The 57,671-nt window shown below is 43.2% G+C and carries 49 protein-coding genes and 3 pseudogenes (1 of these 52 running past the window's edge); 22 read left to right on the top strand and 30 right to left on the bottom strand.

Annotation, left to right across the window (positions count from 1 at the left end):
* Positions 1-246: 246 nt before the first annotated feature.
* The gene (locus tag Q8W40_RS08090) at positions 247-720 is read left to right on the top strand and encodes a DUF1203 domain-containing protein (RefSeq protein ID WP_305396689.1); all 474 of its coding nucleotides are present in this window, start codon (positions 247-249) and stop codon (positions 718-720) included.
* A 148-nt stretch (positions 721-868) separates the two neighbouring features.
* On the opposite strand, the gene gcvP is transcribed toward Q8W40_RS08090, so the two are convergent.
* From gcvP to Q8W40_RS08105, 3 genes are read right to left on the bottom strand one after another with little or no spacing between them, the layout of a single operon-like run.
* The gene (gene gcvP / locus Q8W40_RS08095) at positions 869-3,733 is read right to left on the bottom strand and encodes an aminomethyl-transferring glycine dehydrogenase (RefSeq protein WP_305396690.1); all 2,865 of its coding nucleotides are present in this window, start codon (positions 3,731-3,733) and stop codon (positions 869-871) included.
* A gap of 30 nt (positions 3,734-3,763) precedes the next feature.
* Entirely contained in the window at positions 3,764-4,144 is a 381-nt protein-coding gene (gene gcvH, locus Q8W40_RS08100) for a glycine cleavage system protein GcvH (RefSeq protein ID WP_101115161.1), read from the bottom strand.
* Between the two features lie 34 nt (positions 4,145-4,178).
* Positions 4,179-5,477: a serine hydroxymethyltransferase gene (locus tag Q8W40_RS08105; RefSeq protein ID WP_126606964.1), complete on the bottom strand. Its 1,299-nt coding sequence runs from the start codon at positions 5,475-5,477 to the stop codon at positions 4,179-4,181.
* A 493-nt stretch (positions 5,478-5,970) separates the two neighbouring features.
* Between Q8W40_RS08105 and Q8W40_RS08110 the strand changes: the two genes are divergently transcribed.
* From Q8W40_RS08110 to Q8W40_RS08130, 5 genes are all read left to right on the top strand, one after another.
* Positions 5,971-6,594, top strand: a complete 624-nt coding sequence (locus Q8W40_RS08110; RefSeq protein ID WP_101115159.1) for a helix-turn-helix domain-containing protein — start codon at positions 5,971-5,973, stop codon at positions 6,592-6,594.
* Positions 6,595-6,960: 366 nt separating this feature from the next.
* Positions 6,961-8,088, top strand: coding sequence for a glycine cleavage system aminomethyltransferase GcvT (gene gcvT, locus Q8W40_RS08115; RefSeq protein ID WP_305396691.1), 1,128 nt, complete (start codon positions 6,961-6,963; stop codon positions 8,086-8,088).
* 197 nt (positions 8,089-8,285) lie between these two features.
* Entirely contained in the window at positions 8,286-9,278 is a 993-nt protein-coding gene (locus Q8W40_RS08120) for a S1 family peptidase (RefSeq protein ID WP_305396692.1), read from the top strand.
* 168 nt (positions 9,279-9,446) lie between these two features.
* Entirely contained in the window at positions 9,447-10,511 is a 1,065-nt protein-coding gene (locus Q8W40_RS08125; protein WP_305396693.1) for a S1 family peptidase, read from the top strand.
* Positions 10,512-10,752: 241 nt separating this feature from the next.
* Entirely contained in the window at positions 10,753-11,787 is a 1,035-nt protein-coding gene (locus Q8W40_RS08130; RefSeq protein ID WP_305396694.1) for a S1 family peptidase, read from the top strand.
* Here the strand turns inward: Q8W40_RS08130 and Q8W40_RS08135 are convergent.
* From Q8W40_RS08135 to fruB, 5 genes and pseudogenes are all read right to left on the bottom strand, one after another.
* The gene (locus Q8W40_RS08135; RefSeq protein WP_305396695.1) at positions 11,742-12,269 is read right to left on the bottom strand and encodes a phenolic acid decarboxylase; all 528 of its coding nucleotides are present in this window, start codon (positions 12,267-12,269) and stop codon (positions 11,742-11,744) included. The two genes, Q8W40_RS08130 and Q8W40_RS08135, sit on opposite strands and share 46 nt — an antisense overlap.
* Positions 12,270-12,654: 385 nt before the next feature.
* Positions 12,655-14,031: pseudogene (locus tag Q8W40_RS08140) on the bottom strand (fructose-specific PTS transporter subunit EIIC); the annotation flags it as partial.
* 89 nt (positions 14,032-14,120) lie between these two features.
* A pseudogene (locus tag Q8W40_RS28105) lies at positions 14,121-14,424 on the bottom strand (PTS fructose transporter subunit IIB); the annotation flags it as partial.
* A gap of 11 nt (positions 14,425-14,435) precedes the next feature.
* On the bottom strand, positions 14,436-15,446 hold the full coding sequence (locus tag Q8W40_RS08145; RefSeq protein WP_305396697.1) for a hexose kinase: 1,011 nt from the start codon (positions 15,444-15,446) through the stop codon (positions 14,436-14,438).
* A gap of 4 nt (positions 15,447-15,450) precedes the next feature.
* Entirely contained in the window at positions 15,451-16,596 is a 1,146-nt protein-coding gene (fruB, locus tag Q8W40_RS08150) for a fused PTS fructose transporter subunit IIA/HPr protein (protein WP_305396698.1), read from the bottom strand.
* Positions 16,597-16,783: 187 nt separating this feature from the next.
* Between fruB and cra the strand changes: the two are divergent.
* From cra to Q8W40_RS08175, 5 genes and pseudogenes are all read left to right on the top strand, one after another.
* A pseudogene (cra, locus tag Q8W40_RS08155) lies at positions 16,784-17,875 on the top strand (catabolite repressor/activator).
* 197 nt (positions 17,876-18,072) lie between these two features.
* Complete coding sequence (locus Q8W40_RS08160; RefSeq protein WP_305396700.1) at positions 18,073-18,549, top strand: DUF3015 family protein; 477 nt, start codon at positions 18,073-18,075, stop codon at positions 18,547-18,549.
* Positions 18,550-18,619: 70 nt separating this feature from the next.
* The gene (locus tag Q8W40_RS08165) at positions 18,620-20,545 is read left to right on the top strand and encodes an Lnb N-terminal periplasmic domain-containing protein (protein WP_305396701.1); all 1,926 of its coding nucleotides are present in this window, start codon (positions 18,620-18,622) and stop codon (positions 20,543-20,545) included.
* Positions 20,546-20,880: 335 nt separating this feature from the next.
* On the top strand, positions 20,881-24,285 hold the full coding sequence (locus tag Q8W40_RS08170) for a methyl-accepting chemotaxis protein (RefSeq protein ID WP_305396702.1): 3,405 nt from the start codon (positions 20,881-20,883) through the stop codon (positions 24,283-24,285).
* A 182-nt stretch (positions 24,286-24,467) separates the two neighbouring features.
* Positions 24,468-25,754: an FAD-dependent oxidoreductase gene (locus tag Q8W40_RS08175; RefSeq protein WP_305396703.1), complete on the top strand. Its 1,287-nt coding sequence runs from the start codon at positions 24,468-24,470 to the stop codon at positions 25,752-25,754.
* A 65-nt stretch (positions 25,755-25,819) separates the two neighbouring features.
* On the opposite strand, the gene Q8W40_RS08180 is transcribed toward Q8W40_RS08175, so the two are convergent.
* Positions 25,820-26,446 (bottom strand): hypothetical protein, encoded by a 627-nt coding sequence (locus Q8W40_RS08180; protein WP_305396704.1) that lies wholly within the window; start codon positions 26,444-26,446, stop codon positions 25,820-25,822.
* A gap of 186 nt (positions 26,447-26,632) precedes the next feature.
* The gene (locus Q8W40_RS08185; protein ID WP_305396705.1) at positions 26,633-27,010 is read right to left on the bottom strand and encodes a nitrous oxide-stimulated promoter family protein; all 378 of its coding nucleotides are present in this window, start codon (positions 27,008-27,010) and stop codon (positions 26,633-26,635) included.
* 229 nt (positions 27,011-27,239) lie between these two features.
* Between Q8W40_RS08185 and Q8W40_RS08190 the strand changes: the two genes are divergently transcribed.
* Positions 27,240-27,512 (top strand): hypothetical protein, encoded by a 273-nt coding sequence (locus Q8W40_RS08190; RefSeq protein ID WP_104402710.1) that lies wholly within the window; start codon positions 27,240-27,242, stop codon positions 27,510-27,512.
* Between the two features lie 34 nt (positions 27,513-27,546).
* Here the strand turns inward: Q8W40_RS08190 and Q8W40_RS08195 are convergent, their stop codons facing one another.
* Together Q8W40_RS08195 and Q8W40_RS08200 are read right to left on the bottom strand one after the other, a co-directional pair.
* The gene (locus Q8W40_RS08195; protein ID WP_305396706.1) at positions 27,547-28,233 is read right to left on the bottom strand and encodes a helix-turn-helix transcriptional regulator; all 687 of its coding nucleotides are present in this window, start codon (positions 28,231-28,233) and stop codon (positions 27,547-27,549) included.
* Between the two features lie 63 nt (positions 28,234-28,296).
* Positions 28,297-28,611: a hypothetical protein gene (locus Q8W40_RS08200; RefSeq protein ID WP_305396707.1), complete on the bottom strand. Its 315-nt coding sequence runs from the start codon at positions 28,609-28,611 to the stop codon at positions 28,297-28,299.
* Positions 28,612-29,048: 437 nt separating this feature from the next.
* Between Q8W40_RS08200 and Q8W40_RS08205 the strand changes: the two genes are divergently transcribed.
* Positions 29,049-31,484, top strand: a complete 2,436-nt coding sequence (locus Q8W40_RS08205) for a chitinase C-terminal domain-containing protein (protein WP_305396708.1) — start codon at positions 29,049-29,051, stop codon at positions 31,482-31,484.
* A 146-nt stretch (positions 31,485-31,630) separates the two neighbouring features.
* Entirely contained in the window at positions 31,631-32,122 is a 492-nt protein-coding gene (locus Q8W40_RS08210; protein WP_305396709.1) for a GNAT family N-acetyltransferase, read from the top strand.
* Positions 32,123-32,153: 31 nt separating this feature from the next.
* On the opposite strand, the gene Q8W40_RS08215 is transcribed toward Q8W40_RS08210, so the two are convergent.
* The 6 genes from Q8W40_RS08215 to Q8W40_RS08240 all read right to left on the bottom strand — a co-directional run bounded on the left by Q8W40_RS08215 (position 32,154) and on the right by Q8W40_RS08240 (position 37,716).
* A complete protein-coding gene (locus tag Q8W40_RS08215) occupies positions 32,154-33,620 on the bottom strand; it encodes a sensor domain-containing diguanylate cyclase (protein WP_305396710.1) in 1,467 nt (488 codons plus the stop codon).
* A 1-nt stretch (position 33,621) separates the two neighbouring features.
* Positions 33,622-34,758, bottom strand: a complete 1,137-nt coding sequence (locus Q8W40_RS08220) for an FIST signal transduction protein (protein ID WP_305396711.1) — start codon at positions 34,756-34,758, stop codon at positions 33,622-33,624.
* A 247-nt stretch (positions 34,759-35,005) separates the two neighbouring features.
* Positions 35,006-35,743 carry a BPL-N domain-containing protein gene (locus Q8W40_RS08225; RefSeq protein ID WP_305396712.1) on the bottom strand — a complete coding sequence of 246 codons (738 nt, stop codon included), beginning with the start codon at positions 35,741-35,743 and terminating at the stop codon, positions 35,006-35,008.
* 73 nt (positions 35,744-35,816) lie between these two features.
* Positions 35,817-36,365: a biotin transporter BioY gene (locus Q8W40_RS08230; protein WP_305396713.1), complete on the bottom strand. Its 549-nt coding sequence runs from the start codon at positions 36,363-36,365 to the stop codon at positions 35,817-35,819.
* A complete protein-coding gene (locus Q8W40_RS08235; RefSeq protein ID WP_305396714.1) occupies positions 36,366-36,980 on the bottom strand; it encodes an energy-coupling factor transporter transmembrane component T family protein in 615 nt (204 codons plus the stop codon). It lies immediately after the preceding gene.
* The gene (locus tag Q8W40_RS08240) at positions 36,955-37,716 is read right to left on the bottom strand and encodes an energy-coupling factor ABC transporter ATP-binding protein (protein WP_305396715.1); all 762 of its coding nucleotides are present in this window, start codon (positions 37,714-37,716) and stop codon (positions 36,955-36,957) included. The genes Q8W40_RS08235 and Q8W40_RS08240 overlap by 26 nt, the downstream gene beginning before the upstream one ends.
* Positions 37,717-38,214: 498 nt before the next feature.
* Between Q8W40_RS08240 and Q8W40_RS08245 the strand changes: the two genes are divergently transcribed.
* On the top strand, positions 38,215-39,009 hold the full coding sequence (locus Q8W40_RS08245) for an AraC family transcriptional regulator (protein WP_305396716.1): 795 nt from the start codon (positions 38,215-38,217) through the stop codon (positions 39,007-39,009).
* Between the two features lie 69 nt (positions 39,010-39,078).
* On the opposite strand, the gene pyrC is transcribed toward Q8W40_RS08245, so the two are convergent.
* Positions 39,079-40,107 (bottom strand): dihydroorotase, encoded by a 1,029-nt coding sequence (gene pyrC / locus Q8W40_RS08250; RefSeq protein ID WP_305396717.1) that lies wholly within the window; start codon positions 40,105-40,107, stop codon positions 39,079-39,081.
* A gap of 510 nt (positions 40,108-40,617) precedes the next feature.
* On the opposite strand from pyrC, the gene Q8W40_RS08255 reads away from it, so the two are divergent.
* Positions 40,618-42,444, top strand: coding sequence for a hybrid-cluster NAD(P)-dependent oxidoreductase (locus Q8W40_RS08255; protein WP_305396718.1), 1,827 nt, complete (start codon positions 40,618-40,620; stop codon positions 42,442-42,444).
* 103 nt (positions 42,445-42,547) lie between these two features.
* Here Q8W40_RS08255 and nadE read toward each other — a convergent pair whose 3' ends face one another.
* The gene (nadE, locus tag Q8W40_RS08260; RefSeq protein WP_305396719.1) at positions 42,548-43,378 is read right to left on the bottom strand and encodes an ammonia-dependent NAD(+) synthetase; all 831 of its coding nucleotides are present in this window, start codon (positions 43,376-43,378) and stop codon (positions 42,548-42,550) included.
* A gap of 226 nt (positions 43,379-43,604) precedes the next feature.
* Between nadE and Q8W40_RS08265 the strand changes: the two genes are divergently transcribed.
* Together Q8W40_RS08265 and Q8W40_RS08270 are read left to right on the top strand one after the other, a co-directional pair.
* On the top strand, positions 43,605-44,126 hold the full coding sequence (locus Q8W40_RS08265) for a nicotinate-nicotinamide nucleotide adenylyltransferase (RefSeq protein ID WP_305396720.1): 522 nt from the start codon (positions 43,605-43,607) through the stop codon (positions 44,124-44,126).
* Between the two features lie 27 nt (positions 44,127-44,153).
* Positions 44,154-44,639 carry a hypothetical protein gene (locus tag Q8W40_RS08270; protein ID WP_305396721.1) on the top strand — a complete coding sequence of 162 codons (486 nt, stop codon included), beginning with the start codon at positions 44,154-44,156 and terminating at the stop codon, positions 44,637-44,639.
* A gap of 94 nt (positions 44,640-44,733) precedes the next feature.
* On the opposite strand, the gene Q8W40_RS08275 is transcribed toward Q8W40_RS08270, so the two are convergent.
* On the bottom strand, positions 44,734-45,342 hold the full coding sequence (locus Q8W40_RS08275) for an AraC family transcriptional regulator (RefSeq protein ID WP_104402726.1): 609 nt from the start codon (positions 45,340-45,342) through the stop codon (positions 44,734-44,736).
* A 466-nt stretch (positions 45,343-45,808) separates the two neighbouring features.
* Between Q8W40_RS08275 and Q8W40_RS08280 the strand changes: the two genes are divergently transcribed.
* On the top strand, positions 45,809-46,912 hold the full coding sequence (locus Q8W40_RS08280; protein WP_305396722.1) for a 1-acyl-sn-glycerol-3-phosphate acyltransferase: 1,104 nt from the start codon (positions 45,809-45,811) through the stop codon (positions 46,910-46,912).
* Between the two features lie 158 nt (positions 46,913-47,070).
* Here Q8W40_RS08280 and Q8W40_RS08285 read toward each other — a convergent pair whose 3' ends face one another.
* The gene (locus Q8W40_RS08285; RefSeq protein WP_305396723.1) at positions 47,071-47,667 is read right to left on the bottom strand and encodes a hypothetical protein; all 597 of its coding nucleotides are present in this window, start codon (positions 47,665-47,667) and stop codon (positions 47,071-47,073) included.
* A 231-nt stretch (positions 47,668-47,898) separates the two neighbouring features.
* Between Q8W40_RS08285 and Q8W40_RS08290 the strand changes: the two genes are divergently transcribed.
* A complete protein-coding gene (locus tag Q8W40_RS08290) occupies positions 47,899-48,150 on the top strand; it encodes a YnjH family protein (RefSeq protein ID WP_305396724.1) in 252 nt (83 codons plus the stop codon).
* 72 nt (positions 48,151-48,222) lie between these two features.
* Here the strand turns inward: Q8W40_RS08290 and Q8W40_RS08295 are convergent, their stop codons facing one another.
* A complete protein-coding gene (locus tag Q8W40_RS08295) occupies positions 48,223-48,519 on the bottom strand; it encodes a YfcZ/YiiS family protein (protein WP_305396725.1) in 297 nt (98 codons plus the stop codon).
* 491 nt (positions 48,520-49,010) lie between these two features.
* Between Q8W40_RS08295 and Q8W40_RS08300 the strand changes: the two genes are divergently transcribed.
* Complete coding sequence (locus tag Q8W40_RS08300; RefSeq protein WP_305396726.1) at positions 49,011-49,472, top strand: TetR family transcriptional regulator; 462 nt, start codon at positions 49,011-49,013, stop codon at positions 49,470-49,472.
* Between the two features lie 88 nt (positions 49,473-49,560).
* On the opposite strand, the gene yiaY is transcribed toward Q8W40_RS08300, so the two are convergent.
* On the bottom strand, positions 49,561-50,709 hold the full coding sequence (gene yiaY / locus Q8W40_RS08305) for an L-threonine dehydrogenase (protein WP_305396727.1): 1,149 nt from the start codon (positions 50,707-50,709) through the stop codon (positions 49,561-49,563).
* 255 nt (positions 50,710-50,964) lie between these two features.
* The gene (locus tag Q8W40_RS08310; RefSeq protein WP_101113973.1) at positions 50,965-51,870 is read right to left on the bottom strand and encodes a chemotaxis protein; all 906 of its coding nucleotides are present in this window, start codon (positions 51,868-51,870) and stop codon (positions 50,965-50,967) included.
* A gap of 227 nt (positions 51,871-52,097) precedes the next feature.
* Here Q8W40_RS08310 and ppiC point away from each other — a divergent pair, with 227 nt between their 5' ends.
* Entirely contained in the window at positions 52,098-52,376 is a 279-nt protein-coding gene (ppiC, locus tag Q8W40_RS08315) for a peptidylprolyl isomerase PpiC (protein ID WP_126607460.1), read from the top strand.
* Positions 52,377-52,416: 40 nt separating this feature from the next.
* Here ppiC and Q8W40_RS08320 read toward each other — a convergent pair whose 3' ends face one another.
* The 5 genes from Q8W40_RS08320 to Q8W40_RS08340 form a co-directional block, all read right to left on the bottom strand.
* Entirely contained in the window at positions 52,417-53,772 is a 1,356-nt protein-coding gene (locus tag Q8W40_RS08320) for a TRAP transporter large permease (RefSeq protein WP_305396728.1), read from the bottom strand.
* Positions 53,762-54,349, bottom strand: a complete 588-nt coding sequence (locus Q8W40_RS08325) for a TRAP transporter small permease subunit (RefSeq protein ID WP_305396729.1) — start codon at positions 54,347-54,349, stop codon at positions 53,762-53,764. Before Q8W40_RS08325 ends, Q8W40_RS08320 begins: the two co-directional genes overlap by 11 nt.
* A gap of 66 nt (positions 54,350-54,415) precedes the next feature.
* A complete protein-coding gene (locus tag Q8W40_RS08330) occupies positions 54,416-55,495 on the bottom strand; it encodes a TRAP transporter substrate-binding protein (protein WP_305396730.1) in 1,080 nt (359 codons plus the stop codon).
* 99 nt (positions 55,496-55,594) lie between these two features.
* Positions 55,595-56,626, bottom strand: a complete 1,032-nt coding sequence (locus Q8W40_RS08335; RefSeq protein ID WP_305396731.1) for a lipase family protein — start codon at positions 56,624-56,626, stop codon at positions 55,595-55,597.
* Positions 56,627-57,087: 461 nt separating this feature from the next.
* Positions 57,088-57,671, bottom strand: partial view of a PAS domain-containing hybrid sensor histidine kinase/response regulator gene (locus Q8W40_RS08340; protein ID WP_305396732.1) — the final stretch only. 1,843 nt of this gene lie beyond the right edge of the window; only the last 584 of its 2,427 coding nucleotides appear in the window; its start codon lies beyond the right edge, outside the window — the gene reads right to left on this strand; its stop codon occupies positions 57,088-57,090.

The following is a 57,671-nucleotide window of genomic DNA, read 5'->3' on the forward strand; positions in this document are numbered from 1 at the left end:
TGAGCCGTATGCAGTGAAAGTTGCACGTACGGTTCTTAGAGGGGCGGCACTTGGTAACAAGTGTCGTCTACTCGACAAAAACGTGTTGACTCCCTTGTGGTGTGTGTCCTGAATTATTGGAATTCTCATCCATTTAACTCTTGTAGCAATTATACACTATAGCCTTGAGCTACAGTTCCGTTTGTGGCTACAAATTTATTTCTGACTAGCTAAACTCTCAGTTTTGAATAGAAAGGAAAAGCAGCTATGACTACGAATTTTATAGTGAAGCCACTTGAGAAAAATATTTTTGATGAACTTTTGAATAAGAGTGAAGAGCAACTAGCAGAAGTTAACGCTAGATGGCTATTCGCAGATTCAAAACCAGGCTACCCTTGTCGAGTGTCATTGAAAGAGGCTGAAGTTGGAGAGAAAGTTTTACTCGTCCCATTTAAATATCATGATGTTTTATCGCCTTATCAAGGAACTGGTCCAATTTTCATTCGCGAAAATGCTGAAACAGCCCAATTGGACATTAACGAGATACCTGAAATATTAACAAAAAGGTTGCTGTCAGTGAGGGCATACAATAGTGAGAATTTGATGATTCACGCAGAAACAGTACAAGGTGAAGAATTCAAAACTTCTATCCGTAATCAGTTTTTAAATGGTGAAGTCGCATACTTGCAAATTCATAATGCAAATCCTGGCTGCTTCAATTGCAACGTTCTTCGAGCCTAGCAAGCCAAGGAGCTTTCAACTGATATGAACCAAGTTAGATCGGGAACTTTAACTTGGTTTTGTCCAATAATAAATTAAAAGCCTTTACCATCACACAAAAAAGGCGAACCGGATGGTTCGCCTTTAAAGTTTTTGCAGAAGCTAAAAACTAGTCTTCGTAATTCTCAATGCTTGGGCAAGAGCAAATTAGGTTACGGTCGCCGTAAACGTTGTCTACGCGGTTAACCGTTGGCCAGTATTTCGATGCTTTTGCTTGTGCAGATGGGAAGCACGCCAGCTCACGTGAGTAAGGGCGGTTCCACTCATCTTCAGACAAGTCAGCTTGAGTGTGAGGGGCATTAACCAATGGGTTGTTGTCCAGTGGCCATTCGCCTTCTTTCACTTTTGCCATTTCTTCACGGATGGCGATCATCGCGTTACAGAAACGGTCTATCTCAGCTAAATCTTCAGATTCCGTTGGCTCAACCATCAGCGTACCCGCAACTGGGAACGACATGGTTGGCGCGTGGAAGCCGTAGTCCATCAAACGTTTTGCGATGTCTTCTTCACTGATGCCTGTTTCTTCTTTTAGCGGACGAATATCAATAATACATTCGTGTGCTACGCGGCCGTTGGTGCCACGGTAAAGAACAGGGTAGTGAGAACGCAAGCGTTCCATGATGTAGTTTGCGTTTAGAATCGCCAGTTTCGTTGCTTCCGTTAAACCTTGTGTGCCCATCATCGCGATGTAAGCCCAAGAAATTGGAAGAATCGAAGCACTGCCTAAATCGGCTGCGGCTACTGCGTAATCTTCGCCCTGTACACCGTTTTCGATGTGGCCTGGCAAGAAAGGTGCTAGGTGCGATTTCACACCGATAGGACCCATACCCGGACCGCCACCACCGTGTGGGATACAGAATGTTTTGTGTAGGTTCAAGTGAGAAACGTCTGAACCGATAAAGCCTGGAGAAGTTAAGCCTACCTGCGCGTTCATGTTTGCGCCATCTAGGTAAACTTGGCCGCCAGCCTCGTGAACCATTTCGCACACTTCTTTCACTTGCTCTTCGTATACGCCGTGCGTAGAAGGGTAGGTGATCATAATGCTTGAAAGGTTGTCTCTGTGTTTCTCGATCTTAGCCGCTAGGTCGTCCATCGCGATGTTGCCATCGTCGTCACACTTAACGATAACGACTTTCATCGACATCATTGAAGCAGTGGCTGGGTTAGTACCGTGTGCTGAACTTGGGATCAAACAGATGTTACGGTGACCTTCGCCACGGCTAGCGTGGTAGCGCTGAATCGCGATAAGACCCGCGTATTCGCCCGATGCACCCGAGTTCGGTTGCAAAGAGAAGTCATCGTAGCCAGTGATTTCACATAGCTTCTGTTTTAGATCTTGAGCAAGTGCTGTGTAACCAGCCGCTTGGTCTAGTGGTGCGAATGGGTGAATCGCGCCAAATTCTGGCCAAGTAACAGGGATCATTTCTGCGGCTGCGTTCAATTTCATTGTGCAGCTGCCTAGCGGGATCATACCGTGAGTCAGTGAGAAATCTTTGTTCTCAAGCTGCTTCAGGTAACGCATCATTTGCGTTTCGCTGTGGTGCGTATTGAATACAGGGTGAGTTAGGTATTCAGACTCGCGACGGCACGCTTCTGGAATTGCTGCAAATTCGTTGCTTTCAATTTCAGCAGACAGCGTTTCCACGTTTTGCTCTGCACCGAATACGTCAAATAGCGCTTCTAGGTCTTGAGTTGTCGTGGTTTCATCAAGGCTGATACCGATTTGGCCATCAAGTTGACGCAGGTTGATGTCGGCTTGCTGTGCTTTTTCAAGCAATGCTGCCGTTTTGTCGCCTGTGTTTAGCGTGATGGTATCGAAGAAGCTGTTATGAGCTAGCTCGTAACCTGCTTTCGTTAAACCCGCCGCCAAAATAGCCGTTAGGTGATGCGTACGACGAGCGATAGTGCGTAAGCCTTCTGCGCCGTGATACACAGCAAAGAAAGAAGCCATGTTCGCAAGCAGTGCTTGAGCCGTACAAATGTTCGATGTCGCTTTCTCGCGGCGGATGTGCTGCTCACGAGTTTGCATCGCCATACGAAGCGCTTGGTTGCCTTTTGTATCGATGGAAACACCGATAACACGGCCAGGCATGGTACGTTTGTGCTTGTCACGAGTGGCCATAAATGCCGCGTGAGGACCGCCGTATCCCATTGGAACACCAAAACGTTGCGCACTACCGATAGCAACATCAGCGCCCATTTCTCCAGCCGGTTTCAATAGGGCACAAGCGAGTAGATCCGTTGCAACCGTAACAAGCGTTTTGTTTGCTTGCGCTTTAGCGATGATATCGCTGAGGTCACGAACTTCACCCGTTGTACCCGGATATTGAATCAGAGCACCAAATACATCGTGCTCTGGCAGAGATTCTGCTGTGCCAGTGATTACTTCAAAACCAATAAACTCGGCACGAGTTTTCACTACCGCAAGAGTTTGAGGGTGCACGTCGTCAGCGACGAAGAACACGTTGCTTTTGCTTTTACCTGCACGCTTACACAAGGTCATGGCTTCAGCGGCTGCTGTTGCTTCGTCCAGTAGGGATGCGTTGGCAATTTCCATACCCGTCAAATCCATCACCATTTGCTGGTAATTCAGCAATGCTTCAAGACGACCCTGAGAAATCTCAGGTTGGTAAGGGGTATAAGCTGTGTACCAACCAGGGTTTTCCAGCACGTTACGTAAAATCACGTTTGGCGTGAAGGTGTTGTAATAACCTTGGCCAATGAAAGTACGCTTGATTTGGTTTTGGTTAGCAAATTTTTTCATCGCCAGAAGCATGTCTGCTTCGCTCAAAGGAGCTTCATCACTCATTGGTGACTCTAGGCGAATTTGTGCAGGTACGGTTTCTTCAATCAGAGCATCCAAGCTAGATGCGTTAACCGCATCTAGCATGTGTTTTTGTTCTGATTTATTTGGGCCGTTGTGGCGCGCAATAAACTCGTTGTCCGTGCTTAGGTTGTGAAGTAACTCTGTCATAATCTCTATCTACCGCGACTCGTCGATTATTTATTCGTCTTCAAGACCGTTATGGTACTCTTCCGAATCTTTCAGGTTGTCCAGTTCTGAAGCATCTTCTAGCTTCACTTTAACGATCCAACCGCCTTCGTACGATTCTTCGTTAATCAGTTCTGGGCTGTCTTCTAGCTCTTCATTGATTTCAACAATTTCACCAGTAATAGGCGCGTAAATGTCTGACGCTGCTTTTACCGATTCAACTAATGAAAAGCTTTCGCCCGCTTCAATGCTGTCGCCTGCTTCTGGCAGGTCTACGAATACGACATCGCCAAGCATCTGCTGAGCGTGCTCTGAGATACCGATAGTAACGGTGCCGTCACCATTGTCTTTAACCCACTCGTGGCTATCAGCAAACTTCAGTGTATTGTCCATTGATTTGTCTCCAAAAATTCCCAGGTGATGATTATTATTGGTAAAGCGGGAAGCGACTGCAGAGGTCTTTCACTTGCTTTTTAACGCGTTGCTCGACTTCTGCGTTGCCTTCTGGGCTTTCTACTAAGCCATCCAGCACATCGCCAATCCACTCTCCGATCAGTTTAAATTCTTCATTTCCGAAACCGCGGCTTGTTCCGGCAGGCGTACCTAAGCGAATGCCTGATGTAATCATAGGCTTCTCTGAATCAAATGGTATGCCGTTTTTGTTACATGTGATGCCTGCACGTTCCAACGCTTCTTCTGTTTGGTTTCCTTTCAATCCTTTCGGGCGAAGGTCAACCAACATTAGGTGCGTGTCGGTACCGTTGGTCACGATGTCACAGCCACGATTTTGCAATACTTCGGCTAAAACTTTTGCGTTACTTACCACAGTATCAATGTAAGTCTTGAATTCTGGACCTAATGCTTCACCGAACGCGACGGCTTTGGCGGCGATCACATGCATTAAAGGACCGCCTTGTAATCCAGGAAATACTGCGGAGTTAATCTTTTTGATGATGTCTTCGTGATTGGTAAGAATCATGCCACCACGCGGGCCACGAAGTGTTTTGTGCGTTGTTGTTGTTACAACGTGTGCGTGAGGTAGTGGGCTAGGGTGAGCGCCTGTTGCGATAAGACCAGCAATGTGTGCCATATCGACCATCAGGATAGCGCCAACTTCGTCTGCAATTTCGCGGAATTTAGCGAAATCGATAACACGTGGGATAGCACTGCCACCCGCGATGATCATTTTAGGTTGGTGCTCTTTTGCTAGTGCAAGAACATCATCGTAGTTAATTTCTAGAGTTTCTTTGTCTACGCCATATTGAACGGCGTTAAACCACTTACCAGAAAGCGCTGGGCGTGCACCGTGTGTTAGGTGACCACCAGCATCTAGAGACATCCCCAAAATGGTGTCTCCAGGTTGCAGCAATGCCAGCTTAACCGCGCCGTTTGCTTGCGCACCAGAGTGAGGCTGAACATTTACGTATTCACAGTCGAATAGTTTCTTTGCGCGTTCAATAGCAATAGCTTCTACGGTGTCTACGTGTTCACAACCACCGTAGTAACGGCGACCCGGGTAACCTTCTGCGTACTTGTTTGTTAGGCATGTGCCTTGTGCTTGCATTACCGCTTTCGATACGATGTTTTCAGAAGCGATAAGCTCAATTTGGTCGTTCTGACGAGCACTTTCTGCTTGGATTCCAGCGAAAACAGCGTCGTCTGTGGCAGCGAGGTTAGTAGAGAAGAAGTTCTCAAGGCTGTGATTTTGGTAAGATTTGTTGTTCATGGCAGATAACCTTCCATTTGTCTGGCTAGTATGGCTCTAAATTGGCCGTGTTCTTTAATTAAGCCAGGCTTCCTTTGTTTCTCTGAAATGGCTTACGTTCTGAAGCCATTCCAGCGCGAGTCTGTGAACTTCTCATTTCTGCCGTTTACTACGTAATGGGTTTGGCAAATTCAATCTAAAACGATGTTTTAGCCAAACGTTTGCTTTTTCGGTGCGGATTGTAGGGTAAGTTGCACTCGAATGGCAGTGTTTTTTGTATGTAAATGACCTATTACGTAATACGTTAGAAATGTGCGAGAAAGTTCCCCATCTAACAAGGTCGTAACATAACGTTAGTTGAGTAGACAATCAATCAAAAATTTCCTATTGGAAACATGTTTTCCTATTTTGCTACATGGTGCACTGTTTAATTTCATCCGACTACTTTCATGTTCACGCGTCTCTGTGCACAATAAAAGAACAGCATTAGGAAGTACGAAAATAAGAGGGATGCATGTCTGAAGACATCTACGATGAGTACCCATCAGTAACGCTTGCAAAAGAGCCTCAAGACGAGAATATCGAACCGTTAAAGCTTGGGAAGCGCTTAAAAGAAATCCGAATGAAGCTTGGCTTAACTTTGGAAGATGCAAGCAAGCGTACAGGGCTTGCTCGATCCACGCTTTCTAAGATTGAAAACGAACAAATTTCGCCTACGTTCCAAGCCATGCAAAAACTGGCGAACGGGTTGCGAATAGATATGCCTCAACTCTTTGAACCACCAAGAAAAAAAGTGGCAACGGGTAGGAGAGATCTTACGCGTTCTGGAGAGGGTAAACCCCATCCAACTCCCACCTACGAGCACGAGCTACTGGCCACTCAACTTTCTAATAAAAAAATGATGCCGTTTAAAAGCCGTATACGGGCAAGGAATTTTGAAGATTATAACGATTGGGTTCGTCACGACGGAGAGGAGTTTCTTCTGATCTTAGAAGGGGATGTTTTGTTCTTTTCAGAATTTTATGAACCCGTTCCGATGACCGTTGGCGATAGCGTTTATTATGACGCCAATATGGGTCATATGTTGGTCTCGACCAGTGATGAAGATGCTCAAATTTTGTGGGTGACGGCTAAATAACGTTAAATTCCTTAAGTTTCTTATAGTGAAAGCAAACGTTTGCTTTGCTTTCATAACTGCTTCATTTAATAAGAAATTTCACAATAAATACTCAAAAATCACACCAATGTATGATGTAACAAAGTTGTGAAATATCACAATTTTACTGATCTTATACGTCCGATCGGTTTAAAAGCGAGTCAACTTTATCTACTATTGGAAACAAATCTTAACTTTGTAGAAACATCCGTGTGTCTTTGCAAAGGGAAAAGACAATATTTGATGATAAAACATCATTGACTGTCTTTGTTTTTATAAAAGGGAAACGAACCGTTACCTTTTAAGCCAGTTTTAAAACGTCGACGAAGTCAGCCAGGGCTTGGCGATATGGAGAATACAATGACTGAATTACTGAAAACCCCACTGCACGCGCTTCACGTAGAAGTTGGAGCGAAAATGGTACCGTTTGCAGGATACGATATGCCTGTCCAGTACCCATTGGGTGTGAAGAAAGAGCACTTGCATACACGTGATGCGGCTGGCTTGTTCGATGTATCGCACATGGGGCAGCTTAAGCTTCACGGTCCTGATGCGGCGAAAGCGTTAGAAGCACTAGTTCCGGTTGATATTGTTGATCTTCCTGTAGGAAACCAGCGTTACGCGTTCTTCACAAATGAAGAAGGCGGCATTATGGATGACTTGATGGTGGCTAATTTTGGCGATCACCTATTCGTTGTCGTTAACGCTGCGTGTAAAGAGCAAGATATTGCCCACCTGCGCGCTAACCTGCCTGAGTCGGTAGAACTAGAGCTAATTGAAGATCGCGCTTTGCTTGCATTGCAAGGTCCAAAAGCCGCAGAAGTGCTGGCGCGCATAGCACCTGAAGTCTCTGAGATGGTGTTTATGGATGCTCGTTCAATTGAGATTCTTGGTGAGCCTTGCTTGGTAAGCCGTTCTGGCTACACCGGTGAAGATGGTTACGAGATCTCTGTATCGGCTGGTAAAGCTCAAGAATTGGCTCGTGCGCTCACTGAATTCGCGGAAGTGGAGTGGATTGGTCTTGGTGCTCGTGATTCATTGCGTTTGGAGTGTGGTCTTTGCCTTTACGGTCACGATCTAGACACAACAACGACACCTGTTGAAGCAAGCCTATTGTGGGGCATTCAGAAAGTTCGTCGTACAGATGGCGAGCGTGCAGGTGGTTTCCCTGGCGCAGACATTATTCTTGAGCAAATCGCGACGAAGAATGTTTCTCGCAAGCGTATTGGCCTGATTGGTCAAACGAAAGCACCAGTTCGTGAAGGGGCAAAATTGTTTGATGCAAATGACAATGAAATCGGCATCGTAACCAGTGGTACTGCGGGCCCGACAGCGGGTAAGCCAGTTTCTATGGGTTATGTAAAAACAGAATTTGCTGCCATTGGTACAGAGGTTTTTGCTGAAGTACGTGGTAAAAAACTGGCAATGACTGTTGAGAAAATGCCGTTTGTACCTCAGCGTTACTATCGCGGCTAATTTCAAATTTTTCGAAAATCTGAGCGGCTATTCTTTACGGAATAGCCGCTTTTTTTTTGACCTGATGTAATACGATGCTTACGAACGATTACGTTTGAGACATCGAAAATGAAGGATTAGTTGATATACTGACCACTGATAGTTTTATCAAATTTCGCTTAAAACGCGTTCGGATAACAAGAAACGAGAGGGTCAATATGATCAAGTCATTGATTACACTGCTAACAATGTTGCCTGTCGCGAGCATGGCGTCAAATACTGTTAATCCTTTAATCATTAACGGTACAAATGCGTCTACTCAGAACTTCCCCTCTATTGTTAACTTGTATCTTGATGCGTTTGAGTACAATCAACAGTATGGAAGTTTGTATTGTGGGGGAACAACACTGAACGCAAACTATGTATTAACAGCAGCGCACTGTGTTGATGATCGTACAGACATCCAGCTGTTTACTAAAGTTGTTCCTCAGCTTCAGTACAGAACTGATTACCCTTCTAACGTATCCCGGTATCAGGTTAGTGAAATTTATGTTCACCCTAGTTGGGATAGCACGACTTCTAAGCACGATATCGCGATTCTAAAGCTAGAGTCACCGCGAAATATCGACGTAAGCAACGTGGGAATAAAGCGCCCAACGAATAAAAATTATGCAGTGACATCGTCCAACTTGTTTGTAACAGTTGGTCATGGTCTAACAGACAGCTCGAGCAAATCAACGAGTAACTCTCTTCAGAAAACAGACCTAAGTTTTGTAGACACGGCTACCTGTAATAACGTATTTAGGGTTGATATTGATAGTTCATTTCTTTGTATGACAGGCGCGCGAAACCCAAATACTGGTCTGCATAATAGTGCTTGTAGCGGGGATTCTGGTGGTCCTGTGTACATTAAAGATGGTAATAACAATATTCAGGTTGGGGTAACAAGTTTCGGAACAACAACGTGTGGTTCCATTTCACAAGTTACAACTGTTTATACCGATTTATACGAACATGCTGGTTGGATTGATAGCGTGTTAGCTGGCTCAGTTAGCCCAAAATATACATCAACACATGCTAAACGTCTTGCCTACTTTGGGGGCTCCACCAATAACTCAGGATCGTCTTCAGGGTCTTCATTTGGTGTGTTTTCTTTAGTCGCAATTTTATTACTGGGCTGCTTCCGTCACAGAAAACAGGGAGCTAAATAGTACCCTAAACGAAGGGCTGGATTCTGGCAGCCAATGATCACAAAAGTGCAGGGCACTTAGGTGGTGAGTAATCGGCTTGATAGTTGTTTATTGAATCCAGCTCACATCGATTTTTCGTCATATCCAGTAAGTTACATAACGTAAGTTTACAGACTAGGTAATTGTTGGATGAACGGAAAGCTACTAACAATGGCGCTTTTGGCTTTTTCTGGAAGCGCATCGGCTAACAATGCAGTCAACCCTGCAATCGTCAACGGGAGTGTGGCGAGCAGTGCGAATTACCCTTCAATTGCTACACTTTTCATCGATACGCTTGAATACGATGGGCGTTATTCCACTGGCAATTATTGTGGTGCCAGCATTCTTGATGCTAATCATGTACTAACTGCTGCCCATTGTGTTTATAACAATACGCTGGCGAGCCTGCTAACAACGGTTGTCCCTCAATTAAATAATGAAGAAGATTTCCCTTCGAAAGTTCAACCTTATGGCGCGAAGCAGCGAGTTCGAGTCAGCGCGATTTATTACCCTGACAACTACTCAAATGCAAATCTAGATTTACTGCCTAACGATATAGCCGTGCTCAAGTTGGAAACGCCTCTTACGTTTTCTTCAAGTGTTTTCCCATCTATACCATTAACAATGACGGATTCTATTGAGTCGACATACCGCGCGACTTCGTCTGCTGTTTTTACGGCGGTTGGCCATGGGAACACGCAAAGCAACAATGATGATAGAAAACAGAAATACGGATACTTACCACTGCTTAAAACCAGTTTGGAAGTTGCGACCCCAGCAGAGTGCAGTTCAACATTCGTCAACGGAAATAAGCTAACCGATAGCCACTTATGTTTCAAAGACACTAATACTACGTCTGGGTTATTGAACAGTGCATGCCAAGGTGACTCTGGAGGCCCTGCTTATTGGACTGACCCTAACTCACAAATACAATATCAAGTCGGCATAGCTAGCTTTGTCACCAGTACATGTGGAAGTTCAGATCAAACTAAAGTGACCTCTGTTTATACAGAAGTGAAAGACTATCAATCTTGGATTGCTAGTGTGATCGCTGGTAATGAAACACCTAAAGCCATTTCTAATGATGTACTCAGAAAAGAATGGTTGCAAAAATACAGCTTAAGTACAAATACAAGCAGTAGTAGCGGCGGGTCTATTGGGTGGTTAGCGATGGCGCTTCTCATGTTTGCCAGTATCGCTCGAAAACGTAAGTAATCTACAACACTTAAACAAGAGAGGGTCTCATTCCATATGAGGCTCTTTTTTTTTAATTTTTTTCGCAACCAGATAACTTACTGATATTGATAAAGTAAATAAAATGTTAATGATGTATTTTTTATAAATTGGCTCAATGTCGAGGTGTAATGTTCAATTAATTTATGCCGTGTGATCTAAATCTCTCCTACTCTTTTTATAGAGCTTAAATATCTTTGGGATGTTTATTGGGGAGAGTTCTATGCGCAATGTGTTGCTATTAATGCTTGTTTTTTCAGCTCAGTATGCAGTCAGTGCTGAACAAGTTTCACCAGCAATTGTTAACGGAAATAACGCTTACATTTCATCTTATCCTTACATGGCAAGCCTTTATTACGATAGACGTGAAGATTACGGTTACTACGGTAATTATTGTGGAGCAACCATTCTAGACGCGAAACACGTAATGACAGCGGCACATTGTATCCAAGACAACTATTACAATAAATATACCACCGTCGTATTGCAGTTAGAGCGCGAAGGGGACTTTAACAGCGCTCAGAAAATACCAGCGAAATCCTTTTATTATCGAGACGACTACCGAGACGGATCCTATTACCTATGGGAGAACGACATCGCGATCATAGAACTTGAATACGTGATGGAAGGTGTCCGTTCTTCTCAATTTGTACCACTGCCTGTTAGTGGTGATGACGCAAACTATCGTGCTAACGGTGCAAAGTTTCAAGCGGTAGGGCATGGGAACACCAAGTCTAACTACGACAGTTCTGATCATCTATTGCAAGTGGCGTTGGATTACGTTGACCAAGTGACTTGTACCGCTTTTGCATCGGTGAAAGGAGGGCACATCTGTACAAAGGGAGATTACAACGCAACATCTGGTCTTCATGGCGCTATTTGTCAGGGTGACTCTGGCGGACCGCTACTCTGGTTTGATGGCTCTAAATACCGACAAATTGGCATTGCGAGCTTTGGACCTAGCATTTGTGGCAACCCTTCAGTCTCTGTTCATGGGGTGTTTACTGAGGTATTAGATTACGTTCCTTGGATAAATAGCGTATTGGCTGGGAACGAAACACCGAAATACTCAGTTGACGGCTCAACCACAGGAGGCGTTGCCCCTAAATCAGAGCCAGAAGCTGAAGCCACAAGCGATACTAGCTCTGAAGCGGGCGGGGTTAGCCTATTAGCAATGATATTGTTATTAATTGCTGCCTGCTGGAGGCAGCATTACAAAGTAGGCAAAAGGTTTTTGTCAGGTAAGCATTCAGGGTAATTACTTGGTAATTCATGTGGCGGGCAAGCAATGACTTGCTCGTTGTTTTCACCACATTCTCTTAAGTAAACGAGCGTTGCAAAGCTACTGATTAATTCAGTGGGGTAGATAGGGCCAGCATCGCGTAGCGCTTCCATTTCTTCAAGATGCTCGTTTTGGTAACAAGCAATTTTCTGGGGGTTTTCAACGATCCAACGTGGGAAATAAATGGTTCCATGGACGATGTAGTCTACGAGATTGAAAGACAACGAAACGTCTGTTCCTGTTGGTTCAACCCAAGAAATTCGAAATACGTCTTTTGCAATCTGAACCATGACAACTTCTTGATCTTTTACCCAGCGCCCACCAACAATGCCACTGTGAACACGATAGTCTATAGTGTGGTTGTTCTTTACGTAGCACTCGTATCGCCAACCTTGGTCGTAATCGTAGATAACGCTTTTCCCAACGATACCGCTAAGGTCTTCTTTGTTGAAACTCATGGATTTTCCTTGTTGTTTTTGGGTCTAATTACTTTGGAGTGGATGAGTCTTTAAACTGCTTTCTTTTCCTTGAACTGAGGTAGCTTATAAGACTCTGAATTTCGCATCATAGATTTTATAAAATGAAAAAGTAAATGAGATATGCATGGATTTATGATGTTCTGTCCGATTTCATTATCTTTGTTGTAGTGGTGGGATATTAGGGGGAAACGAGAGGTCGAATGGGCGAAAAACTGTGTGTGGAGCGAGAGAGCAACCCTTATCTTCGTTGAAGAGTAAGCTGAAGATGCAGAGCTGGGCTAAAAAAGCGTTGATGATAGCCTCAAATACTTTCGCGGTATTTGAGGCTTTTTACTGAGGTTACGTAGGTATATTGAACTAAAGACTACGCTGTGACGGCTTTAAGTTCTGCGTGTTTTTTTAATGCAACGTATCCGAATCCGGTTAATGCTGTTCCCGCAGCGATAGCGGCTAGATACATCAATACTGGGCTGATGGCGTTTGGAATGAGCAAGACAAAAAGCCCACCATGCGGCGCAAGTAATTCGGCACCAAACAACATAGATAGCGCGCCAGTTAAAGCACCGCCAGCCATACAAGCAGGGATTACACGCATTGGGTCTTTCGCAGCAAACGGAATGGCACCCTCGGAAATAAAGCACAGTCCGAGCACAAAGGATGCTTTTCCAGCTTCTCTTTCACTTGCGTCGAACTTATCTTTAGCGAGGAAAGTCGCCAGCCCCATACCTAGTGCCGGAACCATACCTGCCGCCATGACTGCTGCCATTGGTGCGTAAGTTTCTGTTGCAAGCAAGCCTACACCAAACGTATATGCCGCTTTATTAACGGGACCGCCTAGGTCAAAGCACATCATTGCACCTAAGATTATGCCGAGTAAAACAGCATTGGTGGAACCCATGGTGTTAAGGAATTCCGTTAACGCGTTCATAGCGCTGGAAACAGGGGTGCCGACAACGTAAATCATGATCAAGCCCGTAAATAAGCTTGCAACCAGCGGGATGATCAAAATGGGTTTTAATGCTTCCATCGATTGCGGCAGCGACACTTTGTCTGCCAACCATTTTGCAGAATAACCAGCGATGAAACCTGCGGCGATACCGCCTAAGAACCCTGCACCAGTCGAACTTGCGAGCATGCCCCCTATCAAGCCGGGTGCCAATCCAGGTCTGTCTGCAATGGAAAAGGCAATGAATCCAGCTAAGATTGGCACCATTAATGCGAAAGCGGAGCCTCCTCCAATCGTCATTAGTGCTGCGGCGAGAGTTCCTTCTTCTTTAAACGCTTCAATGCCAAACACAAAGGAAAGGGCAATGGCTAAACCGCCAGCTACCACTAACGGAAGCATATGCGATACACCTGTCATTAGATGTTTGTAAGCGCCTGTTTTTTCTTTTTTAAAGTTTGTTGAAGATGCATTGCCAGAGTGGGTATAGATTGAAGCTTCTTTAAAGGCCAGCGCCACTTCCTGTTTGGTCTTTTTCAGTGCTAGCCCTGTGCTTGTGCGATACAGAAGCTTGCCGTTAAAGCGTTCCAGCGGTACTTCTATATCAGCAGCAATGATCACGAGATCCGCGTTTGCGATGTCTTCATCCGTCAATTGGTTTTTTACGCCGACTGAGCCACGAGTTTCTACTTTGATCTTATGCCCTAAACGCTTACCTTCTCCCTCCAACGCTTCTGCAGCCATAAATGTGTGGGCAACGCCAGTAGGGCAAGCAGTGATGGCAACAATGTTTTTAGCGCGTTCATCCAAATTTTGGGGGGTGTCGGTGTCAAGGGGGGCGCTATTTCTATTTGCATCGGGCTTTGAGGCACTTTCTTCGGTGAGTACTTCGGCTTTTTCAACGGCATTTTTAAGCCATGCTTGTGGATTCTCCATCACAGTATTGATGGGCTGCTGGTAAACTTTGAGCCCAATAAATCGTTGGTTGTCGAAGCCTTCGTGGCCAGCAATGACAATGACATCGGACCCGCTAAGGACGTCTTGAGACAGTAAATCTACTTGGCGAATAGTTGAATGGCACTCTACGTTGGCGTTAAACCCCAACGTTTTTGCAGCATTTTTCAACAATCCGGAAGCAATAATGGTGTTAGCGACACCACTTGGGCAAGCAGTAACAATAGAGATGTTCATAGTGTTAACCTTTAAAGTTTAGATATTCTTTTAATTGTTATGTTGTGTTGTAACGAAGTTACTGTGTTGAGATCGGGAACCCCAACACCTACCTGCGATACGGCTAAAGCCGATAAGGCAGTTGCGAATGACAGGGTTTGGTCATCATCCCATTGGTTAAGTTGTCCCCAGCACATCCCGGCAACGAGAGTATCGCCCGCGCCAACGGTGCTAACGATGTCGACTTTGGGCGGAGTAGAGTGCAGCCAACAATCATCTCTTCGCCAAAGAACACCTTCAGCACCTAAAGAAATAACAAGGTTTTCTATAGACGCTGTGTTTTCTGTAGGTTGCGAGTCCTTAAGAGGTAAAGAGCTTTTGGCAGGCTGTGATTCTGCAATGAGATTATCGAGAGCAGCAGAAGCATTTATGCATGCTTCTACACTGGAAAGGGGTTGGTTAACTAAGTATCCCAATTCTTCTTCATTAGGCTTGATGAGCCAAGGGCGGGATTGAATGCCATGCGCTAATGCTTCTCGGCTACTATCGAATACGACTTTTTTACCGAGCTTGGTGAGCATTTTTATCCAGTTTGCGCATTCAAGCGGAGTAATGCCACGTGGCAAGCTGCCAGCGAGTACAAACAAATCGTGGCTTTTCGCGAGTTCTAAAAGTGTATTTTCGAACCGATGCTTATCTTCTTCTGTGACAGCAACGCCCGGGAAGTTGATGTCACTAACGGATTTGTCATGTTCGACCAACTTTACGTTTATGCGGGTTGCACCTTCTACTCTGATAAATTGGTCGTTTACATCAATATGATCGAAAAGCTGACAAAACATCTCTTGGTTATCTTTGCCCAAGAAACCGGTCACTGTAACGTTTGCGCCAAGCTCTTTAAGCACTCGTGCGACATTCACTCCTTTGCCAGCGGCATGAAATGCGCTTTCATTGACCAAGCTGACACTGCCTTGATTGAGTGTATCCAACGTTCCAGTCAAATCGAGCGCTGGGTTTAGAGTGATGGTGACTATGTTTTTCATCTAATTATCCTTCACCTAAGCCAGACTCTATCGCAACACCAATGGCATCAAGCGCTTGCTGGGCGTCGATTCCCGAAGCCGTAAACTTCAATTCGTTACCTCGTTTTACGCCTAAGGCAATCACTTTCATTAGGCTTTTGGCGTTAGCGGGTTTTCCATCACTATTCAGGTTTTCAACTTTTATCGTTGATTCAAACTTCTTAGCTTCTGCAACCAACATGGCTCCTGGGCGTGCGTGCAATCCATGCTCATTTCTTATCTTGAAAACGGCTTCTAGTTCATTCGCGCTATCTACAGTTGGGGCGTTGTTATCGACTTCCTTAGAAGAAAGCATCCCAAGCACCTGTGAAGCTGAAGAGGATAAAAGGGTAGATTGCTCGCCTCGTTCAATGATGTTTTGTAGAGCGGTAAGGTAAGGAATATGAGATTCATCGATGGCAACGACAGCGATGAGTGCTTTTACCTCCTTACCTTGAAAGGTGAAAGAATCGGTTACTGATACAAACGAGAACCCCGTATTTAGTACACTCTTGCTAGAGCTTGCCATCCACAAACCTTGCCCTAAATGAGTCGGTTCGGATGAGAGGAGATCACTAATGGTGTTGTGACTGCACTTTTCTTGATTCTTTAAGATTCCAGCGGCAACCGCAGTAAGTTGTACCATATCCGTTGCGGGAAAATCGATAAGAATGGATGTCTCTTCCAATACAGGTTTAGCTGAGCTTTTTCCATTCAAAATATCGAGGATTTCGATCGCTTTTGTCGCGACTTTCAACTTGTCTTGAACATCATCTTCTGAGAGCACATTGGTCAGTTGCTTTAGGATACTTAAATGTTCGTCAGACTGAGCAGCAATACCAATGGCAAGGTAAACGCTGTTGCCATTGCCCCAATCGACTCCTTGAGGAAAGTGATGGATGCTAACACCCGTTTTCTTAACTAACTTGCGGGTATCGGTTGTTCCATGAGGGATGGCAATGCCGTTCCCAAGGTAGGTAGAAGACTGAGATTCGCGCTCTAACATCCCTTTAACGTAGTTTGATTCCACTAATTCTTTTGCGTTCAAAGTGGTCGCAACTAATTGAATGGCTTGCGGTTTAGAACCAGCTTGGCAACCTAGAGTAATGTCGCTTTCTTTCAATGTCAGCATGGAGACCTCGTAAAGTAGTTTCATGAATCGATGGCTGATCACGACTCACGATATTGTAATTTAGCTGAATCGGTTCAGCTTTTTGGTCAAAAAAATTCAGCAAACGCTGTACATTTGTATAACCGAACGTCTTTATGCGCATCAAATAGATGCTTAAAGGCGTGGGTATCGTTCACATTTTGTTGTTTTGCTGAATCCTTTCAGCTTTTATACTGAAACGATTCAGCTTATAATTCAAACCTAAAATATCATCAGGATCCCGAATTATGATCCATCGCACACAACAGCAGGGTCCAATATGACACTCGATGAAATAGCCAAACTGGCTGGCGTTTCGAAAACAACAGCAAGCTACGTGATAAACGGGAAAGCTCAAAAATACCGTATCAGCGAAAGAACTCAGAAAAAAGTAATGGCTGTGGTAGAAGAGCACCAGTTTCGTCCTGATCATGCGGCATCCGCATTACGAGCGGGCAGCAGCCGTTCTTTTGGGCTGGTGATTCCTGATCTTGAAAACACCAGTTACGCTAGGTTGGCGAAATTGCTAGAAGCGCAATCGAGAAATGCTGGCTTTCAGATTTTAATTGGGTGCTCTGATGATGATCCAGAAACGGAAAAAAAAGTCGTTAATGCACTTATTAGCCGGAGAGTTGATGCACTTTTTGTTGCCAGTGCTATTGCAGATGGTTCCGATTTTTATCGTCAGATTCAGCAAAGCGGCACCCCTGTTATTGCTATTGACCGAGCATTAGACGATGAGCATTTTGCCTGTGTAATTAGTGAGGATTTTGAAGGTGCTAAGTCACTGACAGAATCGATGATGAGTGGCTCTGTAAAATCGGTAGGGTTACTGGGCGCAATGCCAGAACTGAATGTTTCCAAAGAGCGTGAAATGGGTTTTTTGAAAGCTGTTGGTGGTCATAATTGCGAAGTATATAAAGCGTATGGCGACCACTTTAATCGGGAGAACGGGCACGCCCTTTTTTCAAATTGGATAAAAATGGGTACCGTTCCAGATGCCATCGTAGTGACTTCTTATACTCTGTTGGAAGGGATACTCGATGCTTTGTTAGACAAGCCTGAGCTGCTGAATACAATCAAGCTTGGTACTTTTGGTGATAACAGACTTCTTGATTTTCTACCTATAAAAGTGAATTCGCTGCCACAGCAATTTGAGTTAATCGCAGACAGTGCCATGGAGCTTGCATTAAATGCTTCGGCAAAGCGATATCAGTCTGGGTTAGAGTTTATTAATCGAAAATTGATTATTCGACAATAATATCGGTTTTGTTAAGCGTAAATTTCAAAATCTCTTAAATATATTTATTAGTGGAATATCACGTCACTTAACCCTTGGACGGAGAAATAAAAAACGTTGAACAGTATTACGATATTGTTGAAAGGAAAATAAATGCCAATGGAAATATATGTCACCCTGTGTAAATCGTTAATAATGATATTTAAGGGTACATATAAATGAAAAAAATCTTATTGGCTTTTGCATTGCTGCTTTCTTCGTCTTTCGCCAATGCAAGTTACTTGAAAGAATGTGGAACGGGTCATGCTCTTGCCGGCGGCGTCGCTGGTGGCTGGGTAGCAGTTACTCTAAATATTTCATCCAGTACAAGTGATGCATCTTCTTCTTATCTGACGACCCCTTCACTTTGTGGTTTCTCTTTATGGGCGGCAGCAAAGTTTATTGATTCAAATTACCCAATGCTAGAACAAGATACTGCAACGGGTAATGGTGAACACGTCGTTGCAATGTTAGACATTTTGGAATGTGACGATGTCGCTCGCCAAGAGATGTCAGCGTCTATTCGCAACGATTTCAAACAGCATGTAGAGAACGATTACTACTTGAACGCCTCTCACGAAGAAAAAGTAGCGAACTACTTTAATTCTCTAGTGGGTTCGTTAGATAAAACATCTGGTACTTGCCAGGCTGTTTAAACCTTACATTTTTATATTGAAGTAACAAGCGCATGGGGATTCTCATGCGCTTTTTTATATGCGATATCCCATGAATAAAATTATCTTAGTCAGCCTCGCCTCGACATGCTTTTCATTCTTTATTGCAACAAAAGGTATTGCGGCAACTAAAAGCATTGCTGCAACAAAAAGCGTCGCTGAAGAATACGCGACTGGACAAGTGCTACATTCTTCAACCATAGAAGCACTTGCGGTGTCACCTCGGTGGCAAAAGCTTCTTCATTTTAAAAACGGGTCAAGCCAAATTAAAAATGGTTCGTTTTTTCTTTCACCTGAAGGTGGCTATAACGCATTTGCTGAGTTGGTTGAAACGATAAACGCCATTAAAAAGCCACAAGGTGAATACCCCGTCGATCTGCATCCACAATGTGTGTATCCAGCGCGTGTGCAGTGGCTAAAGGGGGAACTCGGCGACTCGCTCATATTGCCAGAGATAAATTGCCCAACCTATTCCGATTGGAAGCACATGAATAACGCCGAGTCGGTCAGTGTTATTTTTGTTTCAGGCTTTTTCGGTAATCCGGCATCGTTCTTTGGTCATTTGATGTTAAAGATGAATCAACCGTCTGGAAAGTCGGATGCAGACTCTCCTTTACTGGACATGAGCATTAACTATGGAGCCGACGTCCCCGACGGCGATGGACCAATAAAATATATGGCTTATGGTTTATTGGGAGGATACGAAGCCTCTTACACCCAAGAAGACTATTACATCTACGACGCTAGCTATGCCGAGATTGAACAACGAGTTTTGTGGGAATATGAGTTAAACCTGACAGCCGAAGAAGTCGATTTGTTGCAAGATCATCTTTGGGAAATTGGACAAGCGAAGTTTACTTACTATTTTCTATCGTTTAACTGTGCATCTCAATTGGCGAACTTCATTAATGTTGTCGTTGATTCCCCATTATTAAATCAAAATCAACCTTGGGATATGCCGATCGATGTTTTTAAAAATATCGCGAAAACAAAGCATCATGGAGAAGACTTACTGCGCCAAGTAAAAAAAAGAGATTCAAAATACGACCGTTTGCATGCGAAGTACGTAGATTTGTCTTATACAGAAAAGGCAATAGCGAAGCGCTTAATTGATAACGTTCAATTTTTGAATAGCGACGAGTACATTGCGTTGAATAGCACGTCAAAATCCAAAATCTTAAGCACCCTCTATGATTACGTCGAGTTGGAAATGTCGCGAGCAAACGAGGTCGAAATCGATACTTACAAAGCGGTAAAGAGAAAGCTCATGCTTGCTAATTTGGAATTGGCGCCAGTCGAACTTAGCAAAATCAGGCAAGAGGGCTTGCCACCACATCAAGCCCAAAATCCAATTTTAGGCAGCATTGCGTGGGTTCATCATCTGCAAAATGGCGGCGCTATGGAGTTTAGAACAAGAATTGGCTATTACGATTTTCTATCTATAGAAGCTTCTCGGTTTAAGGATTCTAACGCAACATTTTTAGACGCAAGAATTCGGACTGACGGCAATAAGGCTTGGTTGCACTCATTTGACTTTTTGAACATTGCAGCGTTAAACATATTGGACGTTGATTTGTTTGAAGAGTCACGTTGGGCGTGGAATACACGCGTTACGGTTGAACAAGCGGATCTGAAGACACAAAACGATGAGAGGTTTCGCCTTTATTCGGGCTTCGGCTTTGCTACACGAACTTTTGGAGAAGCAGCAATGTACGCAATGCCTTCGATTAGAGTGGACGCGATTCAAGTCAACGATTCTTATGTCGGAATAGATTTGGGGCTTCTTTACACGGCAAACAGTCTCTGGAAGTCGCATTTGAAACTCACCCCATATGCGAGCTCTAACTCAGAACATCCCACCTCCTTTAAGCTCAGTTGGGAAAACAGGTTTGGCGACAGTGCTACGTGGGACACCCGAGTCAAAATTGAACACGACAAGCAAGCTGAAGTAACCTTATCGAGCAATTGGTATTTTTGATGATTGCTTAGTGCGTTTGATTGATGGCTGTGAATTGAACCAAAACAGAAATCTCAAGACCAAAAGTGAGAATCATTTTCATGTAAAGTGATCTGCTTCTCACTTATGAGCTGTTTATAAAATAAAAATTTTGTTTGATATTTCATATTAAATCGATTGCATTTTGATTGTGTGATTGTACCTCTTCTATTTTTTTCCTTCTTATTCAGTTGTTTCTAAATAAAACCGTCATAAAACGCATAAGTTAAAAGTGTGATTTTCGCCGAACTTTGAGTTCTATACTTTTTTCTTATCGCAAGGTTTCTTATCCCCAAACAAACTAGGGAAGAATAATAATGGAAAATACCACGAGATCTTTGCAGTTGTTGAAGACGCTCAAAGCCAAGCTCATTGCGGCATTTACCGCCGTTTTGCTGACTTTGGCTATCATTGGGCTTACTTCGTACTTGGCTTTAACAACAGCGTCAGATGGCTTTAAGAATTACCGCGAGTTGGCAAGAGACAGTAACCTTGCCGGCATTCTTCAATCGAACATGTTGATGGTAAGAATGAACGTAAAAGACTTCTTACTCACAGGCAGCCAGAAGGATATAGACCAATACAACGATTATTTTCAAGAGGTTGAAAGCCTTTTAAACGTTGCCGACAAAGAGATCAACAAGCCTGAAAGGGCTGCAATGGTCAAAGAGCTTAACAAAGAAATCCATAGCTACAACGAAACATTTGATGTGATAAAGCGTTATCGTGTTGAACGTAATGAGCTCGTCAATGACGTATTGAATGTTCGTGGACCAAAAATGGAGAAGAATCTTACTGCATTGATGCTAAGTGCATCAGAGAATGCCAACTCGGAACTTGCGTATCGTACTGGCTTAGCGATGCGTAACTTATTGCTCGCACGTTTGTATGTGATCAAGTATCTCGAAAGTAACGAAACGTCGGCTGCTGAAAGGGTAAGATTTGAGTTCAACAACTTTGACAAAGAAATTCAAGAACTCCGTACTCTGATTGATTCGTCTTCCGATCTCGCTTTGGTATCTGAAACATCGGCAATGGAAAAAGAGTACATGAACGCTTTTGAAAGCGTCGTGGGTATCATTGTTGACCGCAATGACAAAGTGACCAATACACTCGATGTGATTGGTCCTCAGTTTGCTGCATTGGTAGAAGACTTAAAACTGTCAGTGAAGAACGACCAGGATCAACTTGGACCAGAACTCAAAGCTAAAAATGAAAACGCAGTCAACACTATCGTGATTGTATTTGTTGTCGCGCTTCTAGTGAGTGTTGGGATTGTGTTCGTCCTAACGAAAGTCGTTATGCGTCAACTGGGTAAAGACCCGAGTGAACTCGCCCAAATAGCAAACGCCATTTCTCGCGGCGAACTGGACGAGAAATACGATGAGCGTGAACCTGAAGGTGTCTTTTTATCTATGCTAAAAATGCGTGATAACTTGCGTATAGGCAGAGAAAAAGAGAAAGAAGAACGCAGAATAGCGGGCACGAATGCGCGCATTAAAAACGCTTTAGACAACGCCAGTTCCAACGTAATGATTGCCGATCGTAACTATAACGTTATCTACATGAATGACTCTATCTTGAGCATGATGAAAGAGGCGGAATCGGATATCCAGAAAGACATTTCAGGATTTGATCATCAATCGCTGATGGGGAATCCCATCGATAAACAACTCAAATACTTCGCTGAGAAAAAAACAACCTTCGATCATTTAACTCAAACTTTCACAGACGAATTGGAAATTGGAGGACGAACATTTGCATTGGTTGCAAGCCCGGTCATTGTTGATAATCAAAGAGTCGGAACAGTTGTAGAGTGGGATGACCGTACTGAATACCTCGCACAGGAGCATGAGAAAGCCCGCGTGGCCTCAGAAAATGCTCGCGTGAAGTACGCCCTAGATGGTTCGTCGGGCAAAGTGATGATTGTAGACACAAATTACGATGTCATTTATATGAATGATGCCGTTAAGTCGATGATGGAGAGTGCATCGAGAGATATCCGAAACGATGTAAGAGACTTCGATGTGAAGGGAATAAGCGGTCAGAAAATCGATAAGTACTTCCGTGCTTTCACCGAACATCTGCCGCGACTAGACAAGCTCTCTAGTACGTTTGAACACGAAACCATTGTTGGCGGTCATACGTTCGCTATTGTTGCAAACCCTGTTTCGGTCAACGGAGCACGGGTAGGTACCGTTGTAGAGTGGGATGATCGTACAGATTGGTTAGCGGAAGAACGTGAAAAAGCACGAGTTGCATCAGAAAATGCTCGGGTTAAATATGCTCTAGATAGTGTTTCTGGCAACGTGATGATTGCGGATCCCGAGCTTAAAGTCATTTATGCCAACAAAGCACTCGAAGAAATGATGCGTATGGCGGAGCCAGATATTAGGCAGCAAATACCAGATTTTAAACTGGACGGTTTGCATGGAATTGATGTTGCCAAGTTCTTCAAGAATCCAATTCAGCAACGTGGCACGTTGAGCCAACTTAAAAACACCAATCGATCTATAGAAGATATTGGCAACCGCGTTTTTGCCCTTACTTCAAACCCTATTGAAGTAGACGGTAAGCGCATCGGTACGGTTGTCGAGTGGGTCGATAGGACCGCGGAAGTGAATATTGAAAAAGAAATCGATGAAATCGTGATGGCGGCATCTAACGGTGATTTGAGCAAGAAAATCAACTTAGATGGCAAAGAAGGGTTCTTTGGTAACTTGAGCATGGGGCTTAACGACCTAGTGAGTACGGTCGAAGTTGCGATGAATGATGTAATGAATACCTTAGGAGCCATGGCTAAAGGGGATTTAACGTCACGCATCACCAACGACTATCAAGGCAGCTTTGGTAAGCTAAAAGAAGATACGAATGCCACGGCAGAAAAGCTGACAGAGGTGATCAGCAGTATTCGAACCTCGGCCAATTCGGTCTCTCAAGGCGCGAACGAAATCGCTCAAGGCAATACCGACTTAAGCCAGCGCACAGAGGCTCAAGCATCTAACCTTGAAGAAACATCAGCCAGCATGGAGCAAATGACGGGTACAGTGAAACAAAGCTCGGAACGCGCGGAAAATGCTAATGAGCTCTCGAAAGAAGCTGAATTGCAAGCTGAGAAAGGTGGCAAGGTTGTCGACCAAGCTGTCGCGGCGATGAAAGAGATCAATAGCTCCAGTAAAGAGATTTCTGAAATCATTGGTGTCATCGATGAAATTGCTTTCCAAACTAACCTATTAGCTTTGAATGCAGCTGTCGAAGCCGCACGGGCCGGTGAACAAGGAAGAGGCTTCGCAGTGGTTGCTGGTGAAGTTCGCAATCTTGCACAACGCTCCTCGCAAGCCGCGAAAGAAATTAAAGATCTGATACGCGATAGCCAAACCAAGGTAGAAGAGGGTACCGAACTCGTGAATCAATCAGGTGAAACGCTGCAAGAAATCGTGGATTCCGTGTCTAAGGTGAGCGCTATGATGCAAGAAATCACCGACTCTGCGAGAGAGCAAAGTGAAGGGATTGGGCAAGTGAATACTGCGATTGTTCAGATGGATCAAATGACTCAGCAAAATGCAGCATTGGTAGAGGAGGCTTCTGCTGCTGGGGAATCGATGGCGCAGCAAGCCAGTAATATGAATAAGACAATGGATTTCTTTAGACTCAGTGGCGGTCAAAACTCTCAACTCACCCCTAGTAGAGACATCCAGGCGAAAATTCTAAAGCTCGGATAACTCGAAATAAAATTGGTTATTCAAGAAAAAATGAAACTAAAACCTCCAACTATGTTGGAGGTTTTTTATTAAGGGGAATAATCTAGAAAATTGCTGAAATTTTGTTCATTGAGGTTCCCTGAGTTTAAGTGTAGATTTACTCAATAAGGATTAAGACAACCATATTTCAGGGAAGGAATTCGATGCCAGAGAAAGGTACAGAGCACATCGTGATCATTGGCGCAGGCGTTATTGGCCTTACATCTGCGTATGAGCTGCTAAAGCGTGGGTATAAAGTTACGGTGTTGGAGAAAGAGAGCACCGTCGCGATGGGAACAAGCCATGCAAACGGTGCTCAGCTAAGCTACACCTTTGTGGATGCGATGGCATCTCTTAACTTGATTAAGAAAATTCCCTCTGTAATTGCAGGACAAGATCCCGCACTTAAATTTCAATGGCAGTCGTCGATTAAACTCAATGTGTGGGGTGCGAGGTTCCTCTACAACGGCTTGCCATTTAATGAGGAGAAGAATAGCGAAAACCTATTTCGTTTATCCCTATATTCAAAAAAAGCGATGGATCGTATTCAGAGCGAGACAGGCGTTGAGTTTGATTTCAGACCTTGTGGAAAATTGGTTGTGTATGAAAGCCAAGCGGCATTAGATAGCGCCAAAGAAAGCGTTGAAAGAAAAGCAAGTTGGGGTTACCAACAACGCATGTTAAGCGCGTCAGAGTGTGTGAACAAAGAGCCTGCTTTAAAAGCCATCAGTGCGAAGTTAGCTGGGGGGCTTTACTCCGATATTGATGATATTGGAGACGCAGAACGTTTCTGTTACTCAATGCTTAATTACTTAAACGAACATGAAAATTTTTCGATTAACCTTGGCTGTGAAGTCACAGGGTTAGATGTTGAACAGGACACTATCACTACAGTAAACACAACTTTAGGTGACATGAGTGTAGACAAAGTTGTGATGGCGGCTGGTCATGCATCGGATGCGCTGTTAAAACCGTTAGGTGTTTCATTATCTATCTATCCGGTAAAAGGTTATAGCTTAACTTTTCCGGCGATCGAAACGTCTCCGAATGTCAGTATTACTGACATCAGCAACAAGTTTGTACTTGGTCGTATTGGCAACAAAGTACGAGTGGCGGGGTTTGCTGATTTTGTTCAGAGCTCACCCCAAAATACCCTTGATCGAGTAGAAGAGCTGTTGCAGGTTTGCAGAACAAGATTCCCTGATGTTGCTGATTACGACACGATACTGGAAAAATGGGAAGGAAGCCGACCGTGTACACCATCGAGTATGCCTATTATTGATAGAGTTGGAGCAAGTAATCTGTTCGCGAATACTGGGCACGGAATGTATGGATGGACGCTAGCCGCAGGTTCTGCGTGTTTACTTGCCGATCGAATATCCGAGGGTACACTTTGGCAACAATATGGTGGCACGTCTTGTCAGGAACATTCTATTTTTAATCGCAAGTGACAGCCCAGTTCTAATTTTATATCGGTGCCATGTGACGCCGATATAAAACTGGAAATCAACATGCCCTAATATTCTGCCTTCCATATTGGTACGCTTAAGTATTCCCCCAAACGCATTGCTGCTTCGTCAATGACTTTATTGTTCGCATGATCCATCACATTAACTCGCTCGCCATTGCGAAAAATCAGGTTGAGCTCAAAGCTTGTATATTTTATCTCGCCTCCCATTAGCTCTCTAACAAGTTGAATCGCGTGGATATCTTTAAGGTTTCCCTGTTCTGTCAATGCGACTTGGTCGTAAATGTCCTGCTTGAATCCGAAATAATACAAACCACAGCTTTTGTCGAAAACAACCTTTCGATTCCTTGTAAGTGTTCTGATACCAAATGCGCTAAACATTACCCCCCAACCGAGAAAGAATGTACTAACCATGGTGTCACTGTCAGAGCCCATTGAGGCTAAAGCGCAAACAATAGCAAACACACCTGGGACAGCAAAAACTAAGCCGCGAAGTGTTGCTGTTAGTGAACGAGATATGACGATTTTGTCAGGCTTATCGAACAGAGCCTGAGATTTGTATCGTGTACCTCCAGGGACTAAAGGATCCCAACTAATTTTAGATGCAATAGGATCATTGGTATCCGCGAGCCTGACTTTTACTTTATTTAGTCTAATTTTATTTATCTTACCCATCTTCATCTCATTTAAATTCAATAACAAAAACAGCCAGTTAATGGTTAACGTTTTAGACGGACATATTGTGTCATATGCAAAAAGGGTGTTATGAACTAAAAATGCTAAGTGCTACGAATTATTACCAAAAATTGATGCTTTCGAAGACGTGGGTGTAGGCCTAGACCTAGGTCGATAGACGTGATGCTAGTTCGATTTCAATCTCAAGTGACGATTAGACAAATTGGATTTCGGTAAATCGGGTACTTCACGCTTTTCATGGATTAGATGCCGAATAGCTAATATAGGGTGATGAAGTAGCATTCTGGGACCAGAATATCGCATAATGACTCTCATCTTTTCCTTGTGTTCCGGTTTGTAGCAGTGGATTGGGCAGCGATTACACGTTGGCTTATTTTTACCATAGGGGCAACGGTCCAAACGTGTTTCAGCGTAACTTTCTAATGATTGACAGTCTGTGCAGGAAGGAGAGTGATGTGCCTTGCAATAGATCTCGATCATTGCAGATACCGTTTTAAATTCTGTTTTCAGTTTTCCGCGCAAAATGTCGCCGCTACTTTTCATTGTTTTTCTCACATAGACTTTAACGCCTATAGGATATTACTTAGAAACGAAGACGCTCTTGATATTCTTCAATTGTCTCAGTGATTATTGAATTAGAACCACTAGACCTTCAAATCGGTGCTTTGCCTGAAAACCAAGCCCAAGATCTATACATAAGAAGTCGCTGAACCTAGCATCTTGAGGTAGCTTGAGTATATACTCTGCCTGTTTTTAATTGGCTGGATCAACAATGAGCAACGAACAAGAAGCAATAATGACGGACGAGCACCTTCGCGAAGTAGTAGAAAATCAAATAGCCGATGGTGATCCGATCAAAGTAAAAGAGACGTTAATGCGCCTTATGATGACGGGTAATTCTCGTGAAGACGCCATTGATATGATTGCGTGTGCGTTAATGTTAGAAGTATTTGGTGTTGTGAAAAATGAAGAACCTTTTAATTTGAAAAGGTACAAAGAACACTTAGACGAGTTGCCAGAAATGAGTTGGCTAGACGAAGACTAAAACCGATTAAGCCCGACAAAGCCGATACGCGTGACTAGTCCGGTGGCGCGTATTGGGCAATGTAATGCTTAAGCGATTTCGTATCACTTGTCGCAAATTGAGTCTCCAGAACTTCCAGTGCAATGACTCTGTCTACACGGAAGTTACGATAAGCATTTCGCAATTCACACCAAGCAATCAGTGTCCAAACTTTACCCCAAAATATTTGCCCTAAAGGCTGGATAAGCCTCTCTGAAACATCACCGCTTTCCGCTTGATACTTCATTTTTACTATCTGTTGATTTTTAGTCGCATTACGCAGCATTTGGCTTCGCGCAGCGGTGTCTGACTGGATATGATAATCAGGCACGATAAGAGGAAACTCTTCAACTTGCCGTTTAAGGCTATCCGGAAGAACCGACATGATTTTACGAGACGCAGACCGGCTGGCGTCAGCAAGCTCTTTGTCGGACCATGCTCTTACCATTCTCATTCCGAGCTCAAGTGCCATCATTTCTTGTTCACTAAACATAAGCGGCGGAAGGTGAGAGCCGGATTTAAGCATATATCCAACTCCCGCCTCTCCTTCAATTGGGACGCCAGACAAAATGAGTGATTGAATATCTCGATAGATAGTCCGTTCACTGACCTCCATTGTCTCAGCGAGGTATTTTGCTGTGACAGCGTAACGCTTTGAGCGTAATAAAGTCAGTAGTTCGAACAGCCTTTCAGATTTACTCATGTATCTATTGCATCCTTACAAGTAGGAAAATATTAAGTTTGATAACTATCCAGTTTGATTACATTACATCGTACAGCCAGTATCTGACTTGATGATTTGATGCTGCATATCTACTGACTCCATTTCGATTTTAGAGGCGTAATCTTGCGTTTCAGGTGCAGTCATAAATTCTTTTGATGCAGCTTTCGCTTTTTCCATGTCTTGCCAATACACCGTGTCTGTCCATGTTTCTTTTTGCTGATTGTAGCTCAACGAGCGATACAAAAAACCTTCTGAGCGCTTTAAAAAGCCAGTGATTTGATCTGATGCTTCAAGCAGTTGCGATTCGGTGACGCCATCCAATACCTTGTAATTCACTATTTCGATAACTTGTTCCATGATTTTATTCCTTGTTGTTGAATTCAGGAACATCTTACAAAAGTGGGGTGACAGAATCTGTCAGTACAATAAAAAAGCAAATGAAAATGAAATGTTGCTATTTTACTGTTAATTCTGTGTCAGAGTTGTGCAAACTAAACCTTTGTTTTAGATGGTAACTTTAGGATATTAGTCTGTGTTCCGAGTAGAATTCCGAGATAATATGGATGTTGATATAGATCAATAGCGACTTTCTTCTGATGGAAAATTTAGTTGCTGCTACAAAATATGACTCACCTTGTTGCATAAAATTAACATGTGTTTGCGAGTCATTGTTCAAATTAGATCTTTTATAGGTGCCGAATTCGTTAGTCCAATCTATGGTTATTTTGCAACGCATTCTAAGTTTTGATGCGTTGAGCAGTTTGATCTTTCTAATAGATTTTAAGGATAAAGAGATGAATCATTCGCACCAAATTAGTGAGAAAAAGGGTCTTTTCTCATTAAGCACTATCGCTGCTTCATGCATGTTGGCATTAAGCGCATTTTCTGCCCCAGCGGCGGCTGTAACACCAGTAGATCACGAAGCTTGTCGTCCAGACGGCCTTTATCAAACTCCTGGTGTCACCGTCCCATATTGTACAATTTACGACCAAGAAGGTCGTGAAAAAATGGGTATGGATCACCCAAGACGACTTATTGGTTACTTCACTAGCTGGCGTGCTGGTGATGACCCACAAGCACAATACCTAGTTAAAGATATTCCATGGGAGCAATTGACCCATATTAACTATGCATTTGTGAGCATCGGATCCGACGGTAAAGTTAATGTTGGTGATGTTAACGATCCAAACAACGCAGCAGTTGGTAAAACATGGCCAGGTGTTGAAGTTGATCCTGCGTTGGGCTTTAAAGGTCACTTCGGTGCACTTGCTACTGCAAAACAAAAACACGGCGTAAAAACGTTGATCTCCATCGGCGGTTGGGCCGAAACGGGTGGTCACTTTGGTGCTGATGGTACGCGTGTAGCAGACGGTGGCTTCTACACAATGACAACCAATGCCGATGGTTCTATCAACCATGCGGGCATCGAAAAGTTCGCAGCATCTGCTGTGGAAATGATGCGTAAGTACAAGTTTGATGGCTTGGATATCGATTACGAATACCCAACATCAATGGCTGGTGCTGGTAACCCAGACGATAAAGCGTTCATGGAACCTCGTCGCCAATACCTATGGGCATCGTATCAAGAATTGATGAAAGTGCTTCGTCAGAAAGTGGATGCAGCGTCTGCACAAGATGGTAACCACTACATGCTGACAATTGCAGCGCCTTCTTCAGGTTACCTGCTTCGTGGTATGGAAACGTTTGACGTTACTAAGTATCTCGATTACGTAAACATCATGTCTTACGACTTGCACGGTGCATGGAACGACCACGTAGGTCATAACGCTGCGTTGTACGACACAGGTAAAGATTCTGAGCTAGCGCAGTGGAATGTATACGGTACAGCGGCATACGGTGGTATCGGTTACCTCAACACTGACTGGGCTTACCACTACTTCCGTGGTTCTATGCCTGCTGGTCGTATTAACATCGGTGTTCCATACTACTCTCGTGGTTGGCAGGGTGTTAATGGAGGAGAAAACGGTCTTTGGGGACGCGCTCCACTTCCTAACCAAAACGAGTGTCTTCCAGGCACTGGTGAAGGTGAGAAAAACAACTGTGGTTACGGTGCGACTGGTGTAGACAACATGTGGCACGATACCGATCCTAAGACCAAAAAAGAAATGGGTGCGGGTTCTAACCCAATCTGGCATGCGAAGAACCTTGAGAAAGGTATTTACGGTTCATACGCAGAAGCTTACAAGCTAGACCCTGTTAACAACCCAGACCACAAATTAGTGGGCAACTACGTTCGTCACTACGACAGTGTGGCAGTGGCACCTTGGCTATGGAACGCACAGAAGAGCGTATTCCTTTCTATCGAAGACAAAGACTCTATCAATGTGAAAGCGGATTACGTCATCGATAAAGAGATCGGCGGTATTATGTTCTGGGAACTGGCGGGTGACTACAACTGTTACGTGCTAGATGCTCAAGGAAACCGCACAACGGTTGATGCAACTGAACAAGCTTGTACGACTGGCAACGGTGAGTACCACATGGGTAACACCATGACCAAAGCGATGTACGACAAGTTCCAAGCGGCAACACCATATGGAAACAAAGTGGGTGTTCTACCTACACCAACTGAAGCGGTTGATATTGCTGTAAGTGTTGGTGGCTTTAAAGTGGGTGATCAAAACTACCCTATCAACCCTAAAGTCACGTTTACAAACAACACAGGTACTGAATTACCTGGCGGAACTGAATTCCAGTTCGATATCCCAGTATCAGCTCCGGATAACGCGAAAGACCAATCTGGTGGCGGTCTGAAAGTTATTGCTTCTGGTCACACTCGTGCGAACAATATTGGTGGCCTAGACGGACCAATGCACCGCGTATCTTTCTCTCTTCCAAACTGGAAAGCACTACCTGCTGGCGGTACTTACGAGCTTGATATGGTTTACTACCTACCAATCTCTGGTCCTGCTAACTACAGTGTGAAAGTAAATGGTAAAGAGTACGCGTTCAAGTTTGAGCAGCCTAACCTACCAATTGGCGACCTAGTTGGTGGCGGTGATCCAGGTGGTCCTGGCGACGGTACTTGTAGCACGACAGGTATCAACGTTTACCCTAACTGGCCTCAAACTGATTGGGCGGGTAACCCAAGCCATGCAACAGGTGGTGACCAAATGGTTCACAACAACGTTGTTTACAAAGCAAACTGGTACACAACATCTGTACCAGGAAGCGATGGCAGCTGGACTAAAGTGTGTGCAGTAAAGTAATTTGATACTGATCCACAAATATATAAATGCGAGTGTTCTTACACTCGCATTTTTTTCACATGCGTTCCAATGCCCAAAATAGAGGCTATGATTAAAAAACACTCAGTTGAGGTTGGCAACCTAAAAACTCACTTCAAGGAAATATCGTGATTGTTAGAAGAGCAGAGCGCAAAGACAAAGAAGAGTGGGCGATACTAAGAAATGAACTATGGCCCGATGAATTATCAGCGCACAAATTGGATATAGAATCTTTTTTTGATCTTACTAGTGTTCAAATTGTTGAGGTCTTCGTATTAGATAATGAAGAAGATAAGATCGTCGGATTTATTGAATTAAACATCCGAAGCCATGCTGAAGGAGTTGATGTTAGAGGTGTCCCTTATATTGAGGGGTGGTTTATTGAACGGGATTATCGAGGAACAGGTTTTGGTAAAAAGCTATTGAGGCAAGCGGAAGGCTGGGCACGACGCCAAGGTTTTGATTGGCTAGCAAGCGATTCAGATATTAATAACCTCGCCAGTATCGCCTGTCATAACGCCGTTGGCTTTAAAGAGATGGCACGAAACGTATGCTTTGCAAAGAACCTAAGAGCACATCAACTATCAAGCGTGGATGAATCAAAGACAAACAGTGAATAGTAGAAAGGGGGAGAAAATTCAATCAAGGAGGCTAGCTCGTGCGCTTTTTAAAGCCTTCGGAGTCGACAACTTGGTTTCTACCGTGTTGCTTGGCAAAGTAAAGGTATTCGTCGGCAGAGTTTATCGCACACTCCAAAGGTTTTTCTAGTAAGTGACCAGAAAGTGTAATAACACCAAGGCTGACAGTTAGCCTAATGTTGTGATTATAATTAATTACAACTATTCTTTCTATTTCTTGTCTTATCCGTTCAGCGATTTCTTTGGCTAGCTCTAATGACGAATTAGGTAGAGCAATAGCAAATTCTTCACCTCCGAGTCGACCAAGAATATCCGCATCTCTCGTTACTTCACCAATTTTCGACACAACAGCAACAAGAACCTCATCGCCCGCGGCATGACCATATGTATCATTGATTTTTTTGAAGAAGTCGATATCCAAAATGATGAGCGAAAGAGGACGGTTGATACGGATACATGTAGAAATGGCTCGCTCTGTATAATCATTGAAACTGCGTCGGTTGAGTGCGCCTGTCAATGGATCGGTTGAAGCAAGGACACGCAATTTCTTTTCCAGTTGTTTGCGATCGCTAATGTCAGAAATAGACATAATTATTAAAAGCTGGTCATCAAACATGAGTGTACTCAGTGCTATTTCTGCTTGCATTAGATTGCCAGAAGGTAGCGAAATGGCTATATCTAATCTTCGGCTACATTCCTCCTCTTCGCATTTTAGGACATCAATAACATGCGCTCGCAGAGAAGTTCGGTGTTTTATCGCAACAAGCTCTGTTGGGTTTTTACCAAGAAACTCGTTCTTAGGTTTCTGAAAGACAGTACTTATATACTGATTTACCATGATGATTTCTTGTTTCGGATTGCATATCACAATGCCTGTTGGTGCCGCGTTTACCAGCCCTTGAAGCTGTTTCTGAGCTTTTTGAATTTGCTCCATTCGTTGCTTTTGAAGCATTTCAAGTTGTTTGGTTAATGATATATCACGTAACACCAGTAACCAGCGAGTATGGCTAATCGGTGTGATTCGTGCTTTTACTTGATAGTGTGTTTCATGAGCATAAAGATTTAATTCAGCCGCCCTACCACTTTTGGATTCGTAATTTTTTAGGAAGTTTTTCAGTTCTGGAGAGTTAATGACAATGTCTAACTCTTCTATGGTTTTAAAATTTTCTTCAGAGTCAATAAATGGTGGGCTGAAATTACCAGAGCGAATATCCCGAACAAGCCCCTCTTTATCTATCCAAAAGCTCATGTCTGGTAGTGCATCCAGTATCAAGCTAAGGGTTTGGTTCCTGTTGGTTAATTCTGTACAGCTAAGATCGAGTGTTCTTTCGGTCATCGTTAGCTGCTCTGCCATCGATTGATAGCCTTGATCAACCATTTCTATAAACGTGTTGACTTGATCAGCGTCGAAGGTTTCCCCTTCTTTTGGCACTCCATTTGGGAAAGCTTTGCGCAGTTGACGTTTGAGAAGTCGGTGCATATCAAGTTTCCGAAAATGCAGTAATAGTCATAGTTTGGTTGTGTAACTCTGATGGATAGTGCCTGTCATAAGGAGCGATTTCTCCGTAAGAATAAAATCCACAAAGTAAGGTTGATGGACCAAGCTCGTCTTTTACTGCTTCCACTTCATCTTCGACAAGTTGTTTCAAAAGAATTTTTCGCCCAACACAGCTGATTAAGATGGCAAATTGTGGGGAGTCGTTCATATCCTGTCGACACACTTCGGCAGCGGTTTGCGCACCTTCTATAAGCGTTTCAACATTTGCTCGCATCAACATGGCGGTTGCACCTGAGGGTACGTTACCGGCAAATGTAATTGAGCCCGACGTTTCATCAATGCTGAGTAGTGTGCGCACAAGTTTCGTTGATTTACTGGGGTCGCTTATCTCTAACGGAAATCTGAGCCCACTAGCAGGTAAGGTGGAAGCGAGTTCGCCTAAGTAGCTCTTGTATATGTCTAGGGCGTTCTCGTCGTCTAATTCATAAAGTGTGTTTTCTTCGGAGTGTGTGATTTTTCTTTCTAAACCAAATGGACTCCAACCACCGCGCGAGCCATAGCTCACGGAAATTGATTCGCCATAGAAGCCGATAGCAACGATCTGTTTTTCTGCTACATCATCTTGGTAGAGTACGTAGGTCTTGTCGAAGGATTCGTTGTCACCAGCAAGCCCTCCTGTAACCTTAATGTGCTCGGGGACAGCGCACTCAAACCCCTCAGTTAGCATACATCCATTCACATGTAGCCCATCGCTGAGCACTAAAATATGCTTCAAATCGGGCGTTTCCATTAGCTGTTTCACCATTTGGACCCCAATGTCTTTTTGGTTAATTTCTTCGTCTGGCATTTTCAGACGCAGCATACGTATGGGGGTTTTCTCAAAACAAATTACGGTTACCACTAGCGCGTCATCGTGTACTCGAATCCCAGAAACTTCACCTGCAGTCGAGCAGCCTGTCAGTAGGGCATCTGGCAAGTAATTGCGTAATTGTTTAATGGCATCTTTTTCACTATTGATTGAGCCGAATAATAAAACCAAAGTGTTGTCACTATTAAGCTGCTTTATATCTTCTGCATTTTGCCAATGCTTTCCGTCCCATACAGACTGAAGTGTTTTCATTCTAATGACCTAATTCTTTATACCCACTTTAAATTTAGTGTGTTTTGCTGCTATTTCAAGTTATTAGAAAGGATGATTTGATTAAAATTCAAATAGTTAATTAAAGTAGAGTGTTTTTGGAGAGCCACTATCTATTTGTTTTCAAACATGAATAATGAAATCAATTATTGAGATAGTTAGCTGAATTAACGTTTAGGCGGTATTGGAAAGAAACAGCAGAAAAAATAATGCTACTTTTTTGGTTAGCTTATTCAGTAAGTAGTTGAGCTAATAAGCCTAGGTTTAGGGATTGGGCATTTTCTAATTCGGTAAAATCTAGATATTCATTTCCTATAACATCAAATCGCATGAGATCGATAGCTTCGGCATCGTATTCGGGATGCGTAGAGCTTAAGATATACCGACCTTTCCCAAATTTTCCTTTGATCACGGCAGCAGGAGTATTCGGTAGATCAGCGAATGTTGCTAAAATATCAACATCTTCGTCTGGCTTAGCTTTGAATAGGCTACCGCCCATATAGAGGGAAGATTGGAGTAGGGTGTTTGACCCTTGAAGGACATTCAAAGAAACAACATTAGGTTTTGTGTTGTTAAAATTATCTCCCGCGCCAAAACACTCAATGGGACCTTCAGCCGTACCATTAAAAAACGCGAGTTCGTTTGAGGTTTCAATTTCAAATGGTGAATTTTTTGCCCAAAGAGTACGCGCGCACGCCATATAGGCACCAGCACATATTCCAAGATAAAAACCCCCATTTGCAACGTAATCTTTAATTAACGTGTTGGCTTTACCATTTAACTTCGCCGATTTGTAACGACTTGCGCCACCAGGCATAACGAAGAGGTCGATATCTTGGCTCAAAGCCCCTTCAAGAATTTCATTGGCATTAACGAAAAAAACGTTCTGTTTGCCACGAAGTTTTGCCAACGCATAATACAGAATATGGTTGTTTGAAACGTTGTCGGTATAAATTAGAGTTTTCACAATCGTTCCTTCTTCGCGGCAAACTTTTTTACATACAAGATATTTATATACAAGACTGGCTAAATTAGGGAATCTATGCCGCTCTTGATAGCAAACTCGCAGGTCGCGCTTTTGCGATTGCCGATGTCAATAGACCAGCAATAATAGCCTTTATGATGTCTCCTGGAATAAACGCGGTAACAAGAGCCGCGGACTCAAGAAGCGTTTTCTTAAGAACGATTGCCATACCGGCAATGCCAAATACATACATCACGATAATTCCGCCAATCATAGACGCAACACTGGCTATAAGGGTTAGGTTACCGTTACGCCACTTTTCTACTATAAATCCTGTTACAAACGCAGCAATTGGCCAACCAATCAAGAAACCGCCAGTAGCACCGAAGAAGAGTCCGATTCCACCACGACCACCTGACAATAGAGGAAGACCAATAGCGACAAGCAACAAGAACAGAAGTACGGCTAATCCACCACGTTTTGCACCCAAGATAGTGCCACAAAGCATAATGCCTAGACTTTGTGCGGTGACGGGGACGCCAAATGCCAACGTAATTTTGGGGATCAAGCCAAGGGCGGCTATCAAACCCGCAAAAAGAGCGGTATAAGCAATGTTCTTTTCCATTTATTTTTTCTCCAGATTAGTAGTGCCACCGCGAGCTCTGAGAGCTTCGGCAACGTGGTCCGCATCGTCCAGTGCAAGAACGGTAAAAGGTAAAATAATGCGCCAGCCAGATCGTTTGGTAGAACGAGCTCGCCAAGCGAAAGTCAGGCTTTGGCTTTTAGAAATCAAAACGGGGGTCATGCGAATAACTAACGCGATAGCAAGTTCTAAGGCTCGAGTGCTTAAGCCTAAACGCCTATATGGGCGCGCTAAGAAATGCACCACATCGATCATATCGGACAGTCGTGTTGTCATCGTCACCAAGTTTGCAAGTGCGACGGCAGATAACATTCGAACAACGATAACCGCACCAAGTTGGTATTCCTCTGTCCATGTATGCCATGCAAGTACAATAGCGACGAATGGCCATAAAATTTTTAGCTGCCGACAACCGTGTAGAAAAAACACTTTGCCCGGCAACGCATAAAGGACGATAACTAGAGCAAGAAAAACACCATGTAAGAGGATACTTTCCACAAAAAATAAACTGATTGTGACAACACCGAGTAGAGCAAGCTTTAGCCCAGCACTCCAGTTATGTGCTCTCGTTTCAATTGGTGAGGTTAGAGATATCATCGCTGTCTCCCAATCGGTTCATTTCAGCAAGGTAGTTTGGCAACACTACGGCAGGCGTACCCACTTCCTCAATTTGCCCAGATTCTAACCATAAAATTTGATCATAATGTTCGATATCAGCGGGATCGTGGCTGATATGAACCAAGCACCCATCGAAGGAATCTAAGTACCGCTGAAGTTGTCGTTTTGTGGGAATATCTAACCCTGCAAACGGTTCATCCAAGATAATAAGTTTGGGCTGCATAGCGACAATAGACATTAGGCAAACCAAGTGCTTTTGACCTTGTGATAGAGAGGCGGTATGAACATCTTGCCAGTGAGTTTTGCCAAATTTAGTCAAAATGTTTAAAGCATTCGATTTTGCTTCAACCTTACTTTGTCCCTGCTGTCTTAGACCAAAAACAAGTTCCTCAATAACAGTGGGAAATATGATTTGATGATCAGGATTTTGAAATAGGATGCCAATTTGTGCGACAGCCGCACCTCTATTCTTGTAGGGATCTATACCTGCCACTTGCAATTTACCAGACTGTATTTCGATCAAGCCGGATAAAACACGTGATAGGGTCGATTTTCCTGAGCCATTGCGACCAATTATTCCCAGGCGGCGAGACTTGGTTTCAAAAGACATGTTCTTAAGGACTCGGTTACCTTCTATATCTAGGCACACGCTCTGCATCTCAATTAATGAATTCTGAGCAGCATTTGTTGATATTTTGTCGTCTGAACTTGTCATGTTTTTATTCGTGTCTAGGTGAATTGCAACCTAACGCTAATTGAGTTAGCGATGATTTGTGACGCGCATACTATCAACTTGAATTTGCAGGGTAAACCACCAATAGATTGTGGAGACTATATTAGAGGTGAGTAAGTAACCTGAACTCGGGATAACAACTTGCTTTCTAATGGCTCTTTTCACCTAATACTGCGTTGAACCCTCTCCCAATAACCCGTTATTGATTCGTGGTTTCGCCTTGTCTTAAGTGAAAATTTCTCATTAGAATGTATCGAGATAAAATTTTCAATTATTTTAAAGGGTTAGCTAACCTCTTATCCCGAGTTCAGGTTAAGTAAGTTGGTCGTGTGATTTTCAAGCGAGGTTTGGGTGGCAAGTGCAAGAATACCGCTCGACACAAGAATACCTCCCAACACAAGAATTCAATGGTGATTTGGTGGGCTAGGTCGGTATAATGATATCTATCTCCCAAAAGACAGTATGAGTGCGTAGCAAAAGATGAGAGAGAATCCCCAAACCAATACCCATCCGGCTATTTCTTTTGAAGAACTGCCTTCAGATGTGTACATGAATTTTGATGCGTTCAATTCGAATACTGTTACGCGAGAACATTGTCACGTTTGGGGGCAATTGCAATTTATTCGAGGCGGTATGTTGGAGCTGTTTGCTGATAAGACACGATTTCTAGCGCCGCCCAATTTGGCGATTTGGGTTCCTGCTGGTGTATTGCACCACAGTTTTAATAGAAAGCCTCTGGATTACTGTTCGCTCAATGTCAGTGCTGATAAGACAACGCATATGCCAAAACAGACTTGCCTATTGGGTGTAACACCAATTATGACAGCCATTATCGAAGATTTTCGGCAGAGAGATGTGTGTTCGGCAGAATCGGAGCAAGATAAGCGATTAGTTGATGTTTTACTGGATCAATTGGCAATGGCACCTGAGAAACATCATTTTTTACCCACCTCCAGTCACAAGATGTTAGCCCCTATTCTTAGAGGGTTAGAAGAGAACCCAACTAACAACGACTCATTGAAAAACTGGGCTGCTCGCGTTCACACTACCGAGCGGTCTCTTGCAAGGCACTGCCAAAGCGAATTAGGGATGAGTTTTACAGAGTGGCGTTTACGTATACGTTACCTTCACTCTATGGAGTTGCTTCGTAAAGGTAAGTCGGTAAAGGAAACCGCGTTTCTTCTGGGTTACAACCAAGCCAGCCCATTTATTACAATGTTCAAACGTTACGCTGGAGTAACGCCAGATCAATATAAAGTGAATAGACCAGTATGAAAAATGCCCGCATGTTTGCGGGCATCTGATTTGGGTTACTTAATCGATGTATCGATCAGTGTTAACGAGTTACTTTACTTTCCACTCAATCTGCTCACCAGCACGGATTGGCACAACAATGTCGCTACCAAATGGCATAGTTTCAGCTACATCCCAAGATTCTTTAACCAGTGTTACCGTATCTTGATTGCGAGGAAGCCCGTAAAAATCCGGACCATTGTGGCTTGCAAAACCTTCAAGGTTTTCTAGCTTGCCTTCGTTATCAAAAACTTCTGCGTAAAGTTCTACTGCAGCGTGCGCAGTGTAAGAGCCTGCACAACCACAAGCAGATTCTTTCGCTCCTTTTGCGTGTGGTGCAGAATCTGTTCCTAGGAAGAACTTTTTGCTGCCGCTGGTGGCTGCTTCAATCAACGCTTGTTGGTGTGTATTGCGTTTCAAAATTGGCAAGCAGTAGAAATGTGGTTTGATACCGCCCACTAACATGTGATTACGGTTAAACAGCAAGTGGTGCGCGGTAATTGTTGCCGCGACGTTTTCGTTCGAGTTCTTCACAAAGGTTACTGCGTCGGAAGTTGTAATGTGCTCAAGAACGATCTTTAGGTTAGGGAAGTCGTTAACGATAGGAGCAAGAACGGTGTCTAGAAACTTCTTCTCGCGGTCGAATATATCGACGTCGTGAGTGGTGACTTCACCGTGAATCAAAAGCAGCATGCCAACTTCTTGCATGGTTTCTAACACATGATAGATGTTTTTCGCATCTGTTACACCTGAATCAGAGTTTGTTGTTGCACCTGCAGGGTAGAGTTTAGCTGCGACAATTTTGCCCGTCGCTTTCGCTTTACGAATTTCATCAGAAGTCGTGTTATCCGTTAGGTAAAGAGCCATCATAGGTTCGAAGTGCTCGCTTGGCCTTTCTGCCATGATACGGTCACGATAGGCCAGTGCCATTTCGGTATCGGTAACGGGTGGGATGGTATTTGGCATTATCAGAGCTCGACCATTGTAGCGGCTGATATCGCGTACGGTGTCGGTTAAAACATCGCCATCGCGTAAGTGAACGTGCCAGTCGTCAGGACGAGTGATAGTAATTGTTGTCATTTGAAAGCTCCCACCAGGTTAAGATAAAACAGGAGCCTAAAAGTAGGAATTCGACGAAAAGTCTAAAAACGCAACCGTTTAGGCGACAGGATGATAGACAAAAATACGTTATCTTTCACGCCTTTTTTGCCTTCAAGCCTATTAAAGGTGCATTTACTTCATTTGGCTCCCTACCTTTCCGTCGTCACATGACTTAGTTGGAAGAGTATGTTTAGACTAACTGTGTTTAAACGTTTGTGCCGAATATGTGAGCTTGAAAAGCGAGAATAGCTTACATAACGTATAATCGAATGCTCTTCGTACTGAAACGTATAGGTGTAAAAAGTGTGAATCTTTGACTCGAATCATCGTGTTCATTATTGTACCGTTACCCTAATTCGTAGACATTGCAGCAAATAAAAATAGGGAAAGATGAGCCTCACTTATGACGCCCAAAGCAGTTAAGTAAAACTTCCAGCTTCCATTATTGAAAATCACAAAGACAAAAGTCTTTTAGAGTAGTGAATAACAATGACAAAACCGTACTTATCGCAAATTAACGTTTTTCCTGTTAAATCCATCGGAGGAATTCGACTTTCAAAAGCTTGGGTTGAGAAGCAAGGGCTAACTTTCGACCGTAGGTTCATGGTCGCGGCGATGGATGGTTCAATGGTCACGGCGAGAAAACACCCCAATATGGTGAAAGTAGACGCTGTGCTTCAACCTGATGGATTTGTTATGACCTACCTAGGAATGCCGACGTTAAGGCTCCGTTACGCTGATTTAGAAAGAAAAGTGATGTCAGCACAGGTTTGGAATGACAATTTTAACGCGTTGTCGACAACTCAGGTGGCGAACGATTGGTTTAGTCGAATTTTGGGCATACCAGTTCAGCTGCTTTATTGTGGTGAGCAGTCGAACCGCGTTAGAGAAAAAATCCAAACGAACGTTAGCTTTGCTGATGGGTATCCTCTCCTTGTGATCAGCGAAGCATCACTAGCGGAATTAAATAAAAGAAGTGGCGAAACCAATTCAATGGATCAATTCCGAACCAACTTGGTGGTTTCTGATACTGAACCTTTTGCGGAAGACGGTTGGAAGCGAATCAAAATTGGTGATGTCGAATTTGAAGCGGTAAAGCCATGTGAAAGGTGCATTCTAACGACAGTAAATACACAAACTGGGGAGTTTAAAACCTCAAAAGAGCCTCTAAAGACGCTCTCCACCTTCCGAGCAAACGAACGGGGAGGTGTGTTCTTTGGTCAAAATCTTGTTTCTAAAAATGAAGGTATCATTCGCGCCGGTGATGTGGTGGAGGTTTTAGAAGCAAAACCTAAAGAAGAGTACAAAGATAATTCGAAAGACAAGTTAACGCTCACATGTGTGGAGAAAGAAACCATAGCACGTGATTTTTTGACGTTTTGGATGGAACCAGCGAAAGGCACCTTACCCGGCTATCTACCTGGTCAACATCTGCCAGTAGAAATTGATACACCAGTAGGTAAACTTTCTCGCCGCTACACCTTATCCTCCAGTCCGACACGACCTGGCAGGTATGCCATTTCGGTAAAACGAATCAATGAAGGTGCGGTGTCAAATTGGCTGCACGATCGATTCAAAGTGGGGGACACGCTGGTGGCAGATACACCTGATGGCGCATTCCACCTAACCAATACGCTTCATCCCTTGCTGCTAATGTCCGCAGGCAGTGGTGTGACTCCAATGCTCTCTATGCTTCGTTACCTTTCGGATCACGACCAAGTTAATAACGTTGTTTTTTATCATCAATGCAGTACTGAGCGAGACATCCCTTGCCGTAAAGAGCTAGAGAAGCTGAATATGATTTATCCGGGGTTGCATGTAGTGATTTCTTTAACGCAACCAGATTCCAGTTGGCACGGGTTGACGGGGCGGCTGTCGCTAAGCCATATAAAGAAAATACCTGACCTGTTATCAAGGCAGGTTTTCGTATGTGGTCCTAGCGGCTTTATGACCAAATCTAAAAATCTTTTGATGAAAACGGGGTTGGATGAAAGTCAGTATCATCAGGAAGCATTCGGCGTAGCCAAGCCAGTTGAATTGCCGTTGAAAGAGATAAAAGTGACGGTGGATGGAAAAACGTTTGAAGGGAATAACCAACAACCCCTTTTGAATCAGGCTGAAGATGCTGGAATGAGTATAGCGAACAGTTGCCGAGCGGGGCTTTGTGGCGCGTGTCGTGTGAAAGTCGTTCGCGGGGAGTTTGAAACGCCAGATGTGCCAGCGTCGATGCCAGATGATAAAGCGAATGACATTGTTTTGGCTTGTTGTAGTACGCCTCTTGGTGACGTCTCTATATCGACAGACCTTAAAGCTTAACGATTACGAAACAAAAAAACAGAGAACTTAGGTTCTCTGTTTTTTATTGGTGGAAGTCACTTAATTTGGTTGGTTTTACTCAACCTAATCTGTGCTGGAACACTTAGTCATAAATGGTAGGAATAGGCTGACGTTTGTGCTGAGTTGCTTTGTAAATCGCAACGAGCTTTTGGGTGACCTCTTCAGAGACAGGTTTTCCTTCAAGGAAGTCGTCTATTTGATCGTAAGTGAGATTCAGAGCGTCTTCATCCGCTTTCTGTGGCGCAAGTTCTTCTAAATCGGCTGTTGGAATCTTATGAACAAGCAGCTCTGGCGCGCCTAAAGTGTCCGCAATTTCGCGCACTTGACGCTTGCTCAAACCAAACAACGGTGCTAGGTCGCATGCTCCATCCCCGAATTTAGTATAAAAACCAGTAATGTTTTCAGCAGAGTGATCGGTTCCTAAAACTAAACCACCTACGTAACCAGCAATTTCATATTGTGCCACCATTCGAGCACGTGCTTTGACGTTTCCTTTTACGAAATCTATTTTCGCTGGGTCTTGAGGGAGCAGATTGGAATCTTGAAGTGCAACGTGAGACGCGCTATGTAAGCCATCCACGCCCGCTTGAATGTTTACTGATACAGAATGTGAAGGTTGTATAAAACTCAGTGCCAGTTGTGCTTCGTCTTCGTCTTTTTGTTCGCTGTAGGGAAGGCGTACTGCAATAAATTGATAGTCAGCGTTGTCAGACTCTTCATTAAGCTTGTTTACTGCAAGTTGAGCCAATCTTCCGCATGTAGTGGAATCGACACCGCCACTAATACCCAAAATTAAAGACTTACAACCAGACTCTTGAAGTTTACGCTTAATAAAATCAACGCGACGCTGAATTTCAAAATGAGGATCGATCGAAGCCAATACTCGCATCTCGTCACGGATTTGATGTTCCATTCTGTTTCCTTATTGTGCTGCCGAGTTTTCATATCTGAGTGAGTTAAAGGTGGCGCTCTAAACCCTGTATTTTATAACCCTGTATCTTAGGGTCACTTGGATATATCATACCCCAATCTTTTTATTATTAAACACCGATTTGCCTGAAAAAAGTTACCGAAATGGAATTCTCGGATACTTGGGCTTAAGTGTTACGAATGATGGAATTTCTTCCAGTAACGAATGTATGAAAAATATTGCAATCTTTGGTAGTGCTTTCAACCCACCAACTCTTGGACACAAAAGTGTTATCGAATCATTAACGCATTTCGATAAAGTATTGTTAGTTCCAAGCTATGCGCATGCATGGGGAAAAGAGATGGCAGATTTCGATGTAAGGTGTCAGATGGTTGACGGATTTATTTCGGATATAGCTCAATTCAACGTTGAATTGTGCCGAATAGAAGAGAGCTTATATCGCCCGGAAGAGAGTGTAACGACGTATGCACTTTTAAATGCCCTCCAAGAAACCTACCCCGATGCGGAGCTAACGTTTGTTATAGGTCCAGATAATTTCTTTAACTTTTCCAAGTTTTACTGTTCTCAAGAGATCACTAAGCGCTGGTCAGTAATGGCATGTCCTGAAAGAATTCCAGTCCGGAGTACGCTAATTCGTGAGAAATTGGCTCAAAATGAATCGATATCAGCTCTAACTACCCGATCTGTCAATAATTTCTTGCGAAATCGCACATTGTATCGGAAGATATAGGAATAATTTTTTAGAGGGCTCAAATCGATGACCAAACGTAGTTACAATTTAGTTTGTATGCTTGGCTTCTTTACGATTCCTGCTTTTGCGTGTAGTTCTTTTCAGTCTCCATCCTCAATTATGATGGTCGAAAAAGAGCAAGATTCGGTTTGTGCATCGATTGCACATTCATTTGATGCTTTTACCTCAAGCCTCACATCTGTGAAAGACTTTATAATCGACCCAGTGGGTAACGACGATTACTGGGAAGAATGGACGCTTAAAAGTGGCAGTGATCCGTTGCTATATTCAAGTGTTGAAAGTAATCATTTTGGCATCGGCGTCTGGATGCCAGACGAATATGACAGCCAATTTGACGACATGACTTATTCTGAAAAGCTTGAAGCTACGGGTTTGAAATTCAGTTTAGGTTTAGGTGAAAGGGACGACAACGAACCGCGAATGCGAATTGACTATCGTTGGCATAACCTACAGCCTGGCGATGTGATGTTGCAAGTTGAAGTGCCTTTTTAAGGCACTTTTCTATTTAATCTCTATTTTCTCTTCTTTTTCTTCTTACTTATGCCTCACGTTCTATGAACTTTCGCCGCTGTTTATAGGCGTACCTCTATAAGCTTTCACCCATTACTAACATTGCCAGTTGTTCGAATTCTTCTTCTCGACCAGCAAAAAACTCATCAATAACAACGTTTCTCTTCGTGCCTGATTGCATTTTCTTTTTGGCTTCTCGAAGGCTCAACACCAATAACAATTCTTTGCTTAAACTGCTCTCGTCGTCTGCGCTCCACTGGGAAATCTGCATACTCAGCGGCGACATATCGAGTAGAGGTCTTAGTGTTCTGGATTCGTCTCGAATTACATCTAAAAGATTGTTTATTTCTTCATCTTTAAGTTTTTGCTGAGAAAGCTTCTCTAATATGGCTTTAGAGACAGGTGGTAAGGAAACAAAGCCCGCTTGAGTAGGAAATTTGTCTTGCAAGCGAACAGAGAAATCGATTTGAGAAACCGTTGAACCAGGCACGAAAGTAACAGACGTTAAGCAATCAATGGGTAACCAAATTGCGCTGTCTTGTTCTACTGCATATTCGTTCCTACCAAGCTTCACTAACACCAACCCTGATTCAACATAGATTAGGCTGTGCTTAAGACGTTTTTTACGAGGTGTGGTTACCAGAAATGAGTAAACTGTATTTTGATGCTCTACTGCATAATTCATAAAGGGTTTCCGGATACTTTAACTGTGGAAAAGAGTATCTTTTATTAGTGTAAATTCCAATGAAAACTGAGACATTTAGCCATTTATGCTCAAACCTCTAGGAGAGAGCGAGTTATTCCACGTTGTTCTTTTCCATGAACTGAAACGGAATAATGGAGATTTCTAAGCCCCGTATCTTGAGATAGTTTGGGCGTTTTACGTCAGAGTTTGGTGATTTCTGTATTTGTAATAGAACAAATGATGGCTTTTTCCCTCTATTTTTTCAGCGTTAAACGAAAAGGTGGGGTCGTTTCTTACAGGAAAGACAAGCCAGTTGTGATTTCAGTAACCTACCTTCGCGCACAACAATTAGGTGGGCTTAGTATATAATCTGGTCTGACCTTAATTAAACGACGCATTCATTAGCTGCTTGTTTTCTCAAGTACGCGTAGAATATGCCGGATTTTAAAATTGACGTATAGATTAGATGACTAATAAAACGGATCCTTATAAAGAAATTCGTCCGTACAATGATGACGAGATTCCCGCTGCCATTGAACGCCTAATTAATGATGAAGAATTTATCTCTGCTATCTTAGAGCATCGCTTCAGTAACCATGCAAGTTGGTTCAAAAATATAGTTAGCCCAATGGTTAAGGTTTACCTTAAGTTTAAGTGGGCTAAATTGGATTCCGTTGAAGCAATTCAATTAGAAGTTGAAAAATACCTGAGTAAGACACTAGATGTGACAACTGACGGTGTAACATATTCTGGTTTGGAACGGTTAGATAAGAATACCCCATACTTATTTATCTCTAATCACCGAGATATCGCAATGGACCCTGCTCTGGTGAACTGGGGCTTGTATAACAATCAGCATAAGACGGTCCGTATTGCTATTGGCGATAATCTTCTGAAGAAACCGTGCGCGACGGAACTCATGAAGCTGAATAAAAGCTTTATAGTAAACCGCAGTGCAAAAGCACCGCGTGAAATGATGAAAGCGCTTGGGCAGTTGTCTTCTTACATAAAACACTCTTTAGATACCGATAACTCTATCTGGATTGCGCAGAAAGAGGGGAGAGCTAAAGATGGGAACGACAAAACAGATCCAGCCATTTTAAAAATGTTGCATGTAGAAGGCAGAAAACAAAAAATGCCTTTCTCCGAATACATAAAAACGCTGAAAATCGTTCCTGTAGCGATTTCCTACGAGAACGATCCTTGTGACATTGCCAAAGCGAAAGAACTGTTTGAGAAAGCAGAGTCAGGCAGTTACAAGAAAACTGAATTTGAAGATATCGAAAGCATCATTCAAGGCATCGTAGGGTATAAAGGTCGTGTTCATGTTAGCTTCGGCAACGTAATTGAAGATGATTTTGAAACACCGGATGAGTTGGCTCAAGAAATTGATGATCAGATTCATTCTATCTACAAGCTCTTTCCAATCAACTATTATGCCGCTGCTGATGCAGAACATGCTGATTCGAAAGCAAAGGAATCACTGGACAGTAAGCTACGAGAATTACCAGAAGGTGCACACGATTTCCTTAAGCAAATGTACGCTAACCCAGTAGCGAACCAAGGCTAGGTTTTTCGGGTTTACACTGAAAAAGCTCGCCTTTAAGAATTTAGCCTGCGAGCCCGGTCAGTTTACCTTTAAAGAACTTAGAAAGGAGCGTTATTGCCTAACGCTCCTTTTTTTCTTCTACTATTTAAATCACTTGATCTGCAGTTGTATAGGGCTGGCTACCTTGCTACTGCCCCGCCAAGTTTTAAGTCTTTTGGCCAATATGTAATCTGATTTCCGCCAAGGTATATGTTCCCGTCAACAGTGAGCTCATCGGGTAGCTTGGTTATATTGGAGCCCCCGATGTACAAATTGCCTTCTACAGTTAAGGGTTGAGGAAGCTCTTTCAAAGGTGTGCGAATAACGCTAAGGTCACCTGTCACAATTAACCCTGGTGGTAAGGTTTCAAGGGGAGTATCTGTAAAATTAAGGTAGCCACCCACTTTCACGCCAGCATTCCACGTGGTTATTTGTGAACCAAGAAAGTTGCCATATCCCTTTATGTTGGTTCCTTTTGCTATAAAAGAAAGCTGGCTGTTTGAGGCATCTAAGCTCCCTCCAATTTCCAAACCTTTGGGCAATTTCTCAATGGCTGTTTTCGCAATGTTCAGGTTTTTTTTCACCACCATCCCGTCAGGAAGAGATGTGTAGTGAGTATTTCTTAAATTTACATTGCCATAAGAGTCAATGTGGTTGAGTAATTTATATTGATCCAGTGGTTTGGTGTGGGCAATACCGCTCAACAGCAACCCAATGAACAAATAACCTGCTTTCATACGCACTCAAGTTCAAACTGTGACTATCATCTGATAGTAAGCGTTAAGCGTTGCTATGTATACCCAAGTCATTCCAGTATCGATACCTAGATATTGGAGACAGTATTGCTGTGTAGGGCTACATGTCCTGCTAAGGTTATAGATGAGCAAGCACACTCAATATGCATAAAATCAAAGCCTTGTCTTATATAGAGTTTACAAGGGCATAATCAACTTAACTTTAGGGTCATTATGGGCAAACTTCTTATATTCGCAATTTCAATTCTTTCTGTTGGTGTTCATGCCAAAACGGTGACAACACCAAAATCTTCCGTCATCGTTACTGATGGCAAACTGTTTGAGAACGTATGTTACTACGAAGATAAAGCGTACACACTTGGTGCTGTGATTCAGGTTGGTGAGCTGTACTTAATTTGCAGCAAAGAGCAAGAGTTTGAGTTGAATGGCGATCTAAGGTGGCTTCAATTGGAACAGGATGGGTGAGGATATAAGATCTTATTTTGAGGGCGACTAGAGAAAGCCGCCCAATTTAGTATTTATCTGTACTAGTACAATTTATCGGGCTAGGGCACGTGTCTTCAATTCAAAAATGAGTTTTTCGGCACTGCAAGTGAATTGGAATCTTGTTTCAATACCATCCTTATCGTCAATGCGCTGGCTTTCGTACGTCACTTCGTTAGAGACTGTTTTTGCTAGATCTATGTATTTATTGAGTTCAGACTCTAATGCAGTGAAATCACGACCAAACAAAGAAATGTTTGCTACATCGTCGCCTTCTTTAATGATGAATCCCATTTCTGCACTGCATCCACATGCTTCACAAACTTCGTTTTCTTCTACTTTCGTTGTCATAACGTATCCTCTTACAATTAATGAGGGTATGTTACTCTTCTGGTGTCTTTAAAACCATAGAATTTCAGTTTGTTGGTGTTAAATTATTAGCTTCGACGAGTTCATGGAATAGTGTTTTGTAACGATATATTCATCGTGTTTATGTGATCCTTGTCACGGGTATGTGAATGGAAATGTCGATTTGTCGGGTCGTAAAATAAGGCCGTATTGCCCAATTGAGTAAATTGTAAGAAGATTCAGGAAATCGGAATCATTTGCAATAGTGACACTTTAAATAAAGTTCTATTGCCCGGTATTCGGGTAAATCAAATGAGCGAATATTTATCGATCTCGCTCTTTATGAATTTACTCCTAGCAAATCACAAATTTCGTGAATAATTGCTTATATATTCCTCAATCTGTTGAGATTTTAAAAATATAGAACATAATACTATAAGTCGCTCATGCTCGATTTTGAGTGTACTTAAACATATAAATAGATGAGCCCTAACATGCCAAAGCGTAGTAAAGAAGATACCGAAATCACCATTCAAAAGATTATGGATGCTGTTGTAGACCAGTTAATTACATTGGGCTACGACAAAATGTCTTACACCACTTTGAGTCAACAAACAGGCGTCTCTCGTACAGGTATCAGTCACCACTTCCCTAAGAAAACGGATTTCACAGCAGCACTAGATGGACGAATTTTTAAGATGTTCGTAACGCACCTAGTTCTGGATGAAGGGGTTGAGAGTTTTAAATCCAGCTGGGTTAAAGCCCTTGATAATGCAGAGTTCTTGGCAATTCTTAGATTGCTATTCCACCATGTCGTGACATCAGAAAATGCGCACGAATTCGCTCGAACTGGAATCGAGCGTTTATATAAGATGGTAGAAGATAACTACGGTGAATCTGCACGTGAAGATCTGGATGTGTTGTTTGGAAAAAGCTTAGTTCGTATGGCTGGCTAAAACCAAAAAGTATCTTGAAAGAAAAACCAGCCAATTGGCTGGTTTTTTTGATTAGAGCTGAGGTTATGTGGCTACTCAGATTATTGGGTTACATAGCTGCAGCGAAAATGGAAGAAATCTCATCGTGAGTTGCTTGCTTAGGGTTGGTAAACCCGCATGCATCTTTCAGAGCGTTTTCTGCAAGTAAGGGGATGTCTTCAGATTTGGCCCCCAAAACTTCTAGCCCCGCCGGAATACCAACATCTACAGAAAGCTGCTTTATGGCACTTAATGCGGCTTCTGCACCTTGCTCATCAGTTAATTCCGTTACGTTAACCCCCATTGCTGCTGCAATGTCCTTTAGGCGAGCAGGGCATACCTGAGCATTATATTTTTGCACATGCGGAAGCAAAACAGCGTTACATACGCCATGTGGTAGGTCGTAAAATCCACCAAGTTGATGTGCCATTGCATGAACGTAACCTAGCGAAGCGTTGTTGAATGCCATTCCTGCCATAAACTGAGCGTATGCCATTTGCTCACGGGCTTCTATATCTTCACCTTTATTTACCGCTGTTCTAAGGTGCGCTTGAATGAGCTCTATAGCCTTTATTGCGACTGCATCGGTGATGGGTGTCGCAGCAGTAGAAACATAAGCTTCAATGGCATGAGTTAATGCATCCATTCCTGTCGCAGCAGTTAGTGAAGAAGGTTTTGCAAGCATCAGCTCAGGATCGTTAACGGACATGAGAGGCGTAGTGTGCTTGTCTACAATCGCCATTTTAATATGACGCTTTTCATCCGTAATAATACAGAAGCGTGTCATCTCGGAAGCGGTACCTGCCGTTGTATTGATGGCAATAAGTGGTACCTGAGGTTTCTCTGATTGGTCTACGCCTTCATAATCGGCAATTTTCCCACCATTAGCTGCAACAAGAGCAATACCTTTAGCGCAGTCATGGGGTGAGCCACCACCTAATGAGATAACAAAGTCACACCCATTTTCTACCAACAACTCTAACCCCTCATTTACGTTGGAAATCGTAGGGTTTGGTTGGGTTCCATCAAAAACAACGGTCGCAATTGCTCTATCAGCAAGTAAATCGTTTACGTGTTTCACGACTCCGATTTGGTTTAACACCTTATCAGAGACTATTAGCCCCTTTGTAAAACCTTGTGATTGAATGCTATCGACGGCTTGAATTAAGCAACCCGCGCCCATTAGATTGACCGTAGGGATGTAAAATGCGCTTGTCATTTCAGACTCTCCATTATTGTTATACATTGCTTCATTGCCTCTCTTTTGTGTTAGGAGAGGTCGTTTGGGTATATGCTCACTTTGCTTATGAAATCGGTTTTCTTTGTTGATCTGAAACAACGATTAATACCAATTGCTATCGTTTTCATATTTATGTGATATATGTCGCAGTGGTAGTGTATGGAAGCGGAAGAAAGGGAGGGAATCAAAAAAGCCGGCGAAATCACCGGCTGATAATGGATTTAAATAATGACGTTACGCTGCGCTAACGGATTCCTCAATTTGCTTAGCGCCTCTGAGCATTGCCTGTACGAGTTCAGTGGCATCAAACTTTGTTAGGGCTTCGTGAGCGCCTACTTGATGTGCTCGATCTACGCAAATCTCGCTCGAAAGTGAGGTGTGCAAAATCCTATATGATCGGCTCAGCGCGGTATCGTTTTGAACCTCGAAAGCAAGTTCATAACCATCCAGTCCAGGCATTTCGATATCACTGACTAAAATATCGATTGGTTTGTGGTTAGCGGCATCATCTTTCATTAAATTCAATGCATCTATCCCGTTTTTACACACTTGATAAGGGATGTTGATACTGTCCAAAGCATCCGATAGCTGTTTTCTTGCAATACTAGAGTCATCAACCAGAAGAATATTGAGAGGCTTAAGGCGCTCGCGTTCTACGTCGGTTAAAATTGGAATACGTTGGCTGTCATGTTCTGGGTATATTTTGGATAGCAAAAGCTCAACATCCAGCATTTGAACGATTTTGTCTTTATGACGAGTGATACCTGTTACGAACACGTTGTCACCTACTGTATCAGGCGCAGATTCAATCGAGCGCCAATCACATTCAATGATTTTCTCGATGTCGCGTACCATAAAGGCCACAATGGTGCGTAAGCAGTCTGTAACAATTAAATAGCTGTTCTCGTATTCTTCACGTGCTATCGGGCGAAATCCAATTGCCGCTGCCATATCAATAACGGGTACTGTCAAATCTCGAATTGGTATAGTTCCGACAACATGAGGGTGAGAATAGGGGATTTGTGTGGTTTGGGCATAAGGTACAATTTCCCTAACTTTCAATGTGCCGATGGCAAAGCTCTGCTGAATCGTTAGCTTAAACATCAGCATTCCTTGAGACTGATTGGCTTTGCTTTTCATATATAAATCCGCGTAAGTAAACTCACTTTTATTTTACAATCAATCTGCCTCTTTGGCTCACATTTAGATCAATTAAAATGAATCTAATTGTTTCGCCTGTAGCTCATTGGTTATTTGGTAATGGATGTGTATGATTTTGCTAGGGTTATATTTCATTCCATTCTAACGATGCAGATGATCCACGTTTGGGTTACAATCCGTGGCTTTCAAACACAGAGGATACCCCCATGGCGAGAACGGCAGCAGCCTTACATATTTTGGTTAAGCATAAAGAACAAGCAGAAGATATTGTTAGCCAGATTAAGAAAGGTGCTAAATTTCAAACGCTTGCGAAGAAATATTCCTCATGTCCATCTGGAAAAAAAGGCGGTGACTTAGGTGAATTTAAGAAGGGGCAAATGGTTCCTCAGTTCGATAAAGCCGTATTTACTGGGGAAGTATTAAAACCCATGGTAGTCAAAACTAAGTTTGGTTGGCATGTTATCAAAGTGCTATACCGCACCTAATTCAAAAGGTCAGGCAATGCCTGACCTTTTTAGTTTCTCATTAGTACCCATAGGCGATTCCAGGGAGCCAAGTGACGATTTGCTGAAAGTTAAACACAATGGCAAGTGCTATCACTTGAAGCAAAATGAACGGAATCACCCCTTTGTATATATCCCCAATAGTGACACCATCTGGTGCCACCCCTTTCATGTAGAAAAGGGCAAATCCAACGGGTGGGGTTAAAAATGACGTTTGTAGGCAAACAGCGAAGAGTACGGTAAACCAAATTAAGTCGAAACCAAGGGATGAAACCACCGGAGCAACGAGTGGAAGTACAATCAAGGTGATTTCTATCCAATCCAGAAAGAATCCTAACAAGAAAACAGCGATTAAAATGGCAATAATAATGCCGCTTGGTGCCAAGTCTAAATTCGTTAGTGCACCTTCTATCAGCTCATCGCCTCCCAAACCTCTCAGTACCAAAGAAAATGCAGTCGCCCCAACGAAAAGAGCAAATATAAAAGCGGTGGTTTTGGTTGTTTCTTCTCCAACTTCTTTTAACACCGTTTTATTCAGTGCGCCTTTAGACCAAGCGAGAAGTGTCGCGCCTGCCGCGCCCACGCCAGAGGCTTCTGTAGGGGTTGCGATGCCAAAAAATATCGACCCAAGAACAGCGACGATAAGCCCAGCAGGTGCGAGCACCGCTCGAAACACTTGTAAAATCACAAGAATGGATACGGGTTCAGCGGTGTCAGACAACGGTGCTTTACTTGGTGAGACTAAACCTGTGAAAACGATGTAGCCCACATAGAGACCAGCGAGTAACAAACCTGGGAAAAGAGCGCCAAGGAACAAGTCACCAACGGAAAGACCAATTCGGTCGCCCATCATGACCAGCATAATACTTGGGGGTATTAATATGCCTAACGTTCCTGTGGCGCAAACTGTTCCACATGCGAGTGATTTGCTGTAACCCTGCTTTAGCATCAGAGGTATACCAAGAACGGACAGCAAAACAACAGCAGCCCCTATGATTCCTGTTGATGCCGCGAGCAGTAAGCCAACGATGGTGACGGTAATGGCTAATCCGCCTCTAACTCGCCCGAACAACCGAACGAGATTTGTCATTAGGTCTTGTGCGACGCCAGAACGATCGAGCATTAATCCCATATAGATAAACATTGGGAGCGCGACCAATACCCAGTTATTCATGGTGTCCCATATTCTAGGGATGACGATAGAAACATATTGCCAATCAATACCAATCCATGTGTCTGCCCACGTGTCTAAACCGAGTGCTATGGCGGAGAACAAAATGGATACGCCACCAAGGATCCATGCCACTGGAAAACCAGTAAAAAGCAGTAATATAAAAGTGGCGAACATACCAACCGCCAAAATTTCATTAATTTCCATTCTCACCTCCATGCTGGATGAATCTGCCGGAAATCAAAGCAGCGAGGATACGAGACAATCGAGAGATAACAGCGACAGTAAGAAATGCGAATCCAACGAAGAGAATGGATTTAATAAACCAGCGATAAGGAAGCCCGCCTGGTGCAGAAGAAACTTCACTTAGTTGCCAAGAGTACGCAATAAAGGGGAGTGAATAGTTTAAAACGATCACTATAAATGGCACCAAAAGCGTGGTGATGCCAATCAACTCTACCCAGCATTTTGTTTTTATAGAAAAGTGGTCGTACAGAATGTCTACTCTAACGTGGGAATCAGTAATAAAGCAGTAGCTAAGCCCTAATAGCCAGCCAGCGGAGTACAGGTGCCACTGTAATTCTTCGAATTCAACCCGACCCTCGCCAATCAAATAGCGCATCAAAACGTTTACAACGATGATCGACATTAGAAGTGGCCAAATCCAAATCATGTAATCATTCACTTTACCTATGATCTTGTCCAGAGCTACAGACAAGCTCGTCTCTGGAAGCTGGCTAAGTAGTGCCTTTTTATTGGACTCTGGGAGAGATATGGAGCTCATAATCGGCGTCCTCTGAGAAGAGTGGCGTCTATCGACGCCACTAAATAATGGGTGTTCTGATTGATTTTAGTAGTTGTTAGGTAAGTAAGCTTTTGACTTCCAAATATCGTATTCTTCTGCAAAAGCCTGTTGAGATTGGTAGATTTCTTTAAAGTCTGCATCTTTAGCTGAAATGTCACTCATGACTTCATCGGTGAGTGATTTAAGCTGACCCAGAATTTCGTCGGGTAACTGACGAGCGGTGACATTTTTGGCTTCAAACCCCTTAATTACGGCACCTTGAAGGGCTTCTCCGCGTGTAAGTGCTCGGAAAGTGCCCGCAGTACATGCCATATCAATCATGGCACGCTGGCCATCAGAGAGGGATTTCCAAGTTTCAGCATTCACAACTAAGTGTGAGGCAGTGAACGTTTGATGCCAACCGGGGAAGTAATTGTTCTTGGCAATTTTGTCAAAGCCCATCATTTGGTCGATGGCAGGCATAGAAAATTCGCTCGCGTCAATGGCTCCTTTTTCTAATGCAGGGAAAATTTCTCCACCTGGCAATACAGTGACCGATGCCCCCGCTTTTTGCATCACCTTACCACCGAGCCCAGCAAAACGAATTTTAAGCCCTTCTATGTCTTTTAAAGAAGTGAGTTCTTTCTTGAACCAGCCTGCGGTTTCAGGACCAATAACTGAACACAAGACAGGGTGAATATTGTGTTTTGCATACAGTTTTTCTGCTAACGCTTTGCCTTCTCCGTCGTACCACCAAGAAGCGTAAGCCCAAGGTTCCATTCCGAACGGAACAGCAGCAAATAAAGCAGCAGCAGGGATTTTTCCTTGGTCGTAACCTAACCAAGTGTAGCCTGCGTTGAGCTGTTTATTTTTAACCGCTTCAGTAATTCCAAATGGCGGGACCAACTTTCCGGGCTCATATATTTTGAACTGGATATTGCCATTGCTGGCTTTTTTAATCTGTTCAGATACGTACTTGATTGGGTCGCCTAAGGCGGGCAAATGTGTGCCAAATACAGCTTGGACTTTCCAGCGTACTTTATCTTCGGCGTTGGCTGGCATGCCTACAATGGCTGCGGTAGAGATGGCAACCGTTATTCCGGTTTTGATTACGGCTGCTCTTTTAGTAGATGGTTTCGTATTCATGATAAGCACCTTATTTTTTAACTAAGACAGATGATTTCTGTCGAGAGATAGTTGATGTAATAATTTTATAGAGTGTTATACGCTGCTTAGTGAGCGCGGTTAGAACCCTAGGTCGGCTAGCAAGCTTGGCAATGAATTGATTGCAAAGTTGGTTTGCCAAAACAGAACATCGAGGGTGTCATCTGTCCAATCGATGTAGAACGCGGCTGTAAAGCTATTAATATCGTTATCAATCGAGTTGTAATCATTCGTATCGACGCGAAAAATGGGTTGAGAAAGAAACATCAACTCTTCTTTGAGAGGCGTGGTGAAATGGCGTGTTAATCCATTGTTAACTAGAAATAGTGGAGTGAAACGTGAAGCAGACAAGTAGTGAATATCACCATATTGTTTTGATGTAGGACCAAGAGTATCTGCATCTTGTTGATAATCTAGATCGGATACGAATTCACCTTCTAAATTGAAATTTGTAATTTGGCTAGCGTTTGCTTCCCATTGGCTAGACGGCTTTCCTTGAGCAGCATGTTTCGATTTGATTTCATTTAAAACGGCATTCGCAATGCCTGAAGCGTCGAATGCTGTTGCGGGATCCCCTGTTGTAATTGCTGCCGCTGTCGCCAAACCTCCACCGAGGCTATGACCCGTGTAATGAATTTGGTAACCAGAATATTGATTTTTGATTTCAATCGATTTTTCTATGGCCATTGCATACTGAGCAGGAACCATGTCTTGCACCATAATGCCATTAGTAACCCAATCAGACGTACCTAGTTCACTGCCACGAAATGCAACGACAATGTTATTGGATTTTTGATAAATACCAGCGTAGAAGCCTGAATCATAGTCGATAACGTTATCCACTCTTGTCCAGCCACGAGGTGAGCCGTTTGCCGTGTGAACGACCTCTGAAAATTCTAAATAACCCAACGCTTCGGCTGCTTGATTAATGGATGGAGGCTGGTGGATTTTGTAGGTAGTACCGGTTGAATTTACTGTGTCTGTGTAATTGGGTACCAGTACCGATTCGATGTACGCGCCTACATTGCTCGCTTCTTCTTGCGTTAGGGCGTAAGTCTGGGTCGATACAAGACCAAAACAGAGCAACGTTGCAACGTTATGTTTCAGTTTCATGCTCATTTCCTTAAGTCTTTTACTTGTTTCCGTTCTTCGTGATTTTCATTCCAAAAGTGGTAGGTGTTGGATGTATTATGATAATCTCGATTGTTATATTGAGACTATTGGTCTCAATATGATTAGGCTAGTGTGTTTGAAGCTCATGTTCAATAAAATTTTGAGCGCTAAACATACGAATGGGTTGAAAAAAGCGAGGTGCTGTAGTGTGAAGAATCTCGTTACTGTAGGAAATATAAAGGAAATACAGGGGTGGATGCCGCGAGATTGTTCGTTACAGTTCATTAACATTAATGGTTAATACTGTGGATTATGTCTCATTTTATATGTGGGTATACATAATAAAAGGTGAAGGATAGGAAGAGAGTGCATATCAATAGTCACATAGATTTTCAATATGTCAAAAAAATATTAGTTAACTATATCAGTTGCTTGGGTTGGTTTCTTTTTCGGTTCAAGTGTCATGCGACAAGGTTTTTATGTAATCGATGTAGCATACTATCAAGGAGTGTTTCTTTCACTGGCTTCACTAAGACGTCGTCACACCCAGCGCTTATCATGGCCTCACGAGTTGTAGCATAGGCATCTGCTGTGCACCCTATGATGACTGATTGCCTTCCTTTTATTTCTTGCGCGCGAATGAGTGTTGTTGCCTGTATTCCATCCATAATAGGCATGTGGTTGTCCATTAAAATCACCGGGTAAAAAGTGGTTTCAGTCAATTCCGTAGCCTTTTTACCGGTTGGAGCAAAATCGCACTCAAAACCTCGCGCTTCAAGGAATTTTTTCATGATCATTCTGTTGACGCGATTGTCTTCTACAATGAGTGCTTTGATGCCTTGCGCTTGATATTCCATATGACTATCTTTTGCTTGGTTTGTATCGGGATGACCAACTTGCAGCTCAAAACTGGCAACGAATTGACTGCCGCGATTTGGCGCACTCGTTAATTCAATTTTTCCGGACATGGCTTTACATATCTGAGTGGCGATTGCGAGCCCTAACCCTGTTCCGCCATAGTTTCTGGTTGTACTGTTTTCTGCTT

This window comes from Vibrio penaeicida (genome assembly GCF_030689305.1).
In the GTDB taxonomy this organism is placed as follows: domain Bacteria; phylum Pseudomonadota; class Gammaproteobacteria; order Enterobacterales; family Vibrionaceae; genus Vibrio; species Vibrio penaeicida_B.

What these genes read in the sequence shown, in the direction of transcription:
- pyrC (WP_305396717.1), bottom strand. Translation starts at nt 40,107, where the DNA reads ATGACAACAATTACTATCACTCGTCCTGACGACTGGCACGTTCACTTA.
- Q8W40_RS08245 (WP_305396716.1), top strand. Translation starts at nt 38,215, where the DNA reads ATGAGAGAGAATCCCCAAACCAATACCCATCCGGCTATTTCTTTTGAA.
- Q8W40_RS08090 (WP_305396689.1), top strand. Translation starts at nt 247, where the DNA reads ATGACTACGAATTTTATAGTGAAGCCACTTGAGAAAAATATTTTTGAT.
- Q8W40_RS08190 (WP_104402710.1), top strand. Translation starts at nt 27,240, where the DNA reads ATGAGCAACGAACAAGAAGCAATAATGACGGACGAGCACCTTCGCGAA.
- Q8W40_RS08325 (WP_305396729.1), bottom strand. Translation starts at nt 54,349, where the DNA reads ATGAGCTCCATATCTCTCCCAGAGTCCAATAAAAAGGCACTACTTAGC.
- Q8W40_RS08270 (WP_305396721.1), top strand. Translation starts at nt 44,154, where the DNA reads ATGACCAAACGTAGTTACAATTTAGTTTGTATGCTTGGCTTCTTTACG.
- gcvH (WP_101115161.1), bottom strand. Translation starts at nt 4,144, where the DNA reads ATGGACAATACACTGAAGTTTGCTGATAGCCACGAGTGGGTTAAAGAC.
- ppiC (WP_126607460.1), top strand. Translation starts at nt 52,098, where the DNA reads ATGGCGAGAACGGCAGCAGCCTTACATATTTTGGTTAAGCATAAAGAA.
- Q8W40_RS08180 (WP_305396704.1), bottom strand. Translation starts at nt 26,446, where the DNA reads ATGGGTAAGATAAATAAAATTAGACTAAATAAAGTAAAAGTCAGGCTC.
- Q8W40_RS08280 (WP_305396722.1), top strand. Translation starts at nt 45,809, where the DNA reads ATGACTAATAAAACGGATCCTTATAAAGAAATTCGTCCGTACAATGAT.
- yiaY (WP_305396727.1), bottom strand. Translation starts at nt 50,709, where the DNA reads ATGACAAGCGCATTTTACATCCCTACGGTCAATCTAATGGGCGCGGGT.
- nadE (WP_305396719.1), bottom strand. Translation starts at nt 43,378, where the DNA reads ATGGAACATCAAATCCGTGACGAGATGCGAGTATTGGCTTCGATCGAT.
- Q8W40_RS08300 (WP_305396726.1), top strand. Translation starts at nt 49,011, where the DNA reads ATGCCAAAGCGTAGTAAAGAAGATACCGAAATCACCATTCAAAAGATT.
- Q8W40_RS08215 (WP_305396710.1), bottom strand. Translation starts at nt 33,620, where the DNA reads ATGCACCGACTTCTCAAACGTCAACTGCGCAAAGCTTTCCCAAATGGA.
- Q8W40_RS08255 (WP_305396718.1), top strand. Translation starts at nt 40,618, where the DNA reads ATGACAAAACCGTACTTATCGCAAATTAACGTTTTTCCTGTTAAATCC.
- Q8W40_RS08275 (WP_104402726.1), bottom strand. Translation starts at nt 45,342, where the DNA reads ATGAATTATGCAGTAGAGCATCAAAATACAGTTTACTCATTTCTGGTA.
- Q8W40_RS08290 (WP_305396724.1), top strand. Translation starts at nt 47,899, where the DNA reads ATGGGCAAACTTCTTATATTCGCAATTTCAATTCTTTCTGTTGGTGTT.
- Q8W40_RS08235 (WP_305396714.1), bottom strand. Translation starts at nt 36,980, where the DNA reads ATGATATCTCTAACCTCACCAATTGAAACGAGAGCACATAACTGGAGT.
- Q8W40_RS08220 (WP_305396711.1), bottom strand. Translation starts at nt 34,758, where the DNA reads ATGAAAACACTTCAGTCTGTATGGGACGGAAAGCATTGGCAAAATGCA.
- Q8W40_RS08145 (WP_305396697.1), bottom strand. Translation starts at nt 15,446, where the DNA reads ATGAAAAACATAGTCACCATCACTCTAAACCCAGCGCTCGATTTGACT.
- Q8W40_RS08200 (WP_305396707.1), bottom strand. Translation starts at nt 28,611, where the DNA reads ATGGAACAAGTTATCGAAATAGTGAATTACAAGGTATTGGATGGCGTC.
- Q8W40_RS08125 (WP_305396693.1), top strand. Translation starts at nt 9,447, where the DNA reads ATGAACGGAAAGCTACTAACAATGGCGCTTTTGGCTTTTTCTGGAAGC.
- Q8W40_RS08335 (WP_305396731.1), bottom strand. Translation starts at nt 56,626, where the DNA reads ATGAAACTGAAACATAACGTTGCAACGTTGCTCTGTTTTGGTCTTGTA.
- Q8W40_RS08160 (WP_305396700.1), top strand. Translation starts at nt 18,073, where the DNA reads ATGAAAAAAATCTTATTGGCTTTTGCATTGCTGCTTTCTTCGTCTTTC.
- Q8W40_RS08185 (WP_305396705.1), bottom strand. Translation starts at nt 27,010, where the DNA reads ATGAAAAGTAGCGGCGACATTTTGCGCGGAAAACTGAAAACAGAATTT.
- Q8W40_RS08105 (WP_126606964.1), bottom strand. Translation starts at nt 5,477, where the DNA reads ATGAACAACAAATCTTACCAAAATCACAGCCTTGAGAACTTCTTCTCT.
- Q8W40_RS08195 (WP_305396706.1), bottom strand. Translation starts at nt 28,233, where the DNA reads ATGAGTAAATCTGAAAGGCTGTTCGAACTACTGACTTTATTACGCTCA.
- Q8W40_RS08110 (WP_101115159.1), top strand. Translation starts at nt 5,971, where the DNA reads ATGTCTGAAGACATCTACGATGAGTACCCATCAGTAACGCTTGCAAAA.
- Q8W40_RS08295 (WP_305396725.1), bottom strand. Translation starts at nt 48,519, where the DNA reads ATGACAACGAAAGTAGAAGAAAACGAAGTTTGTGAAGCATGTGGATGC.
- fruB (WP_305396698.1), bottom strand. Translation starts at nt 16,596, where the DNA reads ATGCTGACATTGAAAGAAAGCGACATTACTCTAGGTTGCCAAGCTGGT.
- Q8W40_RS08330 (WP_305396730.1), bottom strand. Translation starts at nt 55,495, where the DNA reads ATGAATACGAAACCATCTACTAAAAGAGCAGCCGTAATCAAAACCGGA.
- Q8W40_RS08230 (WP_305396713.1), bottom strand. Translation starts at nt 36,365, where the DNA reads ATGGAAAAGAACATTGCTTATACCGCTCTTTTTGCGGGTTTGATAGCC.
- Q8W40_RS08170 (WP_305396702.1), top strand. Translation starts at nt 20,881, where the DNA reads ATGGAAAATACCACGAGATCTTTGCAGTTGTTGAAGACGCTCAAAGCC.
- Q8W40_RS08205 (WP_305396708.1), top strand. Translation starts at nt 29,049, where the DNA reads ATGAATCATTCGCACCAAATTAGTGAGAAAAAGGGTCTTTTCTCATTA.
- Q8W40_RS08320 (WP_305396728.1), bottom strand. Translation starts at nt 53,772, where the DNA reads ATGGAAATTAATGAAATTTTGGCGGTTGGTATGTTCGCCACTTTTATA.
- Q8W40_RS08285 (WP_305396723.1), bottom strand. Translation starts at nt 47,667, where the DNA reads ATGAAAGCAGGTTATTTGTTCATTGGGTTGCTGTTGAGCGGTATTGCC.
- Q8W40_RS08175 (WP_305396703.1), top strand. Translation starts at nt 24,468, where the DNA reads ATGCCAGAGAAAGGTACAGAGCACATCGTGATCATTGGCGCAGGCGTT.
- Q8W40_RS08135 (WP_305396695.1), bottom strand. Translation starts at nt 12,269, where the DNA reads ATGAGTTTCAACAAAGAAGACCTTAGCGGTATCGTTGGGAAAAGCGTT.
- Q8W40_RS08165 (WP_305396701.1), top strand. Translation starts at nt 18,620, where the DNA reads ATGAATAAAATTATCTTAGTCAGCCTCGCCTCGACATGCTTTTCATTC.
- gcvT (WP_305396691.1), top strand. Translation starts at nt 6,961, where the DNA reads ATGGAGAATACAATGACTGAATTACTGAAAACCCCACTGCACGCGCTT.
- Q8W40_RS08120 (WP_305396692.1), top strand. Translation starts at nt 8,286, where the DNA reads ATGATCAAGTCATTGATTACACTGCTAACAATGTTGCCTGTCGCGAGC.
- gcvP (WP_305396690.1), bottom strand. Translation starts at nt 3,733, where the DNA reads ATGACAGAGTTACTTCACAACCTAAGCACGGACAACGAGTTTATTGCG.
- Q8W40_RS08130 (WP_305396694.1), top strand. Translation starts at nt 10,753, where the DNA reads ATGCGCAATGTGTTGCTATTAATGCTTGTTTTTTCAGCTCAGTATGCA.
- Q8W40_RS08310 (WP_101113973.1), bottom strand. Translation starts at nt 51,870, where the DNA reads ATGAAAAGCAAAGCCAATCAGTCTCAAGGAATGCTGATGTTTAAGCTA.
- Q8W40_RS08265 (WP_305396720.1), top strand. Translation starts at nt 43,605, where the DNA reads ATGAAAAATATTGCAATCTTTGGTAGTGCTTTCAACCCACCAACTCTT.
- Q8W40_RS08240 (WP_305396715.1), bottom strand. Translation starts at nt 37,716, where the DNA reads ATGACAAGTTCAGACGACAAAATATCAACAAATGCTGCTCAGAATTCA.